General features: G+C 69.5%; 47 protein-coding genes, 1 tRNA gene and 1 pseudogene (1 of these 49 running past the window's edge). 28 read left to right on the top strand and 21 right to left on the bottom strand.

The window, feature by feature from the left end:
* Positions 1–232 (top strand): annotated as a pseudogene (locus F6X53_RS06080) (glutamine--fructose-6-phosphate transaminase (isomerizing)); the annotation flags it as partial.
* Between the two features lie 276 nt (positions 233–508).
* Here the strand turns inward: F6X53_RS06080 and F6X53_RS32210 are convergent.
* Positions 509–667 carry a hypothetical protein gene (locus F6X53_RS32210; RefSeq protein ID WP_191970720.1) on the bottom strand — a complete coding sequence of 53 codons (159 nt, stop codon included), beginning with the start codon at positions 665–667 and terminating at the stop codon, positions 509–511.
* 166 nt (positions 668–833) lie between these two features.
* Between F6X53_RS32210 and F6X53_RS06085 the strand changes: the two genes are divergently transcribed.
* From F6X53_RS06085 to F6X53_RS06125, 9 genes are all read left to right on the top strand, one after another.
* On the top strand, positions 834–4,235 hold the full coding sequence (locus F6X53_RS06085; RefSeq protein WP_150998277.1) for a polysaccharide deacetylase family protein: 3,402 nt from the start codon (positions 834–836) through the stop codon (positions 4,233–4,235).
* A 370-nt stretch (positions 4,236–4,605) separates the two neighbouring features.
* Positions 4,606–5,613 carry a hypothetical protein gene (locus F6X53_RS06090; RefSeq protein ID WP_150998279.1) on the top strand — a complete coding sequence of 336 codons (1,008 nt, stop codon included), beginning with the start codon at positions 4,606–4,608 and terminating at the stop codon, positions 5,611–5,613.
* On the top strand, positions 5,610–6,557 hold the full coding sequence (locus F6X53_RS06095) for a hypothetical protein (protein WP_150998282.1): 948 nt from the start codon (positions 5,610–5,612) through the stop codon (positions 6,555–6,557). Before F6X53_RS06090 ends, F6X53_RS06095 begins: the two co-directional genes overlap by 4 nt.
* A complete protein-coding gene (gene pelF, locus F6X53_RS06100; protein ID WP_150998285.1) occupies positions 6,554–8,080 on the top strand; it encodes a GT4 family glycosyltransferase PelF in 1,527 nt (508 codons plus the stop codon). Before F6X53_RS06095 ends, pelF begins: the two co-directional genes overlap by 4 nt.
* A complete protein-coding gene (gene pelG / locus F6X53_RS06105) occupies positions 8,068–9,537 on the top strand; it encodes an exopolysaccharide Pel transporter PelG (RefSeq protein WP_150998288.1) in 1,470 nt (489 codons plus the stop codon). The genes pelF and pelG overlap by 13 nt, the downstream gene beginning before the upstream one ends.
* Positions 9,537–10,406: a glycoside hydrolase family 191 protein gene (locus F6X53_RS06110; protein ID WP_150998291.1), complete on the top strand. Its 870-nt coding sequence runs from the start codon at positions 9,537–9,539 to the stop codon at positions 10,404–10,406. Before pelG ends, F6X53_RS06110 begins: the two co-directional genes overlap by 1 nt.
* Before the next feature lie 57 nt (positions 10,407–10,463).
* Complete coding sequence (locus tag F6X53_RS06115) at positions 10,464–11,450, top strand: GDP-mannose 4,6-dehydratase (RefSeq protein ID WP_150998294.1); 987 nt, start codon at positions 10,464–10,466, stop codon at positions 11,448–11,450.
* A gap of 314 nt (positions 11,451–11,764) precedes the next feature.
* Complete coding sequence (locus tag F6X53_RS06120; protein ID WP_238296504.1) at positions 11,765–12,610, top strand: sugar phosphate nucleotidyltransferase; 846 nt, start codon at positions 11,765–11,767, stop codon at positions 12,608–12,610.
* 4 nt (positions 12,611–12,614) lie between these two features.
* On the top strand, positions 12,615–13,517 hold the full coding sequence (locus F6X53_RS06125) for an NAD-dependent epimerase/dehydratase family protein (RefSeq protein WP_150998297.1): 903 nt from the start codon (positions 12,615–12,617) through the stop codon (positions 13,515–13,517).
* A gap of 535 nt (positions 13,518–14,052) precedes the next feature.
* Here the strand turns inward: F6X53_RS06125 and F6X53_RS06130 are convergent.
* A complete protein-coding gene (locus F6X53_RS06130) occupies positions 14,053–14,940 on the bottom strand; it encodes a LysR family transcriptional regulator (protein ID WP_150998300.1) in 888 nt (295 codons plus the stop codon).
* Positions 14,941–15,077: 137 nt separating this feature from the next.
* On the opposite strand from F6X53_RS06130, the gene F6X53_RS06135 reads away from it, so the two are divergent.
* On the top strand, positions 15,078–15,524 hold the full coding sequence (locus F6X53_RS06135; protein WP_150998302.1) for a DMT family transporter: 447 nt from the start codon (positions 15,078–15,080) through the stop codon (positions 15,522–15,524).
* Between the two features lie 227 nt (positions 15,525–15,751).
* On the top strand, positions 15,752–16,186 hold the full coding sequence (locus F6X53_RS06140; protein ID WP_150998304.1) for a tautomerase family protein: 435 nt from the start codon (positions 15,752–15,754) through the stop codon (positions 16,184–16,186).
* A 91-nt stretch (positions 16,187–16,277) separates the two neighbouring features.
* On the opposite strand, the gene F6X53_RS06145 is transcribed toward F6X53_RS06140, so the two are convergent.
* From F6X53_RS06145 to F6X53_RS06155, 3 genes are all read right to left on the bottom strand, one after another.
* Positions 16,278–19,946 carry a PAS domain-containing protein gene (locus F6X53_RS06145; protein WP_244965534.1) on the bottom strand — a complete coding sequence of 1,223 codons (3,669 nt, stop codon included), beginning with the start codon at positions 19,944–19,946 and terminating at the stop codon, positions 16,278–16,280.
* A 646-nt stretch (positions 19,947–20,592) separates the two neighbouring features.
* Entirely contained in the window at positions 20,593–21,669 is a 1,077-nt protein-coding gene (locus F6X53_RS06150) for a tartrate dehydrogenase (RefSeq protein WP_150998310.1), read from the bottom strand.
* A gap of 29 nt (positions 21,670–21,698) precedes the next feature.
* On the bottom strand, positions 21,699–22,997 hold the full coding sequence (locus F6X53_RS06155) for an MFS transporter (RefSeq protein ID WP_150998313.1): 1,299 nt from the start codon (positions 22,995–22,997) through the stop codon (positions 21,699–21,701).
* Positions 22,998–23,149: 152 nt separating this feature from the next.
* Between F6X53_RS06155 and F6X53_RS06160 the strand changes: the two genes are divergently transcribed.
* Positions 23,150–23,863: a GntR family transcriptional regulator gene (locus tag F6X53_RS06160; RefSeq protein WP_150998315.1), complete on the top strand. Its 714-nt coding sequence runs from the start codon at positions 23,150–23,152 to the stop codon at positions 23,861–23,863.
* Positions 23,864–23,936: 73 nt separating this feature from the next.
* On the opposite strand, the gene F6X53_RS06165 is transcribed toward F6X53_RS06160, so the two are convergent.
* The 5 genes from F6X53_RS06165 to F6X53_RS06185 all read right to left on the bottom strand — a co-directional run bounded on the left by F6X53_RS06165 (position 23,937) and on the right by F6X53_RS06185 (position 30,013).
* A complete protein-coding gene (locus F6X53_RS06165) occupies positions 23,937–24,890 on the bottom strand; it encodes a TorF family putative porin (protein ID WP_191970722.1) in 954 nt (317 codons plus the stop codon).
* A gap of 314 nt (positions 24,891–25,204) precedes the next feature.
* The gene (locus F6X53_RS06170) at positions 25,205–26,542 is read right to left on the bottom strand and encodes a flavin monoamine oxidase family protein (protein WP_150998321.1); all 1,338 of its coding nucleotides are present in this window, start codon (positions 26,540–26,542) and stop codon (positions 25,205–25,207) included.
* Between the two features lie 46 nt (positions 26,543–26,588).
* The gene (locus F6X53_RS06175; RefSeq protein WP_150998323.1) at positions 26,589–27,986 is read right to left on the bottom strand and encodes an aldehyde dehydrogenase family protein; all 1,398 of its coding nucleotides are present in this window, start codon (positions 27,984–27,986) and stop codon (positions 26,589–26,591) included.
* 161 nt (positions 27,987–28,147) lie between these two features.
* Positions 28,148–28,552 carry a Rid family hydrolase gene (locus tag F6X53_RS06180; protein WP_150998325.1) on the bottom strand — a complete coding sequence of 135 codons (405 nt, stop codon included), beginning with the start codon at positions 28,550–28,552 and terminating at the stop codon, positions 28,148–28,150.
* A gap of 144 nt (positions 28,553–28,696) precedes the next feature.
* Positions 28,697–30,013: a flavin monoamine oxidase family protein gene (locus F6X53_RS06185; RefSeq protein WP_150998328.1), complete on the bottom strand. Its 1,317-nt coding sequence runs from the start codon at positions 30,011–30,013 to the stop codon at positions 28,697–28,699.
* 343 nt (positions 30,014–30,356) lie between these two features.
* On the opposite strand from F6X53_RS06185, the gene F6X53_RS06190 reads away from it, so the two are divergent.
* From F6X53_RS06190 to F6X53_RS06235, 10 genes are all read left to right on the top strand, one after another.
* On the top strand, positions 30,357–31,028 hold the full coding sequence (locus tag F6X53_RS06190) for a TetR/AcrR family transcriptional regulator (protein WP_150998331.1): 672 nt from the start codon (positions 30,357–30,359) through the stop codon (positions 31,026–31,028).
* A gap of 94 nt (positions 31,029–31,122) precedes the next feature.
* A complete protein-coding gene (locus F6X53_RS06195; protein WP_444980399.1) occupies positions 31,123–31,872 on the top strand; it encodes a maleate cis-trans isomerase family protein in 750 nt (249 codons plus the stop codon).
* A 13-nt stretch (positions 31,873–31,885) separates the two neighbouring features.
* Positions 31,886–32,674, top strand: coding sequence for an alpha/beta hydrolase (locus tag F6X53_RS06200; RefSeq protein ID WP_150998333.1), 789 nt, complete (start codon positions 31,886–31,888; stop codon positions 32,672–32,674).
* 39 nt (positions 32,675–32,713) lie between these two features.
* Positions 32,714–33,745 (top strand): 2,5-dihydroxypyridine 5,6-dioxygenase NicX family protein, encoded by a 1,032-nt coding sequence (locus F6X53_RS06205; RefSeq protein WP_150998336.1) that lies wholly within the window; start codon positions 32,714–32,716, stop codon positions 33,743–33,745.
* A 27-nt stretch (positions 33,746–33,772) separates the two neighbouring features.
* Positions 33,773–34,414 (top strand): isochorismatase family protein, encoded by a 642-nt coding sequence (locus F6X53_RS06210; RefSeq protein WP_150998339.1) that lies wholly within the window; start codon positions 33,773–33,775, stop codon positions 34,412–34,414.
* A 131-nt stretch (positions 34,415–34,545) separates the two neighbouring features.
* Positions 34,546–35,016, top strand: coding sequence for a (2Fe-2S)-binding protein (locus F6X53_RS06215; protein WP_150998342.1), 471 nt, complete (start codon positions 34,546–34,548; stop codon positions 35,014–35,016).
* On the top strand, positions 35,013–37,286 hold the full coding sequence (locus F6X53_RS06220; protein ID WP_150998344.1) for a xanthine dehydrogenase family protein molybdopterin-binding subunit: 2,274 nt from the start codon (positions 35,013–35,015) through the stop codon (positions 37,284–37,286). Before F6X53_RS06215 ends, F6X53_RS06220 begins: the two co-directional genes overlap by 4 nt.
* Positions 37,287–37,323: 37 nt before the next feature.
* Complete coding sequence (locus tag F6X53_RS06225; protein WP_150998347.1) at positions 37,324–38,499, top strand: FAD-dependent oxidoreductase; 1,176 nt, start codon at positions 37,324–37,326, stop codon at positions 38,497–38,499.
* 7 nt (positions 38,500–38,506) lie between these two features.
* Entirely contained in the window at positions 38,507–39,487 is a 981-nt protein-coding gene (locus F6X53_RS06230; RefSeq protein WP_191970723.1) for an alpha/beta fold hydrolase, read from the top strand.
* A 29-nt stretch (positions 39,488–39,516) separates the two neighbouring features.
* Positions 39,517–40,680, top strand: a complete 1,164-nt coding sequence (locus tag F6X53_RS06235) for an MFS transporter (RefSeq protein WP_342353992.1) — start codon at positions 39,517–39,519, stop codon at positions 40,678–40,680.
* A gap of 69 nt (positions 40,681–40,749) precedes the next feature.
* Here F6X53_RS06235 and F6X53_RS06240 read toward each other — a convergent pair whose 3' ends face one another.
* Together F6X53_RS06240 and F6X53_RS06245 are read right to left on the bottom strand one after the other, a co-directional pair.
* The gene (locus tag F6X53_RS06240) at positions 40,750–41,949 is read right to left on the bottom strand and encodes a CaiB/BaiF CoA transferase family protein (RefSeq protein WP_150998353.1); all 1,200 of its coding nucleotides are present in this window, start codon (positions 41,947–41,949) and stop codon (positions 40,750–40,752) included.
* Between the two features lie 74 nt (positions 41,950–42,023).
* Positions 42,024–43,247 (bottom strand): acyl-CoA dehydrogenase, encoded by a 1,224-nt coding sequence (locus F6X53_RS06245; RefSeq protein WP_150998356.1) that lies wholly within the window; start codon positions 43,245–43,247, stop codon positions 42,024–42,026.
* Positions 43,248–43,379: 132 nt separating this feature from the next.
* Here F6X53_RS06245 and F6X53_RS06250 point away from each other — a divergent pair, with 132 nt between their 5' ends.
* Positions 43,380–44,327 (top strand): LysR family transcriptional regulator, encoded by a 948-nt coding sequence (locus tag F6X53_RS06250; protein WP_150998358.1) that lies wholly within the window; start codon positions 43,380–43,382, stop codon positions 44,325–44,327.
* An 87-nt stretch (positions 44,328–44,414) separates the two neighbouring features.
* Here F6X53_RS06250 and F6X53_RS06255 read toward each other — a convergent pair.
* Positions 44,415–44,487 (bottom strand) — tRNA-Ile (locus tag F6X53_RS06255).
* Positions 44,488–44,868: 381 nt separating this feature from the next.
* On the opposite strand from F6X53_RS06255, the gene paoA reads away from it, so the two are divergent.
* Genes paoA through paoC form a run of 3 tightly spaced genes read left to right on the top strand, consistent with a single transcriptional unit; the run spans position 44,869 to position 48,692 of the window.
* Positions 44,869–45,522, top strand: coding sequence for an aldehyde dehydrogenase iron-sulfur subunit PaoA (gene paoA, locus F6X53_RS06260; RefSeq protein ID WP_244965530.1), 654 nt, complete (start codon positions 44,869–44,871; stop codon positions 45,520–45,522).
* The gene (locus tag F6X53_RS06265) at positions 45,519–46,469 is read left to right on the top strand and encodes an FAD binding domain-containing protein (protein ID WP_150998363.1); all 951 of its coding nucleotides are present in this window, start codon (positions 45,519–45,521) and stop codon (positions 46,467–46,469) included. The genes paoA and F6X53_RS06265 overlap by 4 nt, the downstream gene beginning before the upstream one ends.
* A gap of 3 nt (positions 46,470–46,472) precedes the next feature.
* Positions 46,473–48,692: an aldehyde oxidoreductase molybdenum-binding subunit PaoC gene (paoC, locus tag F6X53_RS06270; protein ID WP_150998367.1), complete on the top strand. Its 2,220-nt coding sequence runs from the start codon at positions 46,473–46,475 to the stop codon at positions 48,690–48,692.
* Positions 48,693–48,752: 60 nt separating this feature from the next.
* Here the strand turns inward: paoC and F6X53_RS06275 are convergent, their stop codons facing one another.
* The 4 genes from F6X53_RS06275 to F6X53_RS06290 all read right to left on the bottom strand — a co-directional run bounded on the left by F6X53_RS06275 (position 48,753) and on the right by F6X53_RS06290 (position 52,365).
* Positions 48,753–50,087 carry a nucleotide sugar dehydrogenase gene (locus tag F6X53_RS06275; protein WP_150998370.1) on the bottom strand — a complete coding sequence of 445 codons (1,335 nt, stop codon included), beginning with the start codon at positions 50,085–50,087 and terminating at the stop codon, positions 48,753–48,755.
* A gap of 104 nt (positions 50,088–50,191) precedes the next feature.
* Positions 50,192–50,590, bottom strand: a complete 399-nt coding sequence (locus F6X53_RS06280) for a hypothetical protein (RefSeq protein WP_150998373.1) — start codon at positions 50,588–50,590, stop codon at positions 50,192–50,194.
* Positions 50,591–50,851: 261 nt separating this feature from the next.
* The gene (locus tag F6X53_RS06285) at positions 50,852–51,511 is read right to left on the bottom strand and encodes a 3-oxoacid CoA-transferase subunit B (protein ID WP_150998375.1); all 660 of its coding nucleotides are present in this window, start codon (positions 51,509–51,511) and stop codon (positions 50,852–50,854) included.
* Positions 51,512–51,615: 104 nt separating this feature from the next.
* Positions 51,616–52,365: a CoA transferase subunit A gene (locus tag F6X53_RS06290; protein ID WP_150998378.1), complete on the bottom strand. Its 750-nt coding sequence runs from the start codon at positions 52,363–52,365 to the stop codon at positions 51,616–51,618.
* A gap of 309 nt (positions 52,366–52,674) precedes the next feature.
* On the opposite strand from F6X53_RS06290, the gene F6X53_RS33610 reads away from it, so the two are divergent.
* Complete coding sequence (locus F6X53_RS33610) at positions 52,675–54,687, top strand: AsmA family protein (protein ID WP_150998381.1); 2,013 nt, start codon at positions 52,675–52,677, stop codon at positions 54,685–54,687.
* A gap of 9 nt (positions 54,688–54,696) precedes the next feature.
* Here the strand turns inward: F6X53_RS33610 and F6X53_RS06300 are convergent, their stop codons facing one another.
* The 4 genes in view from F6X53_RS06300 to F6X53_RS06315 are tightly spaced (at most 16 nt apart) and all read right to left on the bottom strand, a layout consistent with a single transcriptional unit that may run on beyond the window.
* A complete protein-coding gene (locus tag F6X53_RS06300) occupies positions 54,697–55,482 on the bottom strand; it encodes an ABC transporter permease (RefSeq protein ID WP_150998384.1) in 786 nt (261 codons plus the stop codon).
* Positions 55,483–55,498: 16 nt separating this feature from the next.
* Positions 55,499–56,410 (bottom strand): ABC transporter permease, encoded by a 912-nt coding sequence (locus F6X53_RS06305; protein ID WP_150998387.1) that lies wholly within the window; start codon positions 56,408–56,410, stop codon positions 55,499–55,501.
* On the bottom strand, positions 56,407–57,501 hold the full coding sequence (locus F6X53_RS06310; RefSeq protein ID WP_150998390.1) for an ABC transporter ATP-binding protein: 1,095 nt from the start codon (positions 57,499–57,501) through the stop codon (positions 56,407–56,409). Before F6X53_RS06310 ends, F6X53_RS06305 begins: the two co-directional genes overlap by 4 nt.
* Positions 57,494–57,671 carry the 3' portion of a Crp/Fnr family transcriptional regulator gene (locus F6X53_RS06315; protein ID WP_150998393.1) on the bottom strand. The gene runs 509 nt beyond the window's last position, so 178 of the gene's 687 nt are visible here — the last part of the coding sequence; its start codon lies beyond the right edge, outside the window; the stop codon is at positions 57,494–57,496. Before F6X53_RS06315 ends, F6X53_RS06310 begins: the two co-directional genes overlap by 8 nt.

Below are 57,671 nucleotides of genomic sequence, written 5' to 3' on the forward strand. Positions count from 1 at the left end.
GCAGGAGGTGGCCGCGCGGGGCGGGCGCATCATCCTGGTGGGGGATGCCAAGGGGGCGGCGCAGGCGGGCCTCGAGACCATGGCGACCCTGACGATGCCCGACCTCGATCCGACCGTCGCCCCCATCGTCTACGCGGTGCCCCTGCAACTGATCGCCTACCACACGGCCGTGGTGATGGGCAAAGACGTCGACCAGCCGCGCAACCTCGCCAAATCGGTCACGGTGGAATAGGAACCCCGTCCGGCGGAATAGGAATTCCGCGCCGGTGGGGTGAGCCGCCCCGCCCCGGATAGGGGCCTATGCCGCGCCAAACTCCGGTGATCCCGTTCGATCGGCGGAGCGCAGGGTCGCGACTGGGTCTCGACGAGGCCACGCATCCGGACCTCGCGACATGTGGGGCCCCGCGCCACCGCCGGGCCCCTTCGGCGACGGCCCGACGGGAATCGATGGCCCGCCCGTGCTCGCCCGGCGAGCGTGCGCAGGCATCAGGGTGCGATTTCGTTCCAATCACAGCGCGATGAAACGCGAATACATCGAAATACCCCCATCATCATCCGTTTTCTCGGATGCTTTGCAAAGCGATTGAAAGCACGATTGACCGAAGGATTTTGCAATTCTGCTGTCCGGAAGATGATTGAATGCTGGCCGCGCGTTGACGATGGTCATCGTGGCAAGCGTTCTTTTTTCGGAATTGTCCGTCACCGCGTTTGATTGCAAGTCATTCCAAGAAATTCGGCGATCCGACTTTGGGCCGGCTCTCCCGAGAGATGCCCGGCGATTTTCGCTGCAGCCGTTGCCGCTGCACTCCGACCAAGGATGAAGGGAGCGCACCATGATCACAGTGAACGGAGATCTCTCCGATTGGACATCCGCCGACCGCCTCAACCCTGCCGGAACCACCGCGGCCGGATACGAGCTTTACGGCAATCTCAGTTCGGGCACGCTCTCCTTCGCGATCAAGGCACCGACTGCCATCGGGTCCTCGACGACGATCTGGCTCGATACCGACAGGAACCAGACGACCGGTTACAAGATCTGGGGAACGTATGGCGGCTACGATTACAACATCAACTTCGTGAACGGCGTGCCGTATCTCTACACCGGCGCGGATGGACAGAACCTCGTCAGTCCCACGCCGCTGACCGCCGCCTTCAACGCCGACCGCACCATCGTCGAGCTGACGCTGCCGAGCCTGCAGGTCGGCACGCCGACCGCCCTCAACGTCCTGGCCGACGTCAACAATGCGGTCTTCCTGCCCGGAGACTACTCGGCCAGTCCCTACACGGTGCGGGACGCAGCCTCGTTGCCCCCGGTGGCCGATACCGGCACGAAGGTCGGCATCGTCTACTCGGCGACGACCGCGGCGAACTACTTCAGTCCGACGGCCTATTCGCAGCTCTTCATGGCAGCCCAGAACCAGGCCGCTGCCGCGGGCGTGCCCTACGACCTGCTGACCGAGGCCGATCTCACGAACCTGACCAAGCTTGCCGCCTATGACACCCTGATCTTCCCCTCGTTCCGGAATGTCCCGGCGGCGAATGTGGCGGCGATCACCGATACGCTGACGACGCTCACGAAGAACTATCATGTCGGCCTCATCACGGCCGGCGACTTCATGACGAACGACGCGAACAATGCCGCCCTCCCGGGGGATTCCTACAGCCGCATGAAATCGCTGCTCGACGTCAGCCGCGTCGACGGTGCGAATGCCGTCAACGTGAATGTCACGGCCGCGCCGACGACCAATCCGGTGATGGCCGGCTACACCGCCAACGAACTGATTCACCAATACAACAATATCAGCACGTCCTACTTCACCAGCACGGACGGACTCGGCACGACCCTCGCGAACCAGAACGTGAACGGGGTGAATCAGATCGCCGTGATGGCGACGCAGACGGGCGGACGCAACGTCCACTTCGCGACGGACGGCATGCTCGCCGACAACAACATGCTGGGCCATGCCCTGGACTGGACCACGCAGCCCACGGCCGGTCCGGACCTGAGCCTGCACATGAGCCGCAACAAGGCCATCGTGGCGTCTCGCGTCGACATGGACCAGGCGATGGAGACCGCCGACGTCAAGCCGGATTCGGGCCCGGGCATCTACGACAAGCTCCTGCCGATCCTGACGCAGTGGAAGCAGGCGTATAATTTCGTCGGATCCTACTACATCGATATCGGCAACAACCCGGCGGAAGGCCAGAGCACGGACTGGACCCTGTCGAAGACTTACTACAACGCCATGCTGGCGATGGGCAACGAGATCGGATCCCATTCCTACACGCACCCTGAGGACACCAACATCCTCAACCCGACGCAATTTCAGTTCGAGTTCCAGCAATCCCGCCAGGTCATCGAGCAGCAGCTCGGTCTCTCGGGGATCGGCGTCGCGGTCCCGGGCGCGGTCGAGACCATCGCCACGGCCCGGCAGATCGCCCAATACTATCCCTACATGACCGGAGGCGCCTCGCTGATCGGTGCCGGCTATCCCGGCGCGATCGGCTACCTGACGCCGGCTGATACGAACGCGGTCTACATCGCGCCCAACACCTCCTTCGACTTCACGCTGGTGGGCTTCCAGAAGCTGACCGCCGCGCAGGCGGAGGCCGCCTGGGCGAAGGAATGGGGCGCGTTGACGGCCCATTCCGACCTGCCGGTGGTGGTCTGGCCCTGGCACGATTACGGCCCGACCAACTGGCTGACGGATGCGGCGGATGCCGGCTACACGACGCAGATGTTCACGGACTTCATCGCCCGCGCGGCGCAGGCGGGCTCGGAGTTCGTTACGCTCGCCGATCTGGCCGGGCGCGTCGCGTCCTTCGAGAAGTCCAATCTCAGTTACAGCTTCGACGCGGCCGCGAACCTGCTGACCGCCACGGCCGCGAGCGGGGGCGGGAGCCTGGGCGAGTTCGCCCTCGATCTCGGACCCGGCTACACCATCCGCAACGTCGCCAACTGGTACGCCTACGACGCCGACAGCGTCTTCGTCCCCAAGGCGGGCGGCACGTTCAAGATCGCGGTGAACGGCGCGGCCGACGACGTCACGCACATCACCAAACTGGCCGATCGCTCCGAACTCCTGTCGCTCACGGGCGACGGCACCAACCTGGCCTTCTCGATCGTCGGAGAGGGCCATGTCCTGATCGACCTCAAGGGCGGCACCGGCACCACCCCGCAGGTGAGCGGCGCGACCGTTGCGAGCCTGACGGGTGAGATCCTGGACCTGCAGCTCACGGGCCTCGGGCAGCACGATGTCAGCGTCACCCTGACGGGAGCGCCTCCGCCGCCGCCGACGCCCGGCCCCATCGTGGGCACGGCCGGCAACGACACGCTGACCGGCACGGCCGGCAACGACCGCATCGATGGCGGCCTCGGCGCGGATCAGATGACGGGCCTCGCCGGCGACGACACCTACGTGGTCGACAATACCGGGGACCGGGTGATCGAGGCCGCGAATGCCGGCACCGACGCGGTGGAGAGTTCCATCACGTACACGCTCGCGGCCAATGTCGAGAACCTGACGCTGACCGGAACCGGTGCCATCAACGGCACCGGCAACGCCCTGGCCAATGTCCTGACCGGCAATAGCGGCGTGAACACCCTGAACGGGGGCGCCGGCGACGATCGTCTCGACGGCAAGGCCGGGGCGGACCGGATGACGGGCGGGGCCGGGAACGACACCTACGTGGTCGACAACACGGGCGACGTGGTGACGGAGGCGTCGGGCGGCGGCACCGACAAGGTGGAGAGTTCCATCACCTATACGCTCGCGGCCAATGTCGAGAACCTGACGCTGACCGGCACGGGCGCCATCAACGGCACCGGCAACGCCCTGGTGAACACGCTGGTCGGCAATGCGGGCGCCAACCTGCTGAACGGCGCCGGCGGCAGCGACACCCTGCAGGGGCTCGGCGGCAACGATACCTTCATCTTCCAGACCGCCCTCGGGACGAACAATGTCGACCACATCGTGGACTTCGCCCCGGGCGCCGATCATCTGCAACTCGCGCGCAGCGTCTTCACGACCCTAAGCGTCGGGCCATTGACCGATGCCGCATTCAAGGATGTTGCCGCCGGTGCTGTCGATGCCAACGATCGGATCCTCTACGATCACAACACCGGGACCCTGTCCTACGATCGGGATGGCAGCGGAAACATCGCGGCGCCCGTGGTCTTCGCGATCCTGGACAACAAGGCGGCGCTGACGCATCTCGACATCATGGTCGTCTGAGATGGGCGCGGGCGCCGGCGTCCGATTCGCCGTCGCCCGCTCCCGCCGCGCCCTGCTTGTTCCGGCACCCCGCGCGGCGCGATCGCGCCGCGTATCGCCGTGGCCGCTGCCACGCGCGACGGCGAGGGCCGAGAGCCGGGCTCAGGCATTGTCTGCGTAGTACCAAATTTCCATGTTGGTGCTTAAGGCAACATCGAAGTATTAGTATTTATTGAGACGCTTGTACCCCCGCGTCGGATATGCTCAAATTCTGAGTGCAAAGTCTTCGCTTCACCCAGCGCAGGACAGGCATCCGGTCCCAACACCAAGATCTACGCGACACGGACATCTCGGTCCGTAGTCGGCTGCGCGTGCGAGCGAGGACATCGGAATGGCGACGGCGGACACGTCACCCGAACAGACCCTGCTGACGGATCGCCACGCGCTGTCCGGCCGGTCGGCCTGGATCGGCGACCTGTTGCTGCCGGACTGGCGCCGGTTCGTGCCGGAGACGATGGCCCTCGTTCTGCCGCTCGTCTATATCGACGTCTTCTTCCTGAACGCTGACGGCTTCGCGTCGATCTACCCGCGACCGTTCTGGATCCCGGTCCTGCTGATCTCGGCGCAGTACGGGCTCGCGGGCGGCATGTTCGCGAGCCTGGTCTCCACTATCGCTCTCTACTCGATCGCCTTGCCGCCGCAGCTCGCGACGCAGGATTTCTACGATTACTCCCGCATCGTGGTCGCCGAGCCGGCCGCCTGGCTCACCGCCACCCTCGTCCTCGGCGGCCTGCGCAGCCTGCACATGGTCCATGCCCGCGAGCTGCGGGAGCAGCTCGACGAGGCGAACGCGATGGGCGACGCCGCCGAGCAGGCCCTCGCGGTCGCCCTCGGGGAGATCAAGCGGCTCGAATTGCGCATCGCCGGCGACACCCACGCGATCGGCGGTGTCGCCCAGGCGCTGGCCGGGCTCGATGCACGATCGGGTCCGCAACTGATGGCGAGCTTTTCCGAAGTGGTCCGGCAGGTGGTCGGCGCCTCCACCCTGACGCTCTATCGCGCCGACCGGGGGGGCGCCACGCCGCTCGTCCGGATCGGCGGATCGGGCGACCTCGACGCCGCGCCGGCGCTGAGTTCCGAACTGGTCGACGCGATGGTGCGGGGGCGCCGGACGATCCGCGCGGATGAGCGCGGCGCGGACCATCTGCTGCCGCGCGGCGGCACCATCGCGGCGCCGATCTGCGCACCCCACGACGCCGTGGTGTGGGGAATCGCCCTGGCGGAGCGCCTCGACGGCGATCGCGACCTGTCCGGCGCGGCCCTGGCGATCCAGAGCGGCGCGCGCGGGCTCGCAGCGCTCATCGCGGGCAACGCCTCCATCGCGGGGCCGGCACGATGAGCCTCGGGGTCAGCGAGACCGGCCTGGGCGGCGTGCAGATCCTTCCGATCGGTCGGACGAACGCGCTTCGCAACGCCTTCCTGGCGGCGGCCGGCGTCAGCGCCGCGCTGCAGACCGGGCTGGCCTTCGCGCTCGCCCGTGCGCTGATCGGGCCGGCGACCTTCCTGGTCGCGCACGTGATCCTCTGCGGGGCCCTCCTGGGCACCGCCATCGTGGCCCTGCAGCGGTCGGAGGACGGCTCGAACTTCCTGCATCTCGCCCTCTGGAGCACCATCGGCGGACCGTACGGGGCCGTCATCGCGGGTGGCCTGCTGGCTCTCGATTGGCATCGCGCGCACCAGCCGGCGGATTTCGGCGACTGGCTCGACCTCGCCGCGCAGGACGGCCGCCCGCCCACCCGCGGGCGCCTGTGCAACGCCTATCTGGACGGCCGCCTGCGCATTCTGGGCGCCAGCGGCACGCGCCCGCTCGGCGAGATCCTGGCCGCGCAGGGCCGCGAGGAGAAGTTCGAGGCCCTGAGCATCGTCGGGCGACGCTTCGACCCGTCGCTGACGCATGTCGTGCGCGCCGCGCTGCAGGACGCGGATCCGTCGGTCAGGGTTCTGGCCTCGACCGTGATGGCGAAGCTCCAAACCCAGTTCACGCGCAACCTCCTGGCCGTCGAGGCGGCGGCCCTGCGCAAGCCCGGCGAGGCCTCGGTCTGGCTGGATCTTGCCCGGGCCCATCTCGGCTACGCCCGAACCGGATTGCTCGAGCCGTCGCAGGCCGCGGCCGAGCTGATCCAGGCCGCCGCCGCCGGCGAGCGCGGCCTGCGCGCGGCCCCGCATTGCCCGCTCGCGGCGGCCGCGCACGCCGCGCTCGCCGGCGAGATCGCCCAGTCCCAGGACGAGATCGCCCGGATCCAGGACGCGGCCGGGTTGCCGCGCCGGACGGTGTCGCCATGAGCGCCGCGCACGACGCAGCGATGTCGGATGTCTGCCTCCTGATCGAGGGGGGCTACCCGTATCTCCTCGGCGGCGTCTCCTCCTGGACGGATGCCTTCATCCGGGCCTTCCCGGAGCGCAGCTTCAGCGTGGTCGCGCTGATCACCGCGGATCAGGAACGCGTTCGCCGGTTCGAGCCGCCCCCGAACCTCGTCTCGGTGACCGACCTTCTCCTCGATCGGAGCCCCGCCGGCGGCTTGGGCCTTGGCGCGGGAGCGCGCATCGCTCAAGTTTCCGCCAGCCTGCGCGCGGTTCTGACGGATGGCGGCGGCGCGGCCTGGTCGGCGCTGATCCGCGACCTCGAGGAGACCGGCTTCGGCGAGCGGGCGCTTCTCAATTCCCGTCACGCCTGGCGCGCCATGGAGCGGATCTACGAGGAGACCCTGCCGGGCGCGCCCCTGGTCGATTTTTTCTGGACCTGGCGCGTCCTGGTGAAGGGGCTGCTCGCGATCGCGACGGCCCCCGTCCCGCCCGCCCGGATCTATCACGCGGTCTCGACCGGCTATGCCGGATTGCTCGGCGCGCGGGCCCGATGCCTGACCGGGCGCCCCCTCGTCGTCACCGAGCACGGCATCTACACCAACGAGCGCCGCATCGAGCTCTCCATCGCGGATTGGATCTACGATTCCGCGGCCTGCGGCTTCGATGCCGCCGGCCGGGCGCCCGAACTGCGCAAGATCTGGCTCCGGGCCTTCGGGGCGATGTCGCGCATCGCCTACGACACCGCGACCTGCATCACCACGCAGTACCGCACCAACCAGGAGTATCAGATCCAGGACGGCGCCGAGTTGGGGAAGCTGCGCATGATCCCGAACGGGATCGACGTCGACCAGTTTCCGGAGGTGCCCGCGCCCGCCGAGCCGCGCCGTCCGACGGTCCTCCTCGTCGGGCGGATCGTGCCGATCAAGGACATCCGCACCTTCATCCTGGCCATGGGCATCCTGCGCCAGTCGGTCCCCGATCTCGACGCGCTGATCATCGGCCCGGACGACGAGGACCGGGCCTACGCCGCGGAGTGCCGGAATCTCGTGCAGCAGCTGAAGCTTCAGGGCTCGGTCCGGTTTCTCGGGCGGGTGCGGGACGTGAAGGAGCATTTCGCCCTGACGGACGTCCTCGTCCTGACGAGCATCAGCGAGGCCCAGCCGCTGGCGCTCCTCGAGGCGGGGGCGGCCGGCGTTCCGGCCGTCGCCACCGATGTCGGCTCCTGCCGCGAGATCATCGAGGGGGGGGACGCCTCGGAGGAACCGGGCGGCTTCGTGGTCCGGGCCTGCGACCCGCCCGCGACGGCCGCGGCCCTCGCGGAGATCCTGCTGCAGCCCGACCTGCGGGCGCGGATGGGCCGGGCCATGCGCGAGCGCGTGCGCCGGATCTACAACCAGCCCCGGATCACCCGCATGTACAACGAACTCTACGATTCCCTCGGCGCGCCCGAGGCGGTCGGCGGGCGCGCAGAGGCACGAGGAGCCGCGGCATGGCCGGCATAGGCTTCACCCTCGAGCGCATGACCTGCGGCCGCTCCCTGAGCAGCACGATCGGCGCCTACATCTACGCCGCCTTCCTGGTTGCCGGGCCGTGGATCTTCACGGTCATCAGCATCGGCGGCATGAGCCTGGCGACCTGCAGCAGCGAGGATTGCCCGGACCTGCAGGTGTTTCGCTCGGTCATCATCTACAATTCCTTCGTCTGCGCGATCCTGTCGAGCCCGATCGCCTTCGTCTGCACGCGCTTCGTCTCCGACCAGATCTGGATGAAGCGCTACGAGAGCGTGACCTTCGCGTTCGTCGCGGGCCTGGTGCTGTTCTCGGTCTGCGCCCTCGCCCTCGCGATGCCGTTCTACGCGTTCGCCACCACGCTCACGGGCATCGAGGTGCTGTCGGCGCTCCAGAACCTGATGCTGATGGGCGCCGCCTGGCTTCTCATCCCGTTCCTCGGAGCCCTGCGCAGCCACGTCGCGGTGACCTTCGCGTTCGGGCTCGGGTCGGGCGTGATGATCGGCTCGATCCTGCTCGCGCCCGCCGCGGAGCCGGTCCACCTGCTCTTCGCCTTCAATGCTGGGCTGTGCCTGATCGACTTCATCCTGACCTGGTGCCTCGTGCGCGAGTACGGCCTGCGCCTCGTGCCCGATCCGGCTTTGCTGCGGACCGCGCTGACCTATTGGGAGCTTCCCCTGATCGGGCTGACCTACGCGCTCGGGCTCTGGATCGACAAGCTCGTGATGTGGACGTCCTCGCCCGTCGGGATCGTCCGCGTAGCCGGCGCCCTCGACACCATGCCGAATTACGACACGCCGATGTTCTGGGCGCAGCTCGCCGCGATCCCGATCCTGGCGGTGTTCTTCGTGCATGTCGAGACGAACTTCTTTCGCCTCTGCCGCGAATTCTATGGAAGTCTCGCAAACCACGTCAGTCGGCGCCAGTTGATGCTGATGATGTCGCGGCTCTACCGCTTCGTCATGGCGAAGCTCTTCGGGCTCTTCGTCGCCCTCACGGCGATCGGCCTCATCGCCATCCTCACGTCGTTCGTCGCCATCGAGCCCCTCGGCCTGCGGGCGAGCCAGATGGGCATCCTGCGCGTCGCCCTGACCGGCATGGTCTTCCAGACGAGCGCGATGTTCTGCTTCGTCTTTCTGCTCTATTTCGACCTGAAGCGGCAGGCGCTGCTGATCTCGCTCACCTACCTGGTGACGAATGGCGGGTTCACGGCGGCCCTGTTGCCCCTCGGATTCCCGTTCTTCGGCTACGGCAACATGCTCGCCTCGGCGACGACGTTCCTGGTGGCCCTGCTCGTCCTGGGGCGCGAGCTTCCCTGGCTGCATTTCCACGTCTTCGTCACGAACAACACTTCGCTGCATCCCGCCGCTGTCGCGGTCCGGCCGCGGCCACGGGCCTTGGGGCTTCGCCTCAGGCGCCCCCGCGCGGCGCAACGTCCGGGGAGCGCGTGATGCCGTCGCGTCGGAATGCTCTGCGCCTCTTCGGTCTCGCCGGCGCGGCGACGCTCGCCGCCATCGGCTGGCGCAGCCGGGCACAGGGATTGGGTGGCGCATCCTCCTGGTGCGTGTTCTACGGCGAGGATGTCGACCCGGCGGTCCTGAAGGGGTTCGACATCGTCGTGCTCGATCCGGGCTTCAAGGGATCGATCGAGGCGGTGACCGCGCAGGGCTCAAAGGCGGTCGGCTATCTCAGCCTCGGCGAGATCAAGCGCGACGGTCCATTCTTCGCGGCTCTCGACGACCCGTCCGCGATCCTGTCCGAGAATCCCCACTGGCCGGGCACCTATCTGGTCGACGTGCGAAGCCCCGGCTGGCATCGGTTGATCCTCGACGTCGCCGTCCCGCGGCTCCTGGCGCAGGGCTTCACGGGCCTGTTCTTCGACACCCTCGATACGCCGCCCCATCTCGAGCAGCTCGATCCCGAGCGCAACCGCGGCATGCGCGGCGCCGCCATCGCGCTGGTTCAGGCGATCCGCCGCCGCCATCCCGCCACGACGCTGGTGATGAACCGCGGCTACGCCCTGCTCCCGGACCTCGCCGACGACATCGACGCCCTCGTGGCCGAGAGCCTGCTGACGACCTTCGACCCGCAGACCCGGGCTTATCGCTGGGTCGACCCGCGCACCGTCGAGCTGCAGATGCTGGCCCTGCGCCCGCTGCGGGCGCGGGCGCATCCCCTGTCGATCCTCAGTCTCGATTACTGGGATCCGGCCGATTCCGCGACGATCCGCACGATCTACGACCGCGAGCGCCGCCTCGGGCACGTCCCCTACGTGTCGACCATCCTGCTCGACCAGCTCGTGCCGGAGCCGCAATCGTGACGCCTTCCCGCGGCCCGGCCGCGGGCCCCTGCCATCCCAACTGCCGAGGAGAGAACCATGTGGCGCAATAAGAAGGTCGTGGTGACCGGTGCGGGCGGCTTCATCGGAAGCCATCTCACGGATGCCCTGGTGCGGGCGGGCGCGGACGTCACCGCGATGATCCGCTACACGTCGAGCGCGCGGCTCGGCAATCTCGAGTTCCTGACCGACGACGTGCGCGGCGCGCTGCGCATCGCGGCCGGCAATATCGAGGACAGCGATTTCACCTACCGGGCGCTGGAGGGCCAGGACGTGGTCCTGCACCTGGCGGCCCTGATCGCCATCCCGTATTCCTACGAGGCGCCGCGCAGCTACGTGCGGACCAATGTCGAGGGCACCCTGAACGTGCTGGAAGCGGCGCGGCGCGGCAGCATCGGCCGCGTGGTCCATACCAGCACCTCCGAGGTCTACGGGACCGCCATGCGGGTGCCGATCGACGAGACCCATCCGCTCCAGGGGCAGTCGCCCTACTCGGCCTCGAAGATCGGCGCCGACAAGATCGCGGAGAGCTATTACCGCTCCTTCGGCACGCCCGTGGTGACGCTGCGGCCCTTCAACACCTACGGGCCGCGCCAGAGCGCGCGCGCCTTCATCCCCACGATCATCTCCCAGGCCGCGGCCCGCGACGAGATCCGCCTCGGCTCCCTGACGCCGGAGCGGGACATGACCTTCGTGACCGATACGGTGCGGGGCTTCATGGCGGCAGGCGCGATGGAGGGCATCGACGGCACGACGATCAATCTCGGGACCGGCGAGACCTTCACGGTGGGGTGGTTCGCCGCCCGGATCCTGGCCCTGATGGGCCTCGACAAGCCGATCGTGAGCGAGGAAGCCCGCATGCGCCCGGAACAGAGCGAGGTCCTCAAGCTCGTCTCCGACAACGGGCTCGCGCGCCGCACCCTCGACTGGACGCCGCAGGTCGACCTCGATGAGGGCCTTCGCCTGATGATCGACTTCGTCCTGGCCAATCCGGGATTCTACCGGACGGATCGCTACGTGACCTGACCGCGCCCACGAGCGCCACCACGCGAGGACGCGCGGGCCACTGGCGCCGCCGGCGCGTCCTGCCGCGCGTTCCATCCAGGCGCGTATGTCGTTCGCTCTTGCGATATTTCGGTTGAGTAATCGACTGCGATCGATGTCTGATTTTATACGATCAATAATCTCATATCTTCCGGACTAGTACTTATTCACGAATATTAAACTCGATCTGTTCCCCTACTATACCGATGTATTTGATTTCCTGAACGCCGACATCTGCGTTCGCCGTTCAGGGTTCGGCCGGTTTCGATCGTGCGATTTCGCCCAGGAGAGCACACATGAAGCTCGACACCTCGATCACTCAACGCGTCGACCTCCATGCCCGGCTGAACGGCGCGGGCACGGTCGGCTATCTCGACGCGATGGTGGCCGACGCCAAGTCGCGGCGCGCCGCCCCCGCCGTCGCCGTGACCCAGGCGGTCATCATGGCGGGCGGCAAGGGCACGCGGCTTCACCCCTACTCGGCCCTGTTTCCGAAGCCGCTGATGCCCCTCAACGACATGCCCATCCTCGAGCTTCTGCTGCGCCAGCTGAAGAATGCCGGCATCACCGACGTGATCCTGGCGGTGAACCATCTGAGCCACCTGCTCGAAGCCTTCTTCGGCGACGGCTCGCGGCTCGGCCTCAACATCCGGTATCGCCTGGAGGATCGCCCGCTCGGGACCGCGGGCGCCCTCGCGAGCATGCTCGACGAGCTCGACGACACCTTCTTCGTGACGAACGGCGATCTCCTGACCACCCTGAGCCTGAAGCGCATGATGCAGGCGCACCGCGCGGCCGAGGCGGATTTCTCGATCGGCGTGTTCGAGCGCGAGGTGAAGATCGATTTCGGCCTGATCGAGCTCGACGGCCGCGACCGGATGATGGCCTATCGCGAGAAGCCGACGAGCAGCCATTTCGTCAGCATGGGCGTGTATCTCGTCAACAAGGACATCATCGCCGACCACCTCGCGGTCGACGAATATCTCGACATGCCAAACCTGGTCCTGAAGGTGAAGGGCAACGGCGGGCACGTGCACTGCTTCCACGAGGATTGCATCTGGCTCGATATCGGCCGGCCCGACGACTTCGCGCTGGCGCAGAAGATGTTCATCGAGAACCGCGCCCTCTTCCTGGAGCCTTGAGCGGATGCGCCGGGTTCTGCTCAGCGGCTCCGGGGGATTTCTCGGGCGCAGCCTCCGCGAGCACCTGCGGCGGGACGGGGTCGAGATCGCCAGCATCGGGATCGGCCCCGCGCACCATCCGTTCCACTTCGCCGTGGAGGCGGGCGGATGGACCCGGGATTCCTGGGCCGAGGCGCTGGAGCGCACGCAGCCCGACACGGTCTTCCACCTCGCCGGCATCGTGCGCGGTGACGAGGACGAGATCCGCCGGGTCAACACCACCCTGGCGCTCGACTTGACCGCGGCCCTGCGGATGACCGGCTTTCGGCCGACCCTCGTGGTCGCGGGCAGCGCGGCCGAGTATGGCGAGGCCGTCATCGACGGGTTGCCGGTCGCCGAGGATGCCGTCTGCGCTCCGGTCACGCCCTACGGGCAGACCAAGCTCGCCCAGACGCGGGCGGCGCTGGCCTTCGGCGCCGAGGGGCAGTGCCGGGTCGTCGTGGCCCGCATCTTCAATCCGATCGGCCCGGGCATGCCGGGCCACCTGGCGCTCGCGGATTTCGCCCGGCAGATCGCAGGTTTCGAGCGCTCCGGCGCGATCCTGCGGACGGGCGATCTCGATGTCTGCCGCGACTTCCTGGACGTCGCGGACGTCGCGCAAGCGCTCATCGCGCTCGCCGGCAACCCGGCGGCCCAGGGGGTGGTCAATATCTGCAGCGGCGTGCCGACGTCCCTGCGCGGGCTCGTCGAGAGCATGATCGCGGCCTCGGGCAAGCGCATCGAGATCGTGATCGATCCGGCCCGCCTTCGGCCCGGCGAACGGCGCATCGTGATCGGCTCGCCCGAGCGCCTGGCCGGATTGGCGGCCCTGGCGCCCCCCCGGGACCTGCACCGCCGGGCCGCCGACATCCTGATGGCCCTGCACTGAGCATTCCGCGCTGAGATGGGGCCGGTTCGGCGGCGCTCGCCTTCCGCCCTCGGCCGCGAACGCCCTCTGCGGGCCCGTCCTCACGCCCCCCTGCAAAAGCCCTGAAGGGCAGGCCTCCCGCCTATCGCCAGGCGCCGGATGGCCGACGCGCGCCGGCGGCGTTCCGGTTGCTCCCGGCACCGTCGGGGGTTGCCTGGAAATGCGGCCGGAAGAACAGGCTCCCGGGGCGCTCCGTGCCGGTCGGGCGCGGCTGGAAATACGGATCGAAAAAGGTCCCGCTTTCCTGGCGACGATGCGCGGGCTCGAATACGCTGCGATTATCAGACATCGTCCTGCCTCCGGCTCGCGCGGCCTTCCGGAAAGGTCTTCAAGATCAGGGTAAGATGAAATTTCGTCGATCGCACGCGCGATTGACGGATATAATACCGAATACCTGCCATTTCCCCGCCGCCTCCGCAGCCGCAACGGTTCGGCACCGCGCGCAACCTGCCCGGGGCGCCCTGGTTGCCGCGCGGGTCGCGTCATCAATCCGCGATCACGCGAGGGCGTCGCGCTCGGCCTTCAGGTGGGTCGTCAGCCGCTCGGCGAGCTGGCTCGGCGGCCTGCCGGCCGGCCGCAGCAGCATCGTCTCGATCGGGAGTTCGGGCCGGAACGGCCGCAGCGCGATCGGCAATCCGGTCAGTTCCCGCGCCGGGAGCGGATCGACGATGGCAAGCCCCAAGCCTTCCGCCACGAGGCCGCAGCGCGCCGCCGTGTACTGCGCCATCAGGGCGAAGCGCGGCGCGATGCCGCGACGGGCGAAGGCCGCCTCGACCGCCTGCTGAAAGGCGCCCGCCCCTCCCGAGATCAGGGGCTCCCCCGCGAGATCCTCGACCGAGAGGCTGCGCTTGCGGCTGAGCGGATGGCGGCGCGGCACGGCGCAGACGGCACCGATCGTCAGGAACGGTTCGGCCGCGACGCCGCTATGGCCGGATCGCGGCCGGGCCAATCCGATGTCGCACTGGCCCGACGCGGCCCAGGACCAGATCGTATCGGGGTTGGGCACGTGAACCGAGACGCGCACGCCCGCGCATTCCAGGCTCAGGCGCCGGATCGCGCGGGGCAGCAGCCGAGCCGCCAGCGACGGCTGGCAGGCGACGCGCAGGAAGCCGGTCCCGCGGTCCCGGATCTGGCGCGCCGCCTGGCGCAGGTGATCGAGCCCCGCATAGGTCTGCTCGACCTCGTGCGCGAAGGCCGCACCCTCCTGGGTCGGGACCGCACTTCCGTGCCCGCGCACGAAGAGGAGAAAGCCGAGTTCCGCCTCGAGTTGCGCGATGGCGCGGCTGATATGGGGCTGCCCGATCCCGAGCGCCGCCGCGGCCCGGGTCATTCCGCCATGCTGCAGGACCGCCCGAAAGAGGTCGAGATGCGCCGGGTTCATCATGCCTGATCTGTATGAAAACGACCAATCCCGGCATTTGACAGCATGGGGGCTCGAGGGTGTCAATGAGCAGGCGAGGCGGAATCGTGCATCCGCGCCCGGCCTCGCCCCCGTGATCTCCTTGTCAGGTCCGCCGGCCGATGTTCCCGCTCCTCATCCCCTCCCTCCTCGCGGCTCTGGCCGGAATCAGCATCGTCGTGCAGCAGGCCTTGAATGCGAGCCTGCGGGGCGCCTTGAGCTCGGCGGTCTGGTCGGGCTTCGTGAGCTATCTCGTCGGCCTCCTCTGCATGGGGGTCCTGGCCGTCGCCTCGCGCGATCCCGTCCCGTCCGCGATCGTCGCGGCCCGCATCCCGTGGTGGGGCTGGAGCGGAGGCCTGTTCGGCGCGATCTTCGTGGGCCTCGCCATCCTGCTCGTCCCGCAGCTCGGGGCCGCGCGCTTCATCGCCCTGCTCGTCGCGGGCCAGATGCTGGCGTCGGTTGTCATCGACCATTTCGGCCTGCTGGGATTGGCGCAACGCGCCCTGGACCTGCCCCGCCTGCTCGGCGTCATCCTGCTCACGGGCGGCGTCGTGCTGATCCGCCGCTAGAGCCCTCTCCGCCGAGATGACGGGCTCTGCCTCAGGGCGCGCGTCGCATCGAAGACTCTCGATGGCGCCGGGCGGCCGGGCGCCCTAGGCTGCGGCGGGCTTGGACCATCGGCCACGATGGCGGCGCGCTCCGGGCCCTGCGGGATCCGGGGCGATGTTCCGCCCCGAGGGTGACGCGTCACGCATTCCGATCAATCCGCAACGCGACCGGGACAGGAGCGCCGCAGATGCCGACCTACGCATTCTCGACCGCGATGGAATTGACGCCTGAGCAGCGTGCGAAGATCGTCGCGCGCGTCACGTCGATCCATCAGGTGGAGGCAGACGCCCCGCGCTACTTCGTGCAGGTGATCTTCTACAAGGTCGAGCCGGGTTCGATCTTCATCGGCGGCGAAGCGGCACCCCCCGATCACGTCTGGGTGCGGGCCGACATTCGATCCGGAAGGACCAACGCGCAGAAGGCGAAGATCCTTCAGCGCATCATGCGCGAGACGAGCGAAATCCTCGGTATCTCGGACCAGTCCGTCTGGGTCTATCTCTCGGATATCCCGGCCCAGGGCGTCCTGGAGTTCGGCAACGTCCTGCCGGAACCGGGCGGCGAGGCGCAATGGCTCGCATCCCTGCCGGCTTCCTTGCGCGAGAAGCTCCTGCGGACGGGCTGATGGCGGCAGGCAGGCGCGGCTGCCTCCCCGATGCGCGGGCAGGCGACGGACGGAAGGGATTTGCTGCCCGCCCGTTCAGGTCTCGCCCGGCTCAGGCCGCATCCTCCTGCAATGCCGCCGTGATCCCGTCGGCCCGGTCGAGCCCGGGCACGGCCGTGATTCCGCCGTCCTGCAGCAGCGCCGAGATCGAAGCCGCCGTCATGGGTTTTGCCAGCAGGTAGCCCTGCACCTCGGAGCAGGCGTCGTCGGCCAGCATTTTGAGCTGGTTGACCGTCTCCACGCCCTCGGCCGTGACGGAGAGGTTGAGCGCCCGGCCCAGGCCCAGGATGGCCCGCACGACGTCGCGGCCGCCGTCGCGATCCTCCATGTCGGCCACGAATTGCCGGTCGATCTTGATCACGTCGAACGGGAAGCTGCGCAGGGAGCTGAGGGAGGAATAGCCCGTCCCGAAATCGTCCATGGCCAGCCTGATGCCGAGCCGCTTGAGGCTCTCGAGGGCCGAGCGGGCGAGATCCGCGTTCTCCAGGAGCACGCCTTCGGTGATCTCGATCTCGAGCCTGCGCGGATCGAGGCCGGATTCGGCGAGCGCCGCGGTGACCATCGCGACGAGATCGCCGTTGCGGAACTGCGCCGGCGAGACGTTCACGGAGACGCCGATGCCGCCCCACGCGGCCGCGGCTCGGCAGGCGGTGCGCAGCACCCATTGGCCGAGCTCGACGATCAGGCCGCTCGCCTCGGCGAGCGGGATGAAGTCGCCGGGGCTGATCTGGCCATGCTCCGGATGGGCCCATCGGACCAGGGCCTCGACGCTCTGGATCGCGTGGGTGCGGGTGGCGCAGCGCGGCTGGTATTCGAGGAAGAACTCCTCGGCGGCGATGCCGCGGCGCAGATCGTCGATCCGCGTGCGGCGGGCGAGGATGCGGTCATTCGTGGCGGCGGTGTAGAAGCTGTAGAGGCCGCGGCCGCTCTGCTTGGAGCGGTACAGGGCCTCGTCGGCGCTGCGCAGCAGCGCGTCGGGGGTCAGGCCGTCGGCGGGCGAGACCGCGATGCCGATCGACACGCCGACATTCAGTTCGCCCCCGGCATGGCGGATCGGCAGTGCCACGACGTCGAGCAGCCGCTGGCAGAAGCGCTCGATCTCCTCGTCGGCGAGATCGGGTGCCACGATCACGAATTCGTCGCCGCCGATGCGCGCCGCGAGTTGGTCGTTCACGAGGGAGCGACGCAGGCGGTCGGCGGTCTCGCCCAGCACCTGGTCGCCGACATGGTGCCCGAAGGTGTCGTTGATCGGCTTGAAGCGGTCGAGATCGAGATACAGCACCACCACGCGTCCGCCCGGGCGGGCCAGGGCCGTGGCGAGGTAGGAGGCGAGGCGCACCCGGTTCGGCAGGGCGGTGGCGGCGTCGTGCTGCGCCTGCTGCTTGGCGTCCTCGTAGGCCTCCGCGAGGGCGACGTCGGCGGTGACGTCGGAGGCGAACTTGACCACCTTGAACGGGCGCCCGTTGAGGTCGAGGATCGGGTTGTAGGTGGCCTGGATCCAGATGTCCTGGCCATCGGCGCCGACCCGCTTGTAGCGGCCCGCCAGGAACGTGCCGCTCCGGAGGGTCTCCCAGAACTGCGCGTATTCCTCGGTGGCGGCGTAGGCCGGCTCGACCAGGAACTCGTGATGGCGGCCGATCACCGCCTCGCGGGCATAGCCCAGGACCTTGAGGAAGTTGTCGTTGATGTCGGTGATCAGGCCATCCATCGAGAAGGTGATCACGCCCTGCGACTTGCCGATGGCCGCGATCTGCCCGTTCACGTCGGCCTGCCGCAGCTTCTCGCGGGTGATGTCGGTGGCGTATTTGACGACGCGGAACGGGCGTCCGCTGAGATCGCAGATCGGGTTGTAGGTGGCCTGCAGCCAGATCTCGCGCCCTTCGCGCCCGATCCGCTTGTACTCGCCCGATTGGTGCAGCCCGGCCGCGAGCTGCGCCCAGAACGCCGCGTAGGCGGCGCTCGCCGCCTCCTCCGGTTCCACGAACATTCGGTGATGGCGCCCCACCACGTCGGCGAGCCGATAGCCCGTCCGCGCCAGGAAGTTGTCGTTGGAATCGAGAATCGTGCCGTCGAGGGCGAGGGTCACCACGGATTGCGCCTTGTGAATCGCCGCGATCTGTCCCTGGTGCTCCGCCTGCCGCAGCTTCTCCTCGGTCACCACCGTGGCGAACCCCACGACCTTGATCGGACGTCCGTCCATGTCGAAGATCGGGTTGTAGGTCGCCTGGAGCCAGATCTCGCGACCGCCCTTGCCGGTGCGCCGGTACTGCCCCGCCTGATGCGTCCCCCGCGCCAGCGCACGCCAGAACGCGGCGTAATCCGCCCCATGTGCGTAGGCGGCCTCGACGAACAGGCGATGGTGGTGGCCCACGATCTCGTCGAGGCGGTAGCCCATGGCCTCCAGGAAGGCCGCGTTCGCCTCCAGGATGATGCCGTTCATGTCGAACGTGATCACCGCGTGGGATTTGTAGATGGCCGCGATCTGCCACTCGTAATCGGCCTGCCGCAGCTTCTGCTCGGTGACCAGCGTGGCGTATTTCACGATCTTGAAGGGCTTGCCGCCCATGTCGATGATCGGGCTGTAGGTGGCCTGGAGCCAGACGGCGCGCCCGCCCTTCCCCAGGCGCTTGAACTCGGCCGAGGCGTGGCGCCCGGTGGCCAGGCTCGACCAGAAGGCGGAATATTCCGCGCTCTCGGCATAAGCGGGCTCGACGAAGATGCGGTAGTGCTGGCCGACGATCTCCTCGGCGGTGTAGCCCATCGCCGCGAGAAATAGCGGGTTGGCGCTGAGGATGCGGCCGTCGAGATCGAAGTGGATCACGGCCTGGGACTGGTTGATCGACCGGACCTGCCCGCGCTCCTCGGCCCGCTCGCGCTGCTGTGCCGTGATGTCGGTGGCGATCTCGACGATGTCGCGCAGCCGCCCGGCCGGGTCGAGCCGCGGGCGGTAGGTGCTCTTGAGCCAGAGCTCCGCCCCGTCCCTGCGCAGGCCGCGCCAATCCACCGTCACGCTGCGGCCGCGCCGGAGCCGGGCCCAGAGGCCGTCGAGCCGGCCCGCATCGGCCGCGTGGATAAGGGTGCCGTAGGGCTGGCCCGGGAGTTCGCCCGCCTCGTATCCGAACAGGGCCCGGAAATTGGCGTTCTCGCGCAGGATCGTGCGGTCCGCCGCGATCACCGCCACCAGGAAGATCTCGTCGACGGCATCGAGCTCCACGGGCGTGGCGCCGGTCGCGGGTGCCTCCTCCGGCATCCCGCCGGCGGTGAATGTCTCCTCCTCCGTTCCGCCGGTTCGAGTGGTCAGCGCAGCGGCTCCGGAGATCTCCGTCTGCGCGAGACTCCGCAGGGTCTCGGTCAGCACCTCCGGATCCATCCCGTCGAACGTCTCGGCGTCTTGCATCATCACCCCGTCGAGGCGCGCGTGGCCCTCGCGCGTATGGCCGACCAGGACCATCGCGTGCCCCGGAAAGCGGCGATCCGCTGCCGGGCCGCGCCGCAGCACGGTGACGCCGCGGTGGCGCTGATCCCGCCGGATCCGCCCGAAGATGGCCGCGACCGCCGCCTCCGACCCCTCGATCACCTGCGCGAAGCGGCCCCGGTGGAGCGCGATGGCGCCGGTGATGCCCCAGGCGGCATTCCTGCGCCGCGATTGCGCGACGAGCGCGGCCAAGTCCGCGACACGCTGCTCGACCGATCCCTCAAGGGCATTGCGGCTGACGAACACCAATCGGTAGAGCGGACCATCCGTATCGGCGACAGTGTGGGAGGGCGCATCTCCCTCTGATCTCGGCGCGCCAAGCATCGTGACCCCTCGAATAGTTCTGCCGGCTGCTCCGCTGGCTGTCATTTACGATCGCGCAGAGCCGGCTCGCCTACGGACATCTGTCAAATCATCTCGATCCGGCGTCACGGTCTTCCGCGGCTTAGTCTCAATCGTTGTTGCTGGAACATGCCTCTGTTCGCTGAATATTCGGTTAAGCGCGTGTGCCTCGACTTGCTCGTCACAGTTGAGTAAATTCGCAGTATTCGATCTTTTCGGTTGTGATCACGTGGATCGTTCGACCATCCGCTCCGGATCTGCGTCAGCGCGGATGCGTCGAAAGCGCCAATCCGTGTCATCGGCCCGGATCGCGGGCGGCGCCCTGTCGTGCTTCGGGCCGGCCGTCATCGGGTGCGGTCCGTTGCCCCACCCCGCGCTCCTGCCCGGCTTTTGCGCACCGCCAAGCAATGCCGGGCTTGTCCGGCGCCCGCGGCGAAGGATTCGGACCTTCAAAGCGGCGCATCGAGGGCTTGGCCCGCGATCCTGCGCCGCCGGGCCTTCGCGGGCCCGGAGGACGAAGGAGCGGGCCCAGGCTCGGCCGGTGCGGGCGTCAGGCGTTGTCGCCCCGGATCGCGGCGATCACCGCGTCGGTGACCTGACGGGTCGTGGCCTTTCCGCCGAGATCCGGGGTGTGCAGGCTCGGGTCGGGGGTCACGCGCTCCACCGCCCGCATGAGCCGGTCGGCCGCCGGCTTCTCGCCGAGATGCTCCAGCATCTGGCAGGCGGTCCAGAACGTGGCGATCGGGTTGGCGATGCCCTTGCCGGTGATGTCGAAGGCCGAGCCGTGGATAGGCTCGAACATCGACGGGTAGTTGCGCTCCGGGTTGAGGTTGGCGGTCGGCGCGATGCCGAGCGAGCCGGCGAGCGCCGCCGCGAGATCGGACAGGATGTCGGCGTGCAGATTCGTCGCCACGATGGTGTCGAGGGTCTCCGGCTTCATCGTCATGCGCATCGTCATGGCGTCGACCAGCATCTTGTCCCAGGTCACGTCCGGGAAATCCTGCGCGACCTCGGCAGCGATCTCGTCCCACATCACCATGGCGTGGCGCTGGGCGTTCGACTTCGTCACCACGGTCAGGAGCTTGCGGGGCCGCGACTGCGCCAGCCTGAAGGCGAACCGGATGATCCGGTCGACGCCACTGCGGGTGAACATCGCGACGTCGGTGGCGACCTCGTTAGGATGCCCCTGGTGGACCCGGCCGCCGACACCGGCATACTCGCCCTCCGAGTTCTCCCGCACGATGACCCAGTCGAGCTCGGGCCCGGTGACGTGGCGCAGCGGGCTGGTGATGCCCGGCAGGATCCGGGTCGGGCGGACATTGGCGTATTGGTCGAAGGGCTGGCAGATCGCGAGGCGCAGGCCCCAGAGCGTGATGTGGTCGGGCACATCCGGCGCGCCGACCGCGCCGAAGAAGATCGCGTCGTGGTCCTTGATCTTCTCGCGCCCGTCCGCGGGCATCATCACGCCGTGCTTCTTGTAGTAGTCCGAGCCCCAATCGAAGTGATCGAACTTGAAGTTGAAGGTTCCGGCCTTGTCGGCCAGCGCATTCAGGGCCTCGATGCCGGCGGCGATGACCTCGACGCCGATGCCGTCCGCGGGAATGGCGGCGATGGTGTAGGTTTTCATGACAGGTCTCCTTGAAAGCGAGGATGCGTTCAGCGCGCAGGGGCGCCGGTGGGCTCGGCGCGCCGCCCGGAGCGGGCGACGACGAGGGTGAGGATGGCGGAGAGGACGAGCAGCGCCGCCACGAAGATCAGGCCGCCGGTGAAGCTGCCCGTTCGGTCCTTGATCCACCCGATCGCCCAGGGGCCGACGAAGCCGCCGAGATTGCCGATCGAGTTGATCGTGGCGATGCCGACCGCCGCGGCAGAGCCCGAGAGGAACATGGTCGGCATGGCCCAGAGCGGCGGCTTGGCCGCGCTGATCCCGACATTGACGATGCTGAGCGCGGCGATGACCGCGACGACCGAGGCGGCGCTGCCGGCGAGTAGCAAGCCCACAGCCGCGACGAGGCAGGCGATGACCACGTGCCAGGTGCGTTCGCCCGTCTTGTCGGAGTGGCGGGCCCACAGGATCATGCCGATCACCGCAATGGTCGGCGGCACGGAGTTCAGGAAGCCGACCGCGAAGGTGGACAGGCCGAAGCTCTTGATGATCTGCGGCGCCCAGATGCCGAGGGTGTAGAGGCCGGCCGAGGTGCCGAAATAGATGAGCGCCAGCGCCAGCACCCGGATATCGGTCATTCCGCCCAGGAGACTGTGCTTCGCGGTCGTCTGCTTGCGGGCACGCTCCTCGTTCATCTCCGCGACGAGCCAGGCGCGCTGGTCATCGGCCAGCCACTTCGCCTTCTCGGGCCGATCGGTCAGGTAGAACAGAACCATGATGCCGAGCAGCACGGCGGGGACCGCCTCGACGAGGAACATCCACTGCCAGCCGTGCAGGCCCAGGATGCCCTCCATCTCGAGAAGCGCGCTCGAGAGCGGCGAGCCGAGCAGCACCGAGATCGGCGCCGCCGCCATGAACAGCGAGACGACCGCCGCACGGTAGCGGGCCGGGAACCAGTATGTCAGGTAGAGGATGATGCCGGGAAAGAAGCCGGCTTCAGCCGCGCCGAGCAGGAAGCGCAGGATGTAGAAACTGTTCTCGCCCTTGATGAAGGCGAAGGCGCCCGAGAGCATCCCCCAGGTGATCATCACCCGGGCGATCCACAGACGTGCCCCCACCTTCTCAAGGATGTAATTGGACGGCACCTCGAACAAGAAGTAGCCGAAGAAGAAAATGCCGGCACCGAACCCGAATACGGACGAGGAGAAGCCAAGGTCCTTGTTCATCGTCAGAGCCGCGAAGCCGATGTTCACGCGGTCGATGAAGGCGATGAAGTAGAGAAGGCAGATAAAGGGGATCAGGCGCCACGCGACCCTGCGCATGGTCGCCCGCTCAAGCGAGCCGTCCATCGTTTCCTCCTGATATGGCCCGCACGCGTCGGTCTTTGAGTGCCAACTTGCATGCAAGATGGCATTAGATGCGCGCATCGCTCGTTCGTTGTCAACCGCGTATTGCAGCTTGCATGGAAGCTGGTACGAAGGAGCGCGAAATGGAGGACAGGATGGCTCGGACGCGGTCAGCAGCGGCGGCGCAGGACCAAGAGGCCGAACGGCGCCCGTCTCTGGTCGACGACGCCTACGCGGCGATGAAGCAGGCGATCCACGATTCGAGCTTCGCGCCGGGCTACCAGGCCTCGGAGCAGGAGATCGCCCTGCGGCTCGGCATGAGCCGCACCCCCGTCCACGAGGCCGCCATCCGCCTGCAGGAGGACGGCCTCGTCCGCGTTCTGCCCCGGCGGGGCATCCTGATCCTCGCGCTCGCGCCGGACGACATGCGGGAGATCTACGACGTCATCATCGCGATCGAGGGACGCGCGGCCGAACTGCTCGCCGGCCTGCCCGACTCGCGGCGCAACGCCGTCGTGGCCGAGCTCGCGGCACAGACCGACATCATGGCCGAGGCGTGGGATGCGGGCGATCTCGCGGCCTGGGGGCAGGCGGATGCGGCCTTCCACCGGGCCCTCGTGGAGCGGGCGGAGAACGGGCGGATGACCCGCATCGTCCAGACCATCAACGACCAGTCGCACCGGGCCCGCATGCTGACGCTGAAGCTGCGCCGCGAGCTCGGAGCCTCGGTGGCGGAGCATCGCGCGATCATCGACGCGATCCGGCTCGGCGACCCGGGAGAGGCCCAGGATCGTGCGCACCGGCACCGCCTGCGCGCGCGCGACGAGCTGCTGCCCCTGCTGGAGAGTTTCGGGCTCAAGCACCTCTGACCGGCCGCGGAGCGCGCCGGCCGCCTGGCCCGGAAAAGATGGGGACGCGGCCCGGAGGCCGCATCCCGGATCGTCAGCGCGGCGGGGCCGTCTCCAGCGGCTTGGGGCTGTCGAACACGCCCGCGCCAGCCGACGAGATGTCGAACTGGAGCGACCCGATGATGGCGGAGCCGCACCAGTTCGAGCGGCCAGACCCGGAATAGACGCCGCGCGGGTCCGTCGTGGCGACGAAGCAGTCGCTCTTCGAGAGATCCGTCTTGTGGAAGCGCAGATCCAGGGTGAACTTGTCGAAATTGTAGGAAATTCCGACGTTGCCGTAATTGAAGCTCGGATATTTGAAGTCGTAGAAGACGCGGCTGTCCGAGCGGTTGAGGAAGCTGTAGCGGCCGAACTCGCCGCTCACCGACAGGCCTGCCGGCAGGAAGCCGAGCGCGTTCTCCGGGATGTTGTATCGGAGCAATCCGGCCGTGTAGTTCATCTGCACGCCCGCGCCGCCGATGTTCGGCGAGTAGTAGGTGTTGGCGCCGAGGACGAAATCGCCGATCGGGTAGGACAGCTTCGTGTAGGCGAGAACGGAATTGTAGCTGGCCGGCGTCCAGATGACGTTGTCGACGACGAGGCGCCGCTCGCCCAGATAGAGGAAGCCGATGACGCCGATATCGGCCGTCAGGTCTCCGAATTTCGGCCGGAAGCCGCCGGACACGTCGAACTCGATCGGTGGGCTCGGCAAGGTCGGCAGATAGGTCGACGAGACCGCCGCCGCCACGTAGGCGAAGTTGTCGAAGAACTGGAGCTCGCCATAGGCCTGCACCGCGGGCTGATGGTTGCTGTAGGTGATCCCGAAGAAGTTGTAGTCGCTGACCACCCGCGCGGAGAAGGCCCAGCCGATGTCGGTGTTGGCGGCGGCCGCCTCCGGCGGCAGCGTTTTCGGAGCCGGTATCTTGGAATCCGATATCTTGGAATCCGGCACATCCGCGGCCCGCGCGCCCGACGCGAGCGCCGGGACCCCGGCAACGAGAAGACTCAACAATACAGCATGGGCAATGTGCCGCTCGCTCAGGACCAAACCCCCAATTCTTGCGTGTCTGTTCAGGTGTCCGACTGCGCTCCTCTCGCGGAGCTTGTTGGCGGCAGGCGCCGGCATGGCTCGGTCGGAACGTTGTCGAAGCAACCGTCGCGACGGAGGCAGGCCAGCAGGCCGCAGGTCTCCGATCGATGGTCTCGCCTCCGAGAACATCGTCGTCGATTTCTGTTCTGTCTTGACTGGATCGATGCTTCGACCGACCCGGAAATTACCCGGAGACGATCGTCATCCGCCGATCATTCTTGGCTTTCAGCTGTCTATCCGGGGTTTTCGAAGAAGCGACGCGCCTCCCGCGCCGCCCGGATCCCACTCTCGACGGCGCCGTCGATGTATTCGTGCCAGCCATCGGCGGTCGCGGACCCGGCGAACAGCAGGCGCCCCTCCGGTGCGGCCATGGCCTTGTACTGGCTGAACCAGCCCTTGCGGTAGGACGACCACGCCGTCTTCGTGAACCGATCCCGCGCCCAGTTGTAGGGCGCGATGCTCAGGACCTCGGCATCGTGATGGACCTTGCGGATCTCCGCCGCGACCGCGTCGATATCCTCGATATCGATGAGGGATTGCCGCCCAAGCGTGATCTTCAGCAGCGTTCCGAGTTCCGGACCATACGCGAAGGTCTGGATGGCATTGAACGGATTCGGGTCGTCGCAGAACGCGAAGGTGTTGCCGAGGTTCTGCCTGACGTGAACGTAGAGTTCGGCCCCGTCGCACATCTCGGCATTCTCGATGAAGCGCTGCTTCTCGGCCGAGAGGGGCGGCTCGAAGGCGACGTCGGGATAGACCTTCGTCGGCAGGGTGAGCACCGCGATGCTGGCCGAGAAGCGGGCCCCGCTCGCCAGGGTGAGGACGACGCCGGCCTCGCCCTGCGCGACCGAGGCGACCTCGGCTCCGAGCCGGACATCCGCGCGGGCATCGGCCAGGATGGCCTCGCAGAGGGCGTGCGTGCCGCCCGCGACGTGGTAGCGCTTCTCCGAATCGGTGAAGGTGTAGGTGTCCCAGGATGCGAGCGCGTGGAACTTGACGAAGCTCGGGTAGCTGAGCTCCGTCGTCGGCGCCCCGCCATAGAGCGTGAGCTCGGCGTTCATGGACGCCCTCTGCAGCTCGTTCAGGCCGAGGGAATGCAGGTGCTCGTGCGCCGACACGGCGTCGAGGGCCAGCACCTCGGGATTGTCGAGCGGCGCGTAAGGCCGCGGGAAGAGCTCGCGGGAGCGCGCGCAGAACCGGTCGAAGGCCGCGTTGTATTCGCGGTCGAACGTGTCCGGCGGCACGTCGAGCACGCGTCCGTCCGACAGCATCATGTAGGCCTTGTCGAGGTTCGCGAGCGGGGCCTCGTGAAAGCCGAACCCGTAGCGCTGCATCTCGGCGAAGAGGTGCGGCTGGACCCAGTGCACGCCCGCGCCGCCGAGCTCGATCCGGCGGCCCATGAACGTGCCGACCATGGTGCGCCCGCCGATGCGGTCACGGGCCTCGAGGACGAGCACCCGCCGGCCCTGCGCCGCGAGCTCACGGGCCGCGACCGCGCCCGCGAACCCGGCCCCGACCACGATCGCGTCGTAGTCCGCCTCCCCCGATGCCGAATGCCCCGCCTCGCTCATTGGGCCGCCCTTCCCTGATGCCGCTCCGCCTCGCGCCCTCCGCCGCTCAGGCGGCGTGGAGAACCTGGAGCCTGGTGAATTCCCACAGGCCTTCGGTGCCCGCCTCGACGCCGAGGCCGGACTGCTTCGCGCCGGCGAGCGGAATATCCGGGCCGAGGGCGAGGTGCTGGTTGATCCAGACGGTGCCCGCCTCGAGCGTCCAGGCGAGGGCCCTGGCGCGATCGAGATCGCGCGACCAGACCGAGGCGCCGAGGCCGAAGGCGCCGTGATTGGCGCGCGCGACGGCCTCGCGCTCCTCGTCGAAGCGGATCAGCGGCACCACCGGGCCGAACTGCTCCTCGTCGACCAGCGCCGAGCCCTCCGCGATGTCGCGCACGACGGTCGGCTCGATGAAGTAGCCCGCGCGCTCGGTGGTGCGTCCGCCCGTGAGGATGACGCCCCGGGTCTCGGCATCGGCGATGATCGCCCGCACCCGCTCGAATTGCCGCCGGTTCTGCAAGGGGCCGAGCTCGACGCCCTCCTGGCTGCCCGCGCCCATCCTCAGCCGCGCGGCGGCGCTCGCGAACCGCTCGCAGAAGGCGTCGTAGATCCGCGCCGCGACGTAGATGCGCTTGGGCGCGACGCAGATCTGGCCGGCATTGAGGAAGGCGGTTCCGACGAGGCCCGCGATGCTCCGGTCGAGATCCGCATCCGCGAGCACGAGCGCCGGATCGTTCCCGCCGAGTTCCAGCGTGACGCGCTTCACCGTGTCGGCGGCGCTGCGCATCACCTGCTTGCCGGCGGCGATCGAGCCCGTGAAGGAGACCTTGGCGATGTCGGGATGCCGGGTCAGCAGCGGACCGAGGTCGTTGTCGTCCGTAATCACGTTGACGACGCCGGCCGGGAAGACATCCCGCGCGATCCGGCCGAGTTCCAGTGAGGTGAGCGGCGTCGTCGGTGCGGGCTTCAGGATGACGGTGTTGCCGGCGAGCAGGGCCGGCGCGTATTTGTTGCTGGCGAGCACCATCGGGAAGTTCCAGGGCATGATGCACGCCACCACGCCGAGGGGCTTGCGCTGGAGGTCGAACGTGCCGCCCGCATGGGTCCGACGCTCGCCGTCGAGGCTGAGATTGGCTCCGAAGCGGATGCCCCGGACGGTGGCGGCGACCTCGAACATGGCCTGCGGCAGGGGCTTGCCCTGCTCGGCGGTGAGCAGCCTGGCGAAGTGATCGGTCTGCGCCTCCAGGCGATCCGCGAGCTCGCCCAGCAGGATCTGCCGTTCCCTCAGCGGACGGGCCGACCAGGCACTGAAGGCGCGCTTGGCGGCGGCCACCGCCTCGTCGAGCTGCCGCTCGCTCGCGCGGGGTGCCGTCGCGAAGGGGGCGGCGCGCGCGGGATCGATCACGTCGATCTCGCCGTCTCCGTCGACGAGCTGCCCATCGATCAGCATCTTGTAGGGTGACATGCTTCCTCGCAGAAAATTCGTGTCGCGCCGGGCTCAGGATCGCGTCGCGCCATCGGCGTCGCAGCCGGTTGTCACGGGACACCGAGGCGCCGGGCCGTCCGCGCCGGGACGGCGGCAGGAGCCTCCGGGGCCGGCGGCGATGACCATGATTGGCTCCACCCTCACGCTTCGGGGATGTAGGCGATCGCCGTCGTCTCCACCCGGATCGCGGGGCTCGTGAAGCTCACCACCCGCATGCCGGCAACGGAGGGACCGACATCGCCGAAGAAGGCCTGCCGATGGGGAAAGAGCGTCTCGTTGAAGGTGTCGTCGTCGACGCTGTAATAGATCGTCTCGCTCACGATCGATTGCGGCGTGCCGCCGAACTTGTGCAGGATCTGGCCGAGGATTTCGTAGATGCGCTTCATCTGCAGCGCGGCGTCGTCGGCATGGATCTCGTTCCCGAGATTGTCGATCGCCGTCAATCCGCCGATGAAGACGAAGTCTCCCGCGCGGACGGCGATGGACATGCAGTAACTCTGCTCCTTGTCCGCCAACAGGTTGAAGAATTGCGGCGTCCTGGTCATGTGGTCGATCCCAGCTGGTCGTAGGCTTCGCGCCGGGGGCACCCGGCGCCGTTCAGGTCTGCGGCCGCAAACATCGCCGCCGTGAGGGTGTCCCGCGCCGGGCGCGCCCCGTGCGGACCGCGCCCGGCGCCTCGCCCGGCTTGGCTAGGCGGCGTCGGCACGAAGGGATTCCTCGACCCGGTCGGCCGTGAGGAGGCCGGACTCGATCGCCCCGTCCATGAAGCCGACCCAGCCCTTGGCGAGATAGTCGCCGGCGAAGAACACCCGGCCCTCGGGCTCCGCGAAGGCCTGCGCGACGCGCAGATTCTGGCCCGGGCGCGGCATGTGCCAGGTGCCGAGCGAGAACGCGTCCGTGCTCCAGTCATGCCCGGTGGCCGCGACCGCCTTGAGATCCGGATGCAGGTCCGAGAGGACCCGGTTGACGGCGTCGAGGTCGGTGGGGTCGAAGGCCTGCCCGTCGGCCCCGAACCCGACATAGATCCGGGTCTCGCCCTCGATGCGGATCGGGTTGATCAGGTTCAGCGGCGCGTCGGGCTCGGCGACGATGGCGTGACCGGTCGGCTCCCCCTCGGTCTGGAACAGCACCTTCATGCCCTTGGCGGCGTGTTCCTCGTGCGAGAGCGCCATCTTCGCCTCGGACAGAGGCGGGGCGAACGCGACGTTCTTGATGCAGTTCATCGGCAGGGCGGTGACGACCCGGCCGGCCGTGAAGGTCCGGCCGTCGCGCGTCGTCACGACGACCCTGTCCCCGGTCTGATCGACGCGCGCGACCGGCGAGTCGAGCCGGATGTCGAGACCGGCGCGCTCGGCCATGATCTCGATCAGGCGGGAGACCCCCTCCTCCACCTTGTAGCGGGCGAGGCAGTCGATCATGAGCCCGATCTGCCACCCGGATGCCGACCACCAGCGCAGCTGGGACAGGAAGCTGACGTCTTCCGGGAGCGCGTTCATCTGGACGCTGATCTCGGCCCGGAAGGCCACCCGCTCGACGGGCGTGAGGTTCATCCCGTCGATGACGTCCTGGACGCTCAGATCGTCGAGCGCGGCGGCGCCGTCCAGGCTGTCGAGATCGTAGGGAAGCTCCATCCGATGGCCCGTCTCGCCATCCTGGGCGAAGACGGACCAGCAATCCTGGAGGATCTGCCGGAACCGCTCGAAGGCGATGCCCTGCGGCTTGCCGTCGACCCAGATCGTGATCGGCGGAAGCCACGGATCCTCGTGGAGCGTCAGGCCCGCGCGGATGAATTCCGCCCAGATATAGGGCTGGAACCAGTGGATCCAGGTCGCGCCCATCTCGACCTTGTGGCTGCCGAGCCGCGACGTCCAGGCACGGCCGCCGATGCGATCCCGCGCCTCGAGCACGACGACCTTCCGACCCTGCCGCTTCAGCTCGCGCGCCGCCGCGATGCCCGCGAATCCGGCGCCGAGCACGACCGCGTCGAACTCCTGGTGCTCCGTCATTCCGGTTTTCCCCTCCGCCTCCCGCGCTTCGAGCTTCGTCGTCTTGCGCGATGATTGTTGTGTCCCGCCCGTCGGCCGCCCCTGGCCTGACCGTCGAGCTGGCACTCGATGATTAGACTAACGACAATCAAATTACAATCCCGAATAATTAGGTCGGAGCGCCCTGCAGGGGCGGTCCGTCATGGCCGCGCCGGTGCGGCAGCCCTGTTCCGGACCCGGGGTCGTCCCGTTCCGTCGGGAATTTGTGGCAGCTGCGGAATTTACCGGGCCGAGGACGAGGCGACTTGAGATCACCCGGCCGCGCTGCCAGAACGGCGTGGGGCCACAGATCGGAAGCATTGAGATGGCAAGTGACGCAGCCGCCACGGCGCGCAAACCGGGACGCCCGAAGGATGGCCCGGAACTCGCCGACGTCATCCTCGACAAGGCGGAGCTCGCCTTCGCGGAGCACGGTTTCGCGGGCACGCGCGTCCGGGACATCGCCGCGATGGCGGGCGTCAACCAGGCGCTGATTCGCTACTATTTCGGCACCAAGGAGGATCTGTTCGATAAGGTCTTCCGCCGCCGCGGCAGCCTCATCTCCGGGGCGCGGCACGTGCTGCTCGACCGTCTCCTGGCGCAGGGCAAGCCGGCGAAAGTCTCTGAGATCGTCATGGCTTACCTGCGCCCGCAATGGGACATGAAGCACAGCGGTCCGAACGGGGCCGCCTTCGTGCGGCTGCAGGCGCGCCTCCATGCCGAGCCGGAGGAGCACGCGATTCGGCTGCGGCGCGAAGTCTACGACGATTCGGTCAAGCGCTACGTCCAGGCCCTCAGCGAGGCGATGCCCCGGATCCCGCGGGAGACGATCGGCATGCGGATGGCCTTTCTCGTCGGGGCCTACCTCTTCATGCTCAACGATGTCGGGCGCCTCAACGACATGACCGATGGCCAGATCGGCATGATCGGGCGGGACGAGATGCTCGACCAGCTGGTGCGCTTCCTCGCGGCCGGCCTGTGCGCGCCCACGGGCTGAGGCGCGCAGACCGCCCTCCCCCTAATTATTCAGGCTTGTAATTATTCGAATCGAGAATTAGGCTCCTCTCCAGAATCAAGACGGGAGGGGGCGGGTGAGGAATTTCCGGATCGGGCAGATCGTGCCCAGCTCCAACGTCACGATGGAGACCGAGATCCCGGCGCTCCTGCGGGCCCGGGAGAGCGTGGGCGCGGAGCGCTTCACCTTCCACTCCGCCCGGATGCGGATGAAGCACGTCACCCGGGCGGAGCTCGCCGCGATGGACGCCGATAGCGGGCGCTGCGCGCTGGAACTCTCCGATGCTCGGGTCGACGTGATGGGCTATGCCTGCCTCGTGGCCATCATGGCGATGGGCCAGGGCTATCATCGCGTGTCGCGAGCCCGCCTCGAGGCGATCGCGGCGGAGAACGGCGCGCTGGCGCCGGTGGTGACCTCGGCGGGCGCGCTCGTCGACGCGCTGCACGCGATGGGGGCGCGGCGGGTGGCCGTGGTCGCTCCCTACATGCGCCCCCTGACCGAACTCGTCGTGGCCTATATCCGCAACGAGGGGATCGCGGTCGTCGATTACCGCGCCCTCGAGATCCAGGACAATCTGGCGGTCGCCGCGCACGACCCGATGCAGCTGCCGGGCATCGTCCGGACCATGGATACCGGCGGCGTCGATGCCGTGGTTCTCTCCGCCTGCGTGCAGATGCCCTCGCTGGCCGCCGTGCCGATGGCCGAGGCGGTCACCGGCAAGCCCGTCGTGACGGCGGCGATCGCGACCACCTGGGCGATGCTCCGGGCGCTCGACGTCGAGACCCGGGTCCCGGGCGGCGGCCGGCTGCTCTCCGGCGCCTACTGAGCGGAAGGCCGCGATGGCGACGGGATACCATGTTCACGCCAACGGCATCCGGCAGCACCTGATCCGCCACCCCGGTGCCGGCCCGCAGATGCTGCTGATCCCCGGGATCACCTCGCCGGCGATCACCTGGGGCTTCGTCGCCGAGCGGTTGGCCCAATGGTTCGACGTGCACGTGCTCGATGTGCGGGGGCGCGGCCTGAGCCAGGCGGGCAAGCTCGACTACTCCCTCGACGCGTTGGCGGACGATGCCGCCGCGGTGGTCGCGGCCGCCGGCCTGGGCCGGCCTGTCGTCCTCGGGCACTCGATGGGGGCGCGCATCGCGATCCGGGCCGCCCGCTGGAATCCAGACGCCTTCTCGGGCCTCGTCCTCGTGGATCCGCCGGTGAGCGGGCCCGGCCGCCGGCCCTATCCCGCCACCCTCGGCTGGTATCTCGACAGCATCGCCCTTTCGGCGAAGGGGTGCTCGGGAGACGACCTGCGGGTGTTCTGTCCGACCTGGACGGACGAGCAGCGCGCGCTGCGCGCCGAGTGGCTGCACACCTGCCAGACGGACGCGATCGTGGCGGCCTTCGACGGCTTCCACGAGGACGACATCCACCTCGACCTCCGCGAGATCGGGCTGCCGATGCGCCTCGTGGCGGCCGGCGCCGCCACCGTCATCGAGGCCGCCGACCTCCGCGAGATCAAGGCGCTCGCGCCGCAGATCGAGGTCAGGACCGTCTTGGGCGCGGGTCACATGATCCCCTGGGACGACCTCGAAGGCTTCCTCGAGGCCGTGATCGATTTCGGAAAACAAGATTGATCGCGAACAAGCCTCTCTGATCGGCTCAGGAATATTCGAATGGATCATGCCAGCTTTACGGAAATCTGCCTTCATCAGCTCAAGATGTCGGGCGTGCACGAGGGCGAGACGCTCGTGGTCCTGACGCAGGGCGGCGAGCGGCTCGACTATGCCGACGCCTTCCTGGCGGCGGGCCAGCGCCTCGGCGCGCGGATGTACCATATGCGGCTGCCCGCGCCCCTGCCGACCGGCGGCTGGAACGTCGGCGTGACGGGGCTCGCCGCGATGCCGGAGGCGGTCGAGGCGCTCAAGCGGGCCGACATGCTGATCGACTGCGTCTTCCTGCTGTTCTCGCCCGAGCAGATGGCGATCCAGGCGGCCGGGACGCGGGTGCTGACGGCGGTGGAGCCGCCCGAATTGCTGGCGCGGCTGATGCCGTCGCGGGAATTGCGCGAGAAGGTCGAGATCGGCGGCGAGCTGCTGGCGAAGGCCAAGGTAATGCGCATCACCTCGCCCTCCGGCACCGACGTCACCTACAAGCTCAACACCTACCCGGCCGTCACCGAGTATGCCTGCACCGACCAGCCCGGCCGCTGGGACCATTGGCCGTCGGGCTTCGTCTTCACCGGCGGAGACGATGACGGTGTCGATGGCCGGATCGTCGTGGCGCCCGGCGACATCCTGCTGCCGCACAATCTCTACGTGCGCGATCCGATCACCTACACGATCGAGGGCGGCTGGATCCAGGATATCCGCGGCGGCCTCGATGCGGATCTGGTCAAGTCGTACATGGCGGGCTTCGAGGATCCGCGCGGCATGGGGATGAGCCATGTCGGCTGGGGCATGAACCCCAAGGCCCGCTGGCACCGCATGGTGCCCGGCGAATTCCCCGGCGGGATGGGGATGGAGCCGCGCAGCTTCTACGGCAACGTCATGTTCTCCACCGGCCCGAACAACGAGCTCGGCGGCCCGAACGACACCGCCTGCCATCTCGATATTCCGATGCGCAACTGCTCGCTCTTCCTCGACGACGCGCCGATCGTGATCGACGGCGACATCGTCGTGAAGGAGATGCAGTTCGCCCGCAGGTGACCGCACGGCTTTCCAGGAAACCGGATCATGCTTCAGGACGCCGTCTACCAGAGGGCAGGCTTCGGCCATTCGGTTCCGCGCGGCCGCAGGCCGGCCATCCTCGTCGTCGACTTCTCCTACGGCTTCACCGACCCGCACTACCCCACCGCGTCCGACATGAGCGGGCCGGTCGCGGCGACGCGCAGCCTCACCGACGCGGCCCGCAGGGCCGGCTTCCCGGTCCTGTACACCACCATCGCGTATGAGCCCGGCGAGGTCGCGTGGCTGCCCTGGCTGCGCAAGGCGACCGGGATGGCGGCTCTCATCGCGGGCACGCGCCTCGTCGCGATCGACGCGGCGACCGGCATCACCCCGCAGGATCCGGTGATCGTGAAGAAGGGCGCCTCGGCCTTCTTCGGCACCGCGCTCGCCGCGATCCTCACGGGCGCCGGCGTCGACACGCTCGTCGTGGCCGGCGCGACCACCTCGGGCTGCGTGCGCGCCACGGTCGTGGACGCGGTGCAATCCGGCTTCACCGTGCTCGTGCCGCGCGATTGCTGCGCCGACCGGGCGGAGGCGCCGCACGCGGCGAACCTCTACGACATGCAGCAGAAATACGCCGACGTGACCGACGCGGCGGACATCCTCCGGTGGTTCGAGGCGGTCGCGGCCTCGTCCGCGCCGCCTTAACACGGGATCTCCTGCGCGGAGATGGTCCAAGTGCTCCCGGTATTTTCGCGAATACTGTAAAAATCGGATGAGCACCAAAAAATCGGAAAAATTTGCTTTTCTCGAGACGTGAATCCGGGAGGATCAGGCGCATGCGTGTCAAAATGACTTTGAACGGGAAACCCCGCTCGATCGACATCGACCCGTCGACACCGCTGCTCTGGGTCATACGGGATTCGTTCGGGCTGAAGGGCACGAAGTTCGGCTGCGGCGCGGCGCAATGCGGCGCCTGCACGGTGCATGTGGACAATGCTGCCGTGCGCAGCTGCAGCTTTCCGGTCGACGGCGCCCACGGGAAATCCGTGACCTCGATCGAAGGGCTCGACCCGGCCAACGCCCATCCGCTGCAGCAGGCCTGGATCGCCCACAACGTCCCGCAATGCGGCTATTGCCAGCCCGGCTTCATCATGGCGGCCGCGGCTCTCCTGAAGACGACGCCGGATCCGACCGACGCGCAGATCGACGCCAGCCTGAGCAACATCTGCCGCTGCGGCACCTACCCGCGCATCCGGGCCGCCATCCACGCGGCTGCCCGCGCCAGCGAGACGGAGGCCACCCGATGACGAATTCCTCACTCGCCCGGCGCGCCTTCCTCAAGGGGTTCGGCGCCGTCTCGGCCGGGATCATCTTCCCGGTCGCGGCGCACGGCGTCACCCTCGCGAAGCCGCAGGGGCGGCCCGCCACCCGGGGAACCGAGATCCTGTCGTGGATCGTCATCCACGAGGACAACGCGGTGACGGTCGTCGTCCCGCAGACCGAGATCGGCCAGGGCGTCACGACGACCCTGAGGCAGATGGTCGGCGAGGAGCTCGACCTCGACTGGGCCACGATGCGGACCGCGTTCTACGATCCGAATGTGAACAAGACCCGCGGCAATCCCTATGTCTGGACCGCGACCCTCGGCAGTTCCTCGGCGCATTCCCTCTTCAAGCCGTCGCGCATCGCCGCCGCCCAGATCCGCGCGATGCTGATCGCGGCCGCCGCCGCGCGGCTGCGCGTCGCCGCGGACGAACTGACCTGCGCAAACAACGTCGTTCGTCACGAGAAATCCGGCCGGCAGCTATCCTACGCGGCGCTCGCCCCCGCGGCCGCGAAGCTGACGCCGCCGGCCGCCGACGCCGTCACGCTCAAGGCACCCGATGCCTGGACGCGGATCGGCAAGCCGCTGCCGCAGGTCGACACGCCGCTGATGACGCGCGGTGCCCTGCGCTACGGCATCGACCTGGAGCTTCCCGGGATGCGGTTCGCCGCCATCCGGCAATCGCCGGTCTTCGGCGGCAAGCTCGTCGGGATCGACGCGGCCAAGCTGAAGGGGCTGCCCGGCGCGCCGCGCGTCGTGACGGTGAAGGGCGGGTTCGTCGGCTACAACTCGCCCGTCCCGGAGGGCGAGGACCCGGCCATCTGGACCGCCGAGGTCCATATGGACGACGCCGTCGCGGTGGTGGCCGACAGCTGGTGGCAGGCCAAGACCGCACTCGAGGCCCTCGCCATCACCTGGGACGAGGGTCCGCATGCTAAGTTCTCCTCCGGCGCTCTGGCGCGGAAGCTCAGCCAGAAGGTCCAGGGTGAGCTCCCGACCGTTCTGGCGGTCGGCGACATCGACGCGGCGTTCCGGGAGGCCGCCAAGACCCACAGCGCCGAGTACACCTATCCCTATCTCGATCCGGCGCCGCTCGAGCCCCTGAACTGTACCGTCCTGGTCAAGCGCGACGCGGTCCAGGTCTGGGCCGGGACCCAGTTCGCCGACGATGCCCACGAGCTCACCTGCAAGCTCGTGAATCTGCCGCCCGAGAAGGTGCATCTGCATCTCGTGCCCTGCGGGGGCGGCTTCGGGCGGCGGCTGCAGAATGATTTCGTGCATCAGGCCGTGCAGATCGGCCGGGCCATGCCGGGGGTCCCGGTCAAGCTGCTGTGGACGCGCGAGGAGTGCATCCAGCGCAGCGCCTACGCGCCGCTCTCGGTGATGAAGCTCGCCGCCGCGCTCGACGCCCGGGGCATGATCAGCGGCTGGCGCAGCAAGCTCGCGACCGCGAAATCGGCGGAGCAATCCTACGGCAGCGCGCGGTTCCAGTTCGAGTTCCCGGCGATCCTGGCCCAGTATCACCGGGACGAGGAGGCGCCGCTGCAATTCGGCTGGATGCGCGGCGTCGGCCAGACCCAGTATCTCTGGATGAACTACGCCTTCTTCGACGAGCTCGCGGGGCTCGCCGGGCGGGACAGGGTGGCGTTCATCCGCGCGCATCTCGACCCCGAGCGGATCCCGGCGGCGCTCGAGAAGCGCGACGCCGCCGTGGCGCGGGCGCAGACGCTCCGGCGGGTCCTCGATGCGGCCGTCGCGAAGGCCGCGTGGGGGGCGAAGGCCCCCCGCTCGGGACGCGGGATCGTCGTCAGCGACACCTCCTACTATGCCGGGTACGAATCCGCCTCCAAGGTCGGGATCGTCGACGTGACGCTGCGTGAGGACGGGACCGTCTCGGTCGACAAGGTCGCGATCACGATCGATTGCGGCGTCGTGATCAACCCCGACATCGTGCGCCGGCAGCTCGAAGGCTGCGTCTCCTACGCGCTGACCAATGCCTTCCTCAGCGAGATCACGGTCGAGAACGGCCGCGTGCAGCAGAGCAACTTCCACGACTACCCGATCCTGAAGATGGCGCAGGTCCCCAAGATCGAGGTGAACCTTCTCCCTTCGGAGGATCTGCCGACCGGCGTCGGCGAGGATGCCGTCCCGATCACGATCGCGGCGCTCGTCAACGCCATCGCGGATGCCGGCGGCCCGCGGATCCGGTCGCTGCCGATCCGGGCGCCGACGCTGCGGCAGGCCTCCGCCTGAGCGGGGCCCGGCATCCCGACGAAGAGGAAGTGGGACCATGACACAGCACGTCATCATCGCCGGCGGCGGGCCCACGGGCCTGCTCACGGCCCTCGGCCTGGCGCGCGCGGGGACCCGCGTGACCATCATCGAGGCGGAGCGGGGACCGAACGATTCCCCCCGCGCGCTCGTCTACCATTATCCGGTGCTGCCGCATCTGGAGGCGCTCGGCCTCCTCGAGGATTGCATCGCCGCGGGCTTCGTGCGCCAGGACTACGCCTGGCGGGTCTACGACACGGGGGAGATGATTCCCTGGACGCTGCGCTGCCTCGACGGGCACGTGCCGCATCCCTACGCCCTGCATCTCGGCCAGGGCGAGCTGTCCCGGGTGGTCAGCGAGCATCTGCGCGGCCTCTCCAACGTCGAGATCCGCTACGCCACGACGCTCAAGGACTGCACGCAGCACGCCACCGGCGTGACGGTCCGGGTCGAGGCCGGCGGCGGCACGGAGGTGATCGAGGGACAGTGGCTGATCGGAGCGGACGGGGCCGGCAGCGTCGTCCGGCGCGAGGTCCTCAAGCTCAATTTCTTCGGCATCACGTGGCCCGAGCGCTACGTCGCCACCAACACCCGGGTCGATCTCGACGGGGCGGGCTACGCGAACTGCACCATGCAGGTCGACGACGTCTACGGGTCGGTGATCTGCAAGATCGACCGCCGGGACCTGTGGCGCGTCACCTTCATGGAGGACCCGTCCCTGCCGGCCGAGGGGATCGAGGCCCGCATCCAATCGGTGCTCGCCGAACTGCTCCCGCGCGTCGGCGCCTGCGCGGTCGCCTCCTTCTCGCCCTACCGCATGCACCAGCGCGTCGCGGACCGGATGCGCGTCGGCCGGGTGCTGCTCGTCGGTGACGCGGGCCACATCACGAATCCGACGGGCGGCCTCGGGCTGACCGGCGGGATGTTCGACAGCTTCGCGCTGGTCGAGGCGCTCGGTCGCGTCATCCACGACGGCGCGAGCCACGACATCCTGGAGTTCTACGAGCGCGACCGGCGCCAGAAATTCATCGAGCTGGTCTCCCCGCGCGCCTCGGCCAACAAGCAGCGCCTCTACCGGACGGCGCCCGGCACGGAGATGGACGACTGGATCGCGGAGATCAGGGCCATCGGCCGGAATCCGGACGCCATGCGCGAGGCGTTCCGCTTCACCGAGCAGCTCAAGACCGTGTTCTGAGGCGACGATGGACCCCCTCGTGCTCGCGGATTTCGGCGGTCGCTTCCTCACCACGGCGCCCCGCGCGCACGCGGCGCGGACCGTGCCGGGCGTGAACGCCTACGTGAGCTGGTTCAGGCCCGCGCGGGCGCGGGACGTCTCGGTGACCTTCGTGCATGGCGGCGGCGGCCAGGGATCGGAATTCCTCAGCACCCCGGATGGGCGGCCGGGCTGGGTGCACGCCTTCCTGCGGGCCGGCTTCCCGGTCTTCGTCCTCGATCGGCCGGGCCACGGGCGCAGCCACTGGCGGGAGGAGGTTCTCGGGGCGGCCCTGCCGCCGCCGAGCTACGAGGCGCTCCACCCCCGCTTCGTCGAGCCGGCGCGGCACGGCGGCTGGCCGGAGGCGGCACGGCACGCCCAGTGGCCGGATCATGACCCGGAGGCCGGGGACCGGTTCATGGCCAGCCAGGGCGTGATGGCGACGACGCTCGCGGCCGCCCAGCGCCACGTCGAGGCCATCGGGCCGGACCTGTTCGCCCTGACGGGGCGCACCGTCCTGGTGTCGCACTCGGCCGGCGGGCCCTGCGGCTGGGCGCTGGCGGCGATCGGCGGCGACGCGGTCGCGGCGATCCTGGCGGTGGAACCCCTCGGCCATCCGGGACTGCGCCACCCCCTCGGGACCTTCGCCGACGGGTTGTGCGCCGAAACCCCGGCCGGCCGCCACGATCCCTTCGGGCGCCCGATCGCCATCCTGACCGGCGAGGCCAGCTGGATGCGGGCGACGAACGCCCGGGCGGCGGCCTTCCTGCGGGAGCGAGGCTGCGACGTCGCGCATCTCCTCCTCGAGGAACACGGCCTGCGCGGCAACGGACACATGATGATGTCGGAGAAGAACAGCGACGCCGTCGCGGCGCTGATGATCTCCGTCCTCGATCGCATGCTGCGACCGGCCTCCGCCGGGTCGAGCGGCGGGAACAAGAGGGCGCGAAGCCCCGACACTGAAACCTGAGCGCCAGAGCGCGAAACGGGGGTCCTGGGATGGGTACCGAGAGGCTTGTCACACGCGACGTTGCCCTTGCAACGGTCATCTACGCATTGTCGGTCACGCTGGTGGGCGCGTATCCGATCATGGCTGGGCTGTATACCGACCAGCTCAAGCTCGGCCTCGACGACGTCGGCTGGGTCTTCGCGATCGAGCAGTCCGGCAGCATCGTCGGCGCGCTGCTGGGCTTCTGGCTGACGCCGCGGGTGAGCTGGCGCCCGCTCATCGTCGGCGCGGCTTTTCTCGCGGCCGTGGCGAATGCCTTCACGGCAAACGTCGACGGCTTCGCTGCCCTGGCCGCCCTGCGCTTCGCGTCCGGGCTCGGGATGATGGTGGCCACGCTGGTCTCCGCCTGCCTGCTCGCGCGCAGCCCCAACCCGGACCGGGCCTTCGGGGCCGGATTGACGCTGAACTGCCTGCTGAACGCGGTCTTCGTCTGGCTGATGGCCAAGCTCCTGGCGGAATCCGGCTACGCGGCCGCGATCCTGTCGGCTGCCGGCCTGTTCGGTCTCATCCTGGTGCTGGGCCTTGCCCTGTCGGGCGATCTGCGGGGCGACTTCGAGGCCCCGCCGGCCACCCCGGAATCAGGCGCGGTCCGGCTCGCCGCGGCCCGGACCGGGCTTGCCGGGCTCGTCCTGTTCGGGCTCGCCATCAACATGATCTGGGTCTTCCTCGAGCGCGTCGGCCTGAGCAACGGCCTCCAGGCGGGCGACCTCGGGAATGCTTTCGCGCTCGGCCTGCTCGCCGGCACCGCGGGCAGCGCGATTCCCTTCGTGGTCGGCGATTCCGGCAACCGCGCCCGGATGATCGCGATCACGACGGCCGGCCTCGTGGCGGGCATCGCGCTTGCCTGGTGGGCCACGGATTACTGGACCTTCGTGGCCGCGGTCGCGATCCTGGCGTCGGTCTGGAACATGGGCCTCGCCTACTACATGGCGATGACGGCGGAGAACGATCCCACCGGCCGTTACACCCGGGCGATCTACATCGCGGTGGTGGCGGCCCAGGCGGCAGGCCCGGCGATCGCCGCGAGCCTCCTGGAGTTCAGCCATATCGGCACGGTGTTCGCGATCTCGCCGCTGCCGGCGATTTTCGCGCTCCTCCTCGTCGCGGCCGTGGCCGGGGCGCCGCGCGTCGAGGGCTCGTCGCTGGCCCGCTGACGCGCCCGGGCGGGCCGAGCCTTGCGCCCGGCCCGCTCCGGCCCGTCGCGCGACGGGCCGGAGCGCGCTTCAGGAATCGCCGTCGCTGCCGCGCGAGCCCGCTGGCCCGCCGGCCGGCGGCGGGAAGGCCCAATCGCCGCTCCCGAGCACCGGCGCCGGCCGGTCGAGCGCGAGGGCGCTGCGCGAGAACACGATCGGCGTGCGCAGCCCCGGGACGCCCTCCGGCGCGATGACGAGGCCGCGCTCGCGGATCTGCGGATCGTCGAGCGCCTCCGCCACCGTGTTGATTGGCCCGGCCGGAACCCCGACGGCGCCGAGCGCCCCGATGAGATCCGCCCGCGTCCGGGCCCCGGTCCTGTCCGCGATCAGGGCGCAGAGCGCGTCGCGGTTCTCGACGCGCCGCGGATTCGTCGCGTATTCGGCCCGCGCCGCGAGCCCGTCGAGGGCGAGGACGCCGCACAGGGCGGCGAATTGCCGGTCGTTGCCGCAGGCGATGATCAGGTGCCCGTCGGCCGCAGGAAACACCTGGTAGGGCACGATGTTGGGGTGCGCGTTGCCCATGCGCCGCGGCGTGGTGCCGCCGGCCAGGTGGTTCATCGCCTGGTTGGCGAGCACCGCCACGCCGCAATCGAGCAGCGACAGGTCGACCCGCTGCCCGAGGCCCGAGCGCGCGCGCTCGGCCAGGGCGGCCTGGATGCCGACGCCGCCGTAGAGGCCGGTGAACACGTCGATCCAGGCAACGCCCACCTTCTGCGGCTCGCCGGCCGGCTCCCCCGTGAGATCCATGATCCCGCACAGGCCCTGGACCAGGAAATCGTATCCGGGGCTGGCGGCCCGCGGACCGGTCTGTCCGAAGCCCGTCACGGAGGCGTAGACGATCCTGGGGTTCGTGGAACGGACGCTCTCGTAGTCGAGCCCGTAGGGCCGGAGGCCCCCGACCTTGAAATTCTCCACGACCACGTCCGCGTCGGCGATCAGCGCCTTGACCCGCGCCAGGTCGGCGGCCTCGGTGAAGTCGCAGGAGACCGAGATCTTCCCGCGATTGGCCGCGTGGAAATACGCGGCCGACACCTCGGCGCCGCCCCGCCCATCCGGCCTCTCGATGAAGGGCGGGCCCCAGCTCCGGGTATCGTCCCCAAGCGGGCTCTCGACCTTGACGACGCTGGCGCCGAGATCCGCCAGGGTCTGGCCGATCCAGGGGCCCGCGAGGATGCGGGCAAGCTCCACCACCTTCAGGCCCTGCAACGGCGGCAGCCGCTCCTGTTCCACTGGTCCCCTCCTGATGCTCGGATCGGTCTCGTCGCGGACGCCGCCGCCCCTCGGCGGGCGGCGCCGGCCCGCCGTCAGGCGAAGGCGGAGAGGTCGGTCTGGGCCCGCCCGAGGATGAGGGCGTGGACGTCGTGGGTGCCCTCGTAGGTGTTGACGGTCTCGAGGTTCTGCGCGTGCCGCATGACCTGATACTCGATCTGGATGCCGTTGCCGCCGTGCATGTCGCGCGCCTGCCGGGCGATGTCGAGCGCCTTCCCGCAATTGTTGCGCTTGATCAGGGAGACCATCTCGGGCGCGAAGCGGCTCGCCTCCATCAGCCGCCCGACGCGCAGCGAGGCCTGGAGGCCGAGGGCGATCTCGGTCTGCATGTCGGCGAGCTTCTTCTGGAAGAGCTGGGTCGCCGCGAGGGGGCGACCGAACTGCTTGCGGTCGAGCCCGTACTGGCGGGCGCGGAACCAGCAATCCTCGGCCGCGCCCATCACCCCCCAGGAGATGCCGTAGCGGGCGCGGTTGAGGCAGCCGAACGGGCCGCCCATGCCGGAGGCTCCGGGCAGCAGCGCGTCCTCGCCGATCTCGACGCCCTCCATCACGATCTCGCCCGTCACCGAGGCCCGGAGCGACAGCTTGCCCCCGATCTTCGGCGCGGACAGGCCCGGCATGCCCTTCTCCAGGATGAAGCCGCGCACCGTGTCGCCGTGGGCGGCGGACTTGGCCCAGACCACGAACACGTCCGCGATCGGCGCGTTCGAGATCCAGGTCTTGGTCCCGGTGATGCGGTAGCCGCCCGCGATCTTCTCGGCACGGGTGCGCATGCCGGCCGGGTCGGACCCCGCATCGGGCTCGGTCAGGCCGAAGCAGCCGATCCATTCCCCGGCCGCGAGCTTCGGCAGGTATTTCAGCCGCTGCGCCTCCGAGCCGTAGGCGTAGATCGGGTACATCACCAGGGAAGACTGGACGCTCATCATCGAGCGGTAGCCCGAATCGACGCGCTCCACCTCGCGGGCCACGAGCCCGTAGGCGACGTAGGAGGCCTCGGCGCCACCATAGGCCTCCGGCACCGTCACGCCGAGAAGCCCGGCCGCTCCCATCTCCCGGAAGATCGCGGGCTCCGTCCGCTCCTCGAGGTAATCCGCCTCGATGCGCGGCCTCAGGCTGCTCTCGGCGAAGGCCGAGGCCGTGTCGCGGATCATCCGCTCCTCCTCGCTGAGCTGGTCGTCGAGGCAGAACGGATCGGACCAGACGAAGCGCGCCTGCCCGTGCTTCGTCGCGTGGCTGAGCGCGGGGACCGGTTCGGACATGGCGGATCCTTCGGTGTCGTGAGGGGCGAGGCGGGCCTTCGATCGGCGCCGCGATCATGTCTTTAGCGCGTGGAACTCCGGCCGAAAAACCCGCTTTGCCGCTAGGTTGATGTCCTTTATGCATGATCCACCATGCGCCCCCGCCGCTTCCTCCCCACCGTCAGCCTGCTCACCGCGCTCGAGGCGGTGTTGCGGACGGGCTCCACGGCGGCGGCGGCGCGGGAACTCGATCTCTCGCAGGGGACCGTGAGCCGGCTGATCCAGAATCTGGAGGCCCAGCTCGGGCACGCGCTGTTCGACCGCCATCGGCAGCGCCTCGTCCCGACGGAGGCGGCGCGCGTCTACGGGCGCGACGTGACCCGGGCCCTCGACCTGATCCAGCGCGGCAGCCTGGAATTTGCCGCGAACCCCCTCGGCGCGGCCCTGTCGCTCGCGACCCTGCCGGCCTTCGGCAGCCAGTGGCTCGTGCCCCGGCTCGGCCGGTTCACGCTCGCGCATCCCGGAATCGCGATCCATCTCGCGACCCGTCTCAAGCGCTTCAACTTCGCGGCCGAAGGTTTTGACGCGGCGATCCATTTCGGAGCCGACGACTGGCGCGAGGCCGGGCACCTGAAGCTGTTCGACGAGCGCCTGACGGCCTGCGCCGCGCCCGACCTGATCGGGGCTCACCCGGTGACGCGTGCGGCGGATCTGCACGGGCTGCCGCTGCTCAGGCTCGAGACCCGCCCGACCGCCTGGGACCTCTGGTTCGCGGCGCAGGGAGGGCGGGCGCCGGCCGGCGGCGGCATGCTCTTCGACCAGTTCGCGCCGATGAGCCAGGCCGCGATCACCGGTTTGGGCGTGGCCCTGCTTCCGGATTATCTCGCGGTGCCGGAGCAGAGAGCCGGCCGTCTCGTGCCGCTCCTGCGGCCCTCCGTCGAGGGCACGGGTGCCTATTGGCTGGTCTGGCCGGCCGCGCGTGCGGAATACCCGCCCTTGCGCGCCTTCCGGTCCTGGCTCGCTGAGGCGTCGCGGGACGCGCTCACCCGTCCGGACGAAGCCTCGCCGCTCAGCCCGGGCTCGGATGGACAAGGCGGGTAGCAAGAGCGGGCCAACACGGCGCTGGCCCTGATCCCCGGGCGGTCGCCGGGGGCCGATCGCGAGCGGCATGTCGTTGAGAGGCAGCGGTGGGCCCGGCAGGACTCGAACCTGCAACCAGACCGTTATGAGCGGTCGGCTCTAACCATTGAGCTACAGGCCCTGCGCTCTCGCGACCGCTGGGGAGAGATACCTGAGCGGGGCATTCCCGTCACCTCGGATTCTGGGCGTTCCGGGCCGGGGTCGTGCCCGGTAGCGCGGGTCCTCCATCGGCCAGGGTCGGGAGCCGCGCGGCTGTGACCTGGGCCCGAGCCGCCCAGAACGGATCGCCCGGGCCCGGGCGCCGGACGCGGGCCTCCTCTGCGACCTTGCATCCCTGATCGTCGACGAACCGCACCCTACCTTGGAGCGTATCCAGGGTGACGGTGTTTCCTCGGGGCATCCCGCTCGCGTTGGACGGACCCGTCGCGGCCATCCCCTCGCGAGAGATTCGGAGACCGAGATGCGACGACCCGGAGACCTCGAATTGAATCGGAGAGACTTGATGGTGGGAGCATCCGCCGCCGCGGCCTCGGCCGCCGTGCCCTCGGGCGCCGGGCCGGCTTATGCGGGCGCCGACAATGCGGGCGCCGACAAGGCGGGCATCCGGCTGGCCGGGACCGACGGGCCGGTCCTGGCCAAGGTCGCCTTCACGGTGAACGGCGCGCGCCGCGAACTCGAACTCGACACCCGCACCTCGCTCCTCGACGCCGCGCGCGAGCACCTGCACCTGACCGGCTCGAAGAAGGGCTGCGACCACGGTCAGTGCGGGGCCTGCACGATGATCGTGGACGGGCGGCGCATCAATGCCTGCCTGACGCTCGCCGTGATGCATCAGGGCTCGGAGATCACCACCATCGAGGGGCTCGGCCAGCCGGACAACCTGCATCCGATGCAGGCGGCCTTCATCAAGCATGACGGCTATCAGTGCGGCTACTGCACCCCCGGGCAGATCTGTTCGGGCGTGGCGGTCCTGGCCGAGATCAAGGCCGGCATCCCGAGCCATGTCAGCGCCGACCTCAACGCCGCCCCCGCCGTGACCGAGGCCGAGATCCGTGAGCGCATGAGCGGCAATATCTGCCGCTGCGGCGCCTACTCGAACATCGTCGAGGCGATGACCGAGGTCGCAGGAATCCAGACAACGCGGAGGCCCGCATGAAGTCCTTCACCTACGAGCGCCCGACCGATCCGGCCGAAGCGGCCGCGGCCGTCGCCCGCAACCCGAACGCCAAGTTCATCGCCGGCGGCACCAACCTCCTCGACCTGATGAAGCTGCAGATCGAGACGCCGACCCACCTCGTGGACGTGAACGGGCTGGGCCTCGACACGGTCGAGCCGACACCCGAGGGCGGGCTGCGCATCGGCGCGCTCGTGCGCAACACCGATCTCGCGGCGGATGCCCGGGTGCGCAAGGATTACGGGGTCCTGAGCCGGGCCCTGCTGGCGGGCGCCTCGGGACAGTTGCGCAACAAGGCGACGACCGCCGGCAACCTGCTCCAGCGCACCCGCTGCCCGTACTTCTACGACACCGCCCAGGCCTGCAACAAACGCCAGCCCGGCTCCGGCTGCTCGGCCCTCGACGGGGTGAGCCGGTCGCTCGCGGTCATCGGCGCCAGCCAAGCCTGCATCGCCACGCATCCTGGGGACATGGCGGTGGCCATGCGCGTCCTCGACGCCACCGTCGAGACCGTCGATGCCGGGGGCAACGCGCGCAAGATCGAGATCGCCGATTTCCACCGGTTGCCGGGCGACAAGCCGGAGGTCGACACGACGCTGAAGCCCGGCGAACTCATCACCGCCGTGACCCTGCCGGCGCCGCGGGCCGGCACGCATCTCTACCGCAAGGTCCGCGACCGGGCGTCCTACGCCTACGCCCTCGTCTCGGTCGCCGCCATCCTCGGCAAGGACGGCCGCGGGGCTGTCGCGTTCGGCGGGGTGGCGCACAAGCCCTGGCGCGTCGAGGCCGCCGAGGCCGACCTGCCCAAGGGCGCGAAGGCCGTGACCGACCAGGTCTTCGCGGGCGCCAAGCCGACCCACGACAACGCCTACAAGCTGAAGCTCGCCGAGCGGACCCTCGGCGCGGCGCTCAACCAAGCGAGGGCCTGAGCCATGAAGTTCGACACCCCCGCGGGCCAGAATCCCATCGACCAGCTCAAGGTCGTGGGCCGCGCCACCGACCGGATCGACGGCAAGTACAAGACCACCGGCACCGCCCCCTACGCCTACGAGCGCCACGACGTCGTGCCGAACCAGGCCTATGGCTACGTGCTCGGGGCCGCCATCCCGAAGGGGCGGGTGCGCGCGATCCATGTCGAGGCGGCCAAGGCCGCGCCCGGCGTGCTCGCGGTCGTGACCACCCTCGAGACGCCGCGGCTCGAGCGCGGCACGATGAACGCCGCCTACCTGTTCGGCGGCGACGCGATCCAGCACTACCACCAGGCCATCGCGGTGGTGGTGGCCGAGACCTTCGAGCAGGCGCGCGCGGCCGCCTTCCTGGTCCGGGTCGATTACGCGGCGGAGGCCGGCCGCTTCGACCTCGCCGCGGAGGCGGGTGCCGCCAAGCCCGTCCCGGGCGACAGCGGTGAGGGCAGCGGCGGCGACGGCATCGAGCGCGTCGGCGATTTCGAGGGCGCCTTCGCGGCGGCTCCCGTCACCCTCGACGCCACCTACACGACCGCCGACGAGAGCCACGCCATGATGGAGCCGCACGCCACCGTCGCGGCCTGGGAGGGCGACACGCTCACGCTCTGGACCTCGAACCAGATGATCGGCTGGGGCCATGGCAGCATCGCCAAGATCCTGGGGATCCCGAAGGAGAAGGTCCGGCTCGACTCGCCCTATGTCGGCGGTGGCTTCGGCGGCAAGCTGTTCGTGCGCGCCGACGCGGTGCTGGCCGCGCTCGGCGCGAAGGCTTCGGGGCGCCCGGTCAAGGTCGCGCTCACCCGCCCGCTGATCGCCAACAACACCACGCACCGGCCCGCCACCATCCAGCGGGTGCGCATCGGCGCGACCCAGGACGGGCAGATCACCGCCATCGCGCACGAGAGCACCTCGGGCAACCTCGCCGACGGCAGCCCGGAGACGGCGGTCAACCAGACCAAGCTCCTCTACGCGGGCGCCAACCGCCTCACCGCGATGAAGCTCGCCCATCTCGACCTGCCGGAGGGCAACGCCATGCGGGCGCCCGGCGAGGCGCCGGGCCTGATGGTGCTGGAGGTCGCCATGGACGAGATGGCGGAGAAGCTGCGCCTCGACCCGGTGGAGTTCCGCATCCGCAACGACACACAGACCGACCCGAAGACGCCCGGGCGCCGCTTCTCGCAGCGCGACCTCGTCGGCTGCCTCAGGCTCGGCGCGGACAAGTTCGGCTGGTCCAGGCGCAACCCGACGCCCGGGCAGGCCCGGGACGGGTCGTGGCTCGTCGGGATGGGCATGGCCGCGGCCTTCCGCAACAACCTGGTGATGAAGTCCGGGGCCCGGGTGCGCCTGGACGATCGCGGCACGGTCACGGTCGAGACCGACATGACCGATATCGGCACCGGCAGCTACACCATCATCGCCCAGACCGCCGCGGAGATGATGGGCGTCACCCTCGACCGGGTCGTGGTGCGCCTCGGGGATTCGGCCTTCCCGGTCTCGGCCGGCTCAGGCGGCCAGTTCGGCGGGAATTCCGCCACCTCCGGCGTCTACGCGGCCTGCGTGAAGCTGCGCGAGGCGGTGGCGCAGCGCCTCGGCATCAACTCGGTCGACGCGGTCTTCGCGGAGGGCGAGGTGCGCTCGGGCAACCGGGCCGTGCCGCTCGGCGAGGCCGCCGCCCAGGGCCCCTTGAGCGCGGAGGACACCATCACGTTCGCGGGCCTCGACAAGACCTACCAGCAATCGACCTTCGGGGCCCATTTCGTCGAGGTCGGGGTCGATGTCGACACGGCCGAGGTCCGGGTCCGGCGCATGCTGGCGGTCTGCGCGGCCGGGCGGATCCTCAACCCGAAATCGGCCCGCAGCCAGGTCATCGGCGGGATGACGATGGGCACCGGCGCGGCCCTGATGGAGGAACTCGCGGTCGATACGCGGCGCGGCTTCTTCGCCAATCACGACCTCGCCGGCTACGAGGTGCCGGTCCATGCCGACATCCCGCATCAGGAGGTGATCTTCCTCGACGAGGTCGACCCCGTCTCCTCGCCGATGAAGGCCAAGGGCGTGGGTGAGCTCGGCATCTGCGGCGTCGGGGCGGCGGTGGCGAACGCGGTCTACAACGCGACCGGCGTGCGGGTGCGGGATTACCCCATCACCCTCGACAAGCTCCTCGACCACATGCCGGACGCGGCCTGAGGCACGCGGGAGGGCATCCGGCGGCCCCCTCGGGGGCGGCCGCCCTCCCAGGGGGCCGCGTCAGGCCTTCACGATCGGGCCGCCGGTCAGCCCGGCCCGGGCGCAGGCGTTGCGGGTGTCCACCACCAAGGGGGCGTGCGCCACGATCATGTTCCAGTCGATGCCGTCGTGATCGGTGACGATGAGGGCCGCCGCGCAGCGGGCGAGAAGGCCCGGTTCGAGGGGGGCCGAGCGCCGGCCCGTCAGGCCCGGATGCTCGCGGGTCGGCGGGATCTCCGGGACGAGGGGGTCGTGGAACAGGACTCGGGCCCCCCGGGCCTCCAGGATCTCGGCGAGCTTCAGGGCCGGGCTCTCGCGCATGTCGTCGACGTTGCGCTTGTAGGCGAGCCCGATCAGCAGGATCTCGGCGCCCGCGAGGCCGCGCCCGCAGCGCCGGTCGAGGGCCTCGGCGAGGCGGCCGACGACGTAATGCGGCATCTGCCGGTTCACCTCGCCGGCGAGCTCGATGAAGCGCGTCGCGACATCGACCTCCCGGGCCTTCCAGGTCAGGTAGAACGGGTCGATCGGGATGCAGTGGCCGCCAAGCCCGGGGCCGGGCTGGAACGCCATGAAGCCGAAGGGCTTGGTGGCGGCGGCCTCGATCACCTCCCAGATGTCGATGCCCATGGCGTCGTAGACGACCTTGAGCTCGTTCACGAGGGCGATGTTGACGGCCCGGAAGATGTTCTCGGTGAGCTTCACGGCCTCGGCCGCGGCGGTGGAGGAGACCGGCACGGTGCGGGTCACGATCGCCCCGTAGAGGAGGTCCGCGAGATCGCGCGCCGCCGCCCCGTCGCCGCCCACCACCTTGGGGGTGCTCGCCAGGGTGTGGGTCGGGTTGCCGGGGTCCTCGCGCTCGGGGGAGAAGGCCAGGAAGATGTCGCGGCCGCTCGCGAGCCCCGTCGCCTCGAGGATCGGCTTGAGCACCTCCTGCGTGGTGCCGGGCCAGGTCGTCGATTCCAGGACGACGAGTTGCCCCGGGCGCAGGCACCGGGCGATATCGGCGGCGGTGGCGCGCACGAACGAGAGGTCCGGCTCGCGCTGGCGCGTCAGGGGCGTCGGCACGCAGATCAGGATCGCGTCGGGCTCGGCCAGGCCGCCCATGTCGTGGCTCGCCCGGAACCGGCCGGTGTCGAGCGCCGCCCGCACCGCGGCGGTGTCGAGATGCGCGATCACGGGCTCGCCCGCGTTGATGCGCGCGACGCGGTCCGGGTTCACGTCGAAGCCGATCACCCGGAATCCGGCCCGCACCGCCGAGAGCGCCAGCGGCAGGCCGACATAGCCGAGGCCCACGATGCCGATCGTGGCGTCGCGCGCCCGCAGGGCGCGCTCGAGGTGGTCGCGGGGATCGGTCATCACCGGCTCCTCATAACCCGGGGCCAGGCTTGGAATAACCCGGGTCCGGGCTTGGCGGTATCCTGGCTCGCGCCGGGCCGGGCCGGCATGGTCGGGGCGGCCCCTCAGGCTGGCAGGCCGGCGGCCTCGAACAGGAAGTCGTCCACGGCCGGGATCGTCACGGCAAGGCCCGCGCCGTAGGCCGCCCGGGTCAGGCGCCAGGGGCGCTCGGCGCGGGCCCGGATCGCCTCGGAGGGGCGCAGGCGGCGCAGGGCGCCGTCCTCGCCCACCTCCTCGATGGTCAGGAAGCCGTAGACCTGGAGGCGCGAGGCGGTGAGCTTGGCCTCCCGGTCGCCGGCCGCCACCGCGAGGCTGCCGGTGGCGTAGACGGCGTCCATCAGGGCGCGCTGGTCGCCGCGGCGCTTGGCCTGACCCTCGCGGAGCCCGGCCGGACGGGGGGCACCCTGGGCGGCGATCCGCCGGAAGGGCACGACATTGTCCATCGCCGTCGATACGCGACCCATACGCCTTCACCCTCGTGCCCTGCACATCACTGGCCGGGCGGTGGCACGCGCGATCCGCGGGTCCGGCGGTCGCGAGGATTCGAGCATTCGGCTTAAACTTCGCTTAGCCATGTGGGCCGGACCGGGGCCGGAAACGTCCCGAAACGACCCGTTTCCGGCCCCGGCGGGATCGGCCCAACCGAGATGAAAGCGGCCCCGAACCGCGAGGTCCGGGGCCGTTCTCGTTCGACCATGGCGTCCGGGCGGGACGCCCGGACAGGCTCAGGCGAGCGCCACCGTGTAGGCGGCCTCGGTCTTTGCCCGGATCTCGTCCTCGGTGACCCCGTCGGCGAGCTCGATCAGCGTCATGCCGCCCTCGCCCTTCTTGTCGATGGTGAAGACGCCGAGATCGGTGATCACCATGTCGACCACGTGGGTGCCGGTGAGCGGCAGGTCGCAGGCCTTGAGGAGCTTCGGGCTCTCCGAGCCGTCCTTGTTCCTGGCCACGTGCTCCATCACCACGACGACGCGCTTCACGCCCGCCACGAGGTCCATGGCGCCGCCCATGCCCTTCACCATCTTGCCCGGGATCATCCAGTTGGCCAGGTCCCCGTTCTCGGCCACCTGCATGGCGCCGAGGATCGACAGGTTGATGTGCCCGCCCCGGATCATTCCGAAGGAATCGGCCGAGGAGAAGTAGCTCGTCGTCGGCAGCGCCGTGATGGTCTGCTTGCCGGCATTGATGAGGTCGGGGTCCTCCTCGCCCTCGTAGGGGAACGGGCCCATGCCGAGCATGCCGTTCTCCGATTGCAGCTGCACCGACATGCCCTCGGGGATGAAGTTCGACACCAGGGTCGGGATGCCGATGCCGAGATTCACGTAGAAGCCGTCCTCGAGTTCACGCGCGGCGCGCGCCGCCATCTGGTCGCGGGTCCAGGCCATGATGATGTCTCCTGATCGAGTGGCGCGCTCGCGCTGCCGAATGGGGTTTTCCCGCGTGTCCTCCGGGGAGGCGCGGGCTGGGGCGGGTCCGCGTCGGGCGGGGCTCAGACGGCGCCGCCGCCGGCCGCCGCCGGCCCGGTCTCCGCCCCGGCCTCCGCGCGCTTGCGGGTGGTGCGCTGCTCGATGCGCTTCTCGCGCACCGGCACGTGGACGATGCGCTTCACGAAGATGCCGGGCGTGTGGATGTTCTCCGCGTCGATCTCGCCGGGCTGCACCAGATGCTCGACCTGCGCGACCGTCACCTTGGCGGCGGTGGCCATCATCGGGTTGAAGTTGCGCGCGGTCAGCCGGTAGGCGAGGTTGCCCTCGGTGTCGCCCCGGTAGGCGTGGACGAGGGCGAGGTCGGCGAAGAGGCCCCGCTCCATCACGTATTGCGCGCCGTCGAACTCGCGCACCTCCTTGCCCTCGGCCACCTTGGTGCCGACGCCGGTCTTGGTGAAGAAGGCCGGGATGCCGGCGCCTCCGGCGCGGATGCGCTCGGCCAGCGTGCCCTGCGGGTTGAACTCGATCTCGAGCTCGTTGGCCAGGAATTGGCGGGCGAATTCCTTGTTCTCGCCGACATAGGACGAGATCATCTTGGAGACCTGTCGGGTGTCGAGGAGCTTGCCGAGGCCGACGCCGTCGATCCCGGCATTGTTCGAGATGACGGTCAGGCCCTTCACGCCCGATTCGCGCACCGCGTCGATCAACTCGTCCGGAATGCCGCAGAGGCCGAAGCCGCCGCACATCACCGTCATGTCGTCGCGCAGCAGGCCCGCCAGGGCGGCCGTCGCATCGGAGTAAACTTTCTTCATTCAACGCGTCCTTCTCGAACCGTCTTCCGCCGCATCCCGTCGTCCGATGGGCATTCCGCCCTGCCCGACCGATCCCGGAAGGCCCGGTCGTGCACATGAATCGCGACCGTTGCGCTAGCAGGAAGCGCGCCGTGGAGACAAACCCCTTCGAAGCGTTTAAGGGAATGACCCGTGTCATCTGGATTGTAACGGCTGGGGGCGGCCTGAAACATCCGGGATCGACGCAGCAGGGGTCCGGGTTCCGCACGACGCGCCGGACGCCCCCATCGCCGAGGGGCCCCATGGCCGGGGCCCGTTGCCAGGAGCGCAATGCCGCCGCGCCGCCTCATCTCAGCCCTCGGCTTCGGAGCGCTCGCGGTCGCGGGCCTCGCCGCGGCCTGCCTGCCCTGGCGGGTGGCGACGCCGGGCGCGGCGCGCTTCGTCAGCCGGGGCCTCGAGACCTACGGTCTGGCCTTGAGCGCGGACGGACCGACCCACCTCTCCCTCCTGCCCCTGCCGCATCTGCGCTTCAGCCGGACCCGCCTGACCGCGTTGCCGGACGCCCTGCACGCGAGCTCGCCCGATCTCTCGCCCGAGCCCTTGGCCGATGGCGGGCGCCTCACCATCGAGCTGAGCCTTCTCGCCCTCCTCTCCGGCCAGGCCGAGATCGGCGGCATCGCCCTCGACGGGGCCACCCTCGCGCTGCCGCGCGGGATCGATGATCCCCGCTGGGCCGAGCCGATGGCCCGCGTCTCGGCCCGCCTCGCCCAAGGGGTGACGAGCCATCCGCGCCGGATCACCGTGACCCGCGCCACCCTGGCGGGGCTCGCGCCCTCGGCGGCGGAACCGGAGGCGGAGCCCGGCTCCGGCAACCTCGATGTCGTGCTGTCCTGGCCCATGTGGAGCGCGAGCCTCGACGGCGCCGTCGCGCTGCGCTGGAAGGGCGAGAGCGCGCGCTTCGCGCTGACCGGCCTGCGCCCGTTCGATTTCCTGGCGGGCCGCGCCACCCCCTTCGCCGCGACGGCGTCCTGGCCGGCCGGCAGCCTCGCCACCCAGGGCAGCGCCACCCTGGCCGAGGACGGCGTGAAGCTCGCCGGACAGGGCAGCTTCGAGACCCGCTCCCTGCCCGAGACCCTGGCCTATCTCGGCCGCGACGTGGCGCTCTCGCCCTTCATCGAGGGCTTCGCCCTCGACGGCAGCTTCGAAGCCTCGAAGGAGGGCCTGATGCTGCCGAGCCTGCGCGTGAGCGTCGGCCGCAACGTGCTGGAGGGCGCGGGCTCGGCGCGCTTCCAGGAGGCGCGCACCGCCGTCCAGGCGACGCTCGCGGCCGACAGCCTCAACCTCGCGCCCCTGCTCGGGGGCCTCGTGCGCCTGTTCGGCCCGGTCGCGCCGGAACCGAACCCGGAGGCACCGGACTCCGCCGTCGAGGCGCCGGCCCACCGGCCGGTCGCCCTGAAGCCCCTGACCGGGGGCGACCTCGACCTGCGCCTCTCCGCCGCCAGCAGCCGCATCGGCCCGGTGCTCCTCGAGGATCTCGCCGCCAGCGTCCTGGTGCGCGGCGACACGATCGAGGCCTCCCTCGGCCGGGCGAGCCTGCAGGGCGCGACCCTCAAGGGCCGGATCGCGCTGGCGCCGGCGGAGGGCGACGAGGCCGAGACCGAAGTGAAGGCGCAAGGCGCCTTCGACCGGCTCGACCTCGGAGCGCTCCTGATCGATCTCGGCCAGTCCCGCTGGGTCCTGGGCGGCACGCAGGGGCAGTTCGCCCTGGAGAGCGTCGGGCGCGACGTCGCGGCCCTCACCGAGCGCGTGAGCGGGCGCGCGGTTCTCGCCAGCGAGGGCGGCCTGATCACCGGGCTCGACCTCGCCGACGTGATCCACCGGGGCAAGCCCGCCCCGGGGGCGCTGGCCCGCCGCAACGGCCGCACCCCCTTCGAGCGGGCCGGCGTCACCCTGCGCTTCGCCGACGGCATCGGCGAGATCGCCGAGGGCTACCTCAAGGCCTCCGCCCTCACGGCGAGCCTGCGGGGCCAGATCTCCCTGATCGAGCGGCGCTTCCAGGCGCGGGCGGAGCTCGCCCCCCGGGTGGCCGCGAGCCTGGGCGGGACGGGCGAGGCGCCCCGCGCCGGCGCCCTGTTCGAGATTGCCGGACCCTGGGATGCCGTCTCGATCCGGCCGGCGCGCCGCGAGGAGACCGTTCCGGACGCCGGCTCCCGGGGTGATGCGGGTGTCAGGGGCGGCCCGGCCGCGCCGCCCGAGGCTTTGCGCCTGCCACCCGCCGGCCTTCCACCCGCAGGCCTTCCACCCGCCGGCCTGCCCGCCGCGGCGCGAGCCTACGCGCCCTGACGCGACGCCTCAGCCGGCGGCGCGCTGCCCGCCCTGCCGCCCGCTCAGCCACGACGCCGTCAGCACCACGAGGCTGACCATCCCGATCAGGAGGGTCGAGGCGGCGTTGATCTCCGGGTTCACCCCGAGCCGAACCTGGCTGTAGAGCCGCATCGGCAGGGTGGTGGCGCCGGGGCCCGAGACGAAGCTCGCGATCACGAGGTCGTCGAGGGACAGGGTGAAGGCGAGGAGGAAGCCCGCCGCGAGGGCCGGCGCCAGCAGCGGCAGGGTGATGCTCCAGAACACCCGGATCGGTCCGGCCCCGAGATCGGCGGCCGCCTCCTCGAGCGCCCGGTCGAGCCCCTTCAGCCGCGCCGCCACCACGACGGCGACGAAGCCCGTCCCGAAGGTCGCGTGCGCCACCACGATCGTCGCGATGCCCCGGTCGAGGCCGATCCCGACGAAGAGCAGCAGCAGGGATAGGCCGGTGATCACCTCCGGCATCACCATCGGGGCATAGACCAGGCCGGTGAACAGGCCCCGTCCCGCGAAGCGCCCGTGGCGCTCCAGAGCCAAAGCCGCGAGCGTACCCAGGGTTGTGGCAATCAGGCTCGCCAGCAGGGCCACCCGCAGGCTGACCCAGGCCGCCTCGATCAGGGGCCGGTCGGCCAGCAGCACGCCGTACCAGCGGGTCGAGAACCCGCCCCAGACCGTCACGAGGGCCGAGGCGTTGAACGAGTAGACCACCAGGACGAGGATGGGGGCATAGAGGAAACCCAGACCCAGAATCAGCGCGATTCTGTTGGTTCCGCTCATGATTTGTTCCACGCGATCACCGGGCCGCCTCTCCCCTCCGGGTCTCGGCCTCGCGAAACAGGATGACCGGGCCGAGCACGATCAGGAGCAGCAGGACCGCCACCGCCGAGGCCAGCGGCCAGTCGCGGTTGGAGAAGAACTCGCTCCACAGGACCCGGCCCAGCATCAGGGTCTCCGACCCGCCCAGCAGATCGGGAATGATGAACTCCCCCACCATCGGGATGAAGCAGAGCAGCGCGCCCGCCACCAATCCCGGGGCGCTCAGCGGCAGGGTCACGCTCCAGAACACCCGCGCGGGCGACGCGCCGAGATCGGCGGCCGCCTCCCGCAGCGCCGGGTCGAGCCGGCTCATCACGGCGTAGAGGGGCAGCACCATGAAGGGCTGGTAGGCGTAGGTTAATCCAATCAGAACAGCCACTTGCGTGTTTATGATCTCGAGCGGCGCCCCGATCAGGCCGAGCCGCAGCAGCCCGGCATTGAGCAGGCCCTCGGGCTTCAGGATCGCGATCCAGGCATAGACCCGGATCAGGAAGCTCGTCCAGAACGGCACCACCACGAGCGCGACGAGGATCGGCTGCCAGCGCGCGGAGGCGCGCGCCATCGCGTAGGCAATGGGCGTCCCGATGACGATCAGGATCGCGGTGGCGATCAGCGCGAGTTCGAGGGAGGCGAGCGCCGCGTCCCGGTAGAGCGCGTCCCCCGCGAGCGTCTCGAAATTCGTGAAGTGCAGGGCTTCGAGGAAACTCGACCAGCCCTCGATCCCGCCGGCCCAGTCGAGGACCGGCAGGTAGGGCGGCATCGCGGTGGCGGGCTCCGACAGGCTGATCTTCAGCGTGATGGCGAAGGGCACGAGGAAGAAGGCGCCGAGCCAGAGCAGCGGCGGCAGGCGCACGACCGCGCGCAGGAACCGGGCGGACCGCGCCGTCATGTGGGGAGGATCGCGGCGGCTTCCGGCCGAAAGCCGAGGCGAACCCGGCCGCCGACCGGCCAGTCCGGGCCGCCGGCCGGCATGGTCGTGCGCATCGACGACCCGTCCGCCATGCGAACCTGGCTGCGGATGCGGTCACCCAGGAAGGTGACCGCGACGACGGTTCCCGGGAGCCCTGCGCCCGTCTCATCCGCGAGCGCGATCCGCTCCGGCCTCAGCGCCACGACGACGGGCGCTCCCGGCGCGAGCGCTGACGCCGGAGCGGTGGCCCGGATCGGACCGAGCGCGGTCTCCACCGTTTGGAGTGCCCCGGGGGCTTCGGCACCGAGCCGCCCCTCGATCAGGTTCACGTCGCCGAGGAGCCCCGCGACGAAGCGGTTCGCTGGCTGCTCGTAGAGCTCGGCCGCGGCCCCGACCTGCACGAGGCGGCCACGATCCATCACGCCGATACGGTCGGCCATGGTCATCGCTTCGGCCGGATCGTGCGTCACCACCACGAAGGTGGTGGCGAGCCGGCGCTGCAGGGCGCGCAATTCCCCCTGGGTTTCCTCGCGCAGGGCGCGGTCGAGGGCGCCGAGCGGTTCGTCGAGGAGGAGCACGCGCGGCTCGCGCGCCAGCGCCCGGGCGAGGGCGACGCGCTGGCGCTGACCGCCCGACAGCCGGTCCGGCCGCCGATCCGCGAAGCCCTCGAGGCGCACGAGGCGCAGGAGTGCGTCCACGCGCTCGGCGGTGGCCGTGCGAGACAGGCCCAAGCCCTTGATACCGTATGCGATATTTTGAGCGACGCTCATGTGTGGGAAGAGCGCGTAGGACTGGAACATCATGTTCACCGGCCGCCGGTGCGGCGGTGCTCCGGCCAGATCCTGCCCATCGAGCCCGATCTGGCCGGAGGTCGGTGTCTCGAAGCCTGCGATCAGGCGCAGGAGCGTGCTCTTGCCGCAGCCCGAGGGTCCGAGCAGACACAGGAACTCGCCGGACCGAAGATCGAGGCTGACATCCTCGACGGCCACGTGATGCCCGAACCGCTTGGTGACGTTGGCGAGGCGGAGTAGCTGCGTCTCCGGTCCACCCGCCCGCAGGGGCTCAGCCATCCTCGCGAAGGGCTTCGGCGACCCGTGCCTCGAGGAGATCCGGCCGGCGGATCACGAGGGCGCCGCGGGTGCGATCGACGAGCCCCTCGCTCGCCATCACGGTGAATTCACGGGTCACCTGCTCGCGGCGACAGCCGATGCGGGCGGCGAGCACGTGATGATAGGGCGGC

Origin of the sequence: Methylobacterium soli, from assembly GCF_008806385.1 — a bacterium.
GTDB lineage: Bacteria > Pseudomonadota > Alphaproteobacteria > Rhizobiales > Beijerinckiaceae > Methylobacterium > Methylobacterium soli.

Bases quoted from the DNA above. Each gene is read 5' to 3' on its own strand.
- F6X53_RS32210 (WP_191970720.1), bottom strand. From the start codon at position 667: ATGACCATCGTCAACGCGCGGCCAGCATTCAATCATCTTCCGGACAGC.
- F6X53_RS06085 (WP_150998277.1), top strand. From the start codon at position 834: ATGATCACAGTGAACGGAGATCTCTCCGATTGGACATCCGCCGACCGC.
- F6X53_RS06090 (WP_150998279.1), top strand. From the start codon at position 4,606: ATGGCGACGGCGGACACGTCACCCGAACAGACCCTGCTGACGGATCGC.
- F6X53_RS06095 (WP_150998282.1), top strand. From the start codon at position 5,610: ATGAGCCTCGGGGTCAGCGAGACCGGCCTGGGCGGCGTGCAGATCCTT.
- pelF (WP_150998285.1), top strand. From the start codon at position 6,554: ATGAGCGCCGCGCACGACGCAGCGATGTCGGATGTCTGCCTCCTGATC.
- pelG (WP_150998288.1), top strand. From the start codon at position 8,068: ATGGCCGGCATAGGCTTCACCCTCGAGCGCATGACCTGCGGCCGCTCC.
- F6X53_RS06110 (WP_150998291.1), top strand. From the start codon at position 9,537: ATGCCGTCGCGTCGGAATGCTCTGCGCCTCTTCGGTCTCGCCGGCGCG.
- F6X53_RS06115 (WP_150998294.1), top strand. From the start codon at position 10,464: ATGTGGCGCAATAAGAAGGTCGTGGTGACCGGTGCGGGCGGCTTCATC.
- F6X53_RS06120 (WP_238296504.1), top strand. From the start codon at position 11,765: ATGAAGCTCGACACCTCGATCACTCAACGCGTCGACCTCCATGCCCGG.
- F6X53_RS06125 (WP_150998297.1), top strand. From the start codon at position 12,615: ATGCGCCGGGTTCTGCTCAGCGGCTCCGGGGGATTTCTCGGGCGCAGC.
- F6X53_RS06130 (WP_150998300.1), bottom strand. From the start codon at position 14,940: ATGATGAACCCGGCGCATCTCGACCTCTTTCGGGCGGTCCTGCAGCAT.
- F6X53_RS06135 (WP_150998302.1), top strand. From the start codon at position 15,078: ATGTTCCCGCTCCTCATCCCCTCCCTCCTCGCGGCTCTGGCCGGAATC.
- F6X53_RS06140 (WP_150998304.1), top strand. From the start codon at position 15,752: ATGCCGACCTACGCATTCTCGACCGCGATGGAATTGACGCCTGAGCAG.
- F6X53_RS06150 (WP_150998310.1), bottom strand. From the start codon at position 21,669: ATGAAAACCTACACCATCGCCGCCATTCCCGCGGACGGCATCGGCGTC.
- F6X53_RS06155 (WP_150998313.1), bottom strand. From the start codon at position 22,997: ATGGACGGCTCGCTTGAGCGGGCGACCATGCGCAGGGTCGCGTGGCGC.
- F6X53_RS06160 (WP_150998315.1), top strand. From the start codon at position 23,150: ATGGCTCGGACGCGGTCAGCAGCGGCGGCGCAGGACCAAGAGGCCGAA.
- F6X53_RS06170 (WP_150998321.1), bottom strand. From the start codon at position 26,542: ATGAGCGAGGCGGGGCATTCGGCATCGGGGGAGGCGGACTACGACGCG.
- F6X53_RS06175 (WP_150998323.1), bottom strand. From the start codon at position 27,986: ATGTCACCCTACAAGATGCTGATCGATGGGCAGCTCGTCGACGGAGAC.
- F6X53_RS06180 (WP_150998325.1), bottom strand. From the start codon at position 28,552: ATGACCAGGACGCCGCAATTCTTCAACCTGTTGGCGGACAAGGAGCAG.
- F6X53_RS06185 (WP_150998328.1), bottom strand. From the start codon at position 30,013: ATGACGGAGCACCAGGAGTTCGACGCGGTCGTGCTCGGCGCCGGATTC.
- F6X53_RS06190 (WP_150998331.1), top strand. From the start codon at position 30,357: ATGGCAAGTGACGCAGCCGCCACGGCGCGCAAACCGGGACGCCCGAAG.
- F6X53_RS06200 (WP_150998333.1), top strand. From the start codon at position 31,886: ATGGCGACGGGATACCATGTTCACGCCAACGGCATCCGGCAGCACCTG.
- F6X53_RS06205 (WP_150998336.1), top strand. From the start codon at position 32,714: ATGGATCATGCCAGCTTTACGGAAATCTGCCTTCATCAGCTCAAGATG.
- F6X53_RS06210 (WP_150998339.1), top strand. From the start codon at position 33,773: ATGCTTCAGGACGCCGTCTACCAGAGGGCAGGCTTCGGCCATTCGGTT.
- F6X53_RS06215 (WP_150998342.1), top strand. From the start codon at position 34,546: ATGCGTGTCAAAATGACTTTGAACGGGAAACCCCGCTCGATCGACATC.
- F6X53_RS06220 (WP_150998344.1), top strand. From the start codon at position 35,013: ATGACGAATTCCTCACTCGCCCGGCGCGCCTTCCTCAAGGGGTTCGGC.
- F6X53_RS06225 (WP_150998347.1), top strand. From the start codon at position 37,324: ATGACACAGCACGTCATCATCGCCGGCGGCGGGCCCACGGGCCTGCTC.
- F6X53_RS06230 (WP_191970723.1), top strand. From the start codon at position 38,507: ATGGACCCCCTCGTGCTCGCGGATTTCGGCGGTCGCTTCCTCACCACG.
- F6X53_RS06235 (WP_342353992.1), top strand. From the start codon at position 39,517: ATGGGTACCGAGAGGCTTGTCACACGCGACGTTGCCCTTGCAACGGTC.
- F6X53_RS06245 (WP_150998356.1), bottom strand. From the start codon at position 43,247: ATGTCCGAACCGGTCCCCGCGCTCAGCCACGCGACGAAGCACGGGCAG.
- F6X53_RS06250 (WP_150998358.1), top strand. From the start codon at position 43,380: ATGCGCCCCCGCCGCTTCCTCCCCACCGTCAGCCTGCTCACCGCGCTC.
- paoA (WP_244965530.1), top strand. From the start codon at position 44,869: ATGGTGGGAGCATCCGCCGCCGCGGCCTCGGCCGCCGTGCCCTCGGGC.
- F6X53_RS06265 (WP_150998363.1), top strand. From the start codon at position 45,519: ATGAAGTCCTTCACCTACGAGCGCCCGACCGATCCGGCCGAAGCGGCC.
- paoC (WP_150998367.1), top strand. From the start codon at position 46,473: ATGAAGTTCGACACCCCCGCGGGCCAGAATCCCATCGACCAGCTCAAG.
- F6X53_RS06275 (WP_150998370.1), bottom strand. From the start codon at position 50,087: ATGACCGATCCCCGCGACCACCTCGAGCGCGCCCTGCGGGCGCGCGAC.
- F6X53_RS06280 (WP_150998373.1), bottom strand. From the start codon at position 50,590: ATGGGTCGCGTATCGACGGCGATGGACAATGTCGTGCCCTTCCGGCGG.
- F6X53_RS06285 (WP_150998375.1), bottom strand. From the start codon at position 51,511: ATGGCCTGGACCCGCGACCAGATGGCGGCGCGCGCCGCGCGTGAACTC.
- F6X53_RS06290 (WP_150998378.1), bottom strand. From the start codon at position 52,365: ATGAAGAAAGTTTACTCCGATGCGACGGCCGCCCTGGCGGGCCTGCTG.
- F6X53_RS33610 (WP_150998381.1), top strand. From the start codon at position 52,675: ATGCCGCCGCGCCGCCTCATCTCAGCCCTCGGCTTCGGAGCGCTCGCG.
- F6X53_RS06300 (WP_150998384.1), bottom strand. From the start codon at position 55,482: ATGAGCGGAACCAACAGAATCGCGCTGATTCTGGGTCTGGGTTTCCTC.
- F6X53_RS06305 (WP_150998387.1), bottom strand. From the start codon at position 56,410: ATGACGGCGCGGTCCGCCCGGTTCCTGCGCGCGGTCGTGCGCCTGCCG.
- F6X53_RS06310 (WP_150998390.1), bottom strand. From the start codon at position 57,501: ATGGCTGAGCCCCTGCGGGCGGGTGGACCGGAGACGCAGCTACTCCGC.